This window comes from Streptomyces sp. SBT349 (assembly GCF_001083795.1).
Taxonomy (GTDB): domain Bacteria; phylum Actinomycetota; class Actinomycetes; order Streptomycetales; family Streptomycetaceae; genus Streptomyces.
The window spans coordinates 1-57,671 of the sequence record NZ_LAVK01000001.1 but is presented as its reverse complement, the minus strand read 5'-3'; the positions used below and the strand labels follow the sequence as shown (position 1 = coordinate 57,671).

39 protein-coding genes, 1 tRNA gene, 2 rRNA genes and 1 pseudogene are annotated in these 57,671 nt (G+C 72.7%); 13 read left to right on the top strand and 30 right to left on the bottom strand.

What is annotated here, in order from left to right:
• Positions 1–56: 56 nt before the first annotated feature.
• Positions 57–542 carry a transcriptional regulator NrdR gene (gene nrdR, locus ADY01_RS00215; RefSeq protein ID WP_049563820.1) on the bottom strand — a complete coding sequence of 162 codons (486 nt, stop codon included), beginning with the start codon at positions 540–542 and terminating at the stop codon, positions 57–59.
• 519 nt (positions 543–1,061) lie between these two features.
• On the opposite strand from nrdR, the gene lexA reads away from it, so the two are divergent.
• Positions 1,062–1,757 carry a transcriptional repressor LexA gene (gene lexA, locus ADY01_RS00210; protein WP_420715551.1) on the top strand — a complete coding sequence of 232 codons (696 nt, stop codon included), beginning with the start codon at positions 1,062–1,064 and terminating at the stop codon, positions 1,755–1,757.
• A 20-nt stretch (positions 1,758–1,777) separates the two neighbouring features.
• On the opposite strand, the gene ADY01_RS00205 is transcribed toward lexA, so the two are convergent.
• The 4 genes from ADY01_RS00205 to ADY01_RS00190 all read right to left on the bottom strand — a co-directional run bounded on the left by ADY01_RS00205 (position 1,778) and on the right by ADY01_RS00190 (position 8,307).
• Entirely contained in the window at positions 1,778–3,775 is a 1,998-nt protein-coding gene (locus tag ADY01_RS00205) for an ATP-dependent DNA helicase (RefSeq protein ID WP_049563813.1), read from the bottom strand.
• An 82-nt stretch (positions 3,776–3,857) separates the two neighbouring features.
• Positions 3,858–5,606, bottom strand: coding sequence for an IucA/IucC family protein (locus ADY01_RS00200; protein ID WP_049563810.1), 1,749 nt, complete (start codon positions 5,604–5,606; stop codon positions 3,858–3,860).
• Between the two features lie 42 nt (positions 5,607–5,648).
• Positions 5,649–6,353 carry a GNAT family N-acetyltransferase gene (locus tag ADY01_RS00195; RefSeq protein WP_049563808.1) on the bottom strand — a complete coding sequence of 235 codons (705 nt, stop codon included), beginning with the start codon at positions 6,351–6,353 and terminating at the stop codon, positions 5,649–5,651.
• Complete coding sequence (locus tag ADY01_RS00190) at positions 6,340–8,307, bottom strand: IucA/IucC family protein (protein ID WP_049563806.1); 1,968 nt, start codon at positions 8,305–8,307, stop codon at positions 6,340–6,342. Before ADY01_RS00190 ends, ADY01_RS00195 begins: the two co-directional genes overlap by 14 nt.
• A gap of 358 nt (positions 8,308–8,665) precedes the next feature.
• Here ADY01_RS00190 and ADY01_RS00185 point away from each other — a divergent pair, with 358 nt between their 5' ends.
• Positions 8,666–9,877, top strand: a complete 1,212-nt coding sequence (locus ADY01_RS00185) for a trypsin-like serine peptidase (protein WP_049563805.1) — start codon at positions 8,666–8,668, stop codon at positions 9,875–9,877.
• 134 nt (positions 9,878–10,011) lie between these two features.
• Here the strand turns inward: ADY01_RS00185 and panD are convergent, their stop codons facing one another.
• Positions 10,012–10,434, bottom strand: a complete 423-nt coding sequence (gene panD / locus ADY01_RS00180) for an aspartate 1-decarboxylase (protein ID WP_049563803.1) — start codon at positions 10,432–10,434, stop codon at positions 10,012–10,014.
• A gap of 78 nt (positions 10,435–10,512) precedes the next feature.
• The gene (locus ADY01_RS00175; RefSeq protein WP_063784071.1) at positions 10,513–11,349 is read right to left on the bottom strand and encodes an AfsR/SARP family transcriptional regulator; all 837 of its coding nucleotides are present in this window, start codon (positions 11,347–11,349) and stop codon (positions 10,513–10,515) included.
• Between the two features lie 1,019 nt (positions 11,350–12,368).
• On the opposite strand from ADY01_RS00175, the gene ADY01_RS40120 reads away from it, so the two are divergent.
• Positions 12,369–12,962: a TetR/AcrR family transcriptional regulator gene (locus tag ADY01_RS40120; RefSeq protein ID WP_063784070.1), complete on the top strand. Its 594-nt coding sequence runs from the start codon at positions 12,369–12,371 to the stop codon at positions 12,960–12,962.
• A 69-nt stretch (positions 12,963–13,031) separates the two neighbouring features.
• On the opposite strand, the gene hflX is transcribed toward ADY01_RS40120, so the two are convergent.
• The 5 genes from hflX to miaA form a co-directional block, all read right to left on the bottom strand.
• A complete protein-coding gene (hflX, locus tag ADY01_RS00165) occupies positions 13,032–14,450 on the bottom strand; it encodes a GTPase HflX (protein WP_107081588.1) in 1,419 nt (472 codons plus the stop codon).
• Positions 14,451–14,749: 299 nt separating this feature from the next.
• Complete coding sequence (locus tag ADY01_RS00160) at positions 14,750–16,876, bottom strand: RelA/SpoT family protein (protein WP_049563796.1); 2,127 nt, start codon at positions 16,874–16,876, stop codon at positions 14,750–14,752.
• Between the two features lie 158 nt (positions 16,877–17,034).
• Positions 17,035–17,931 carry a diaminopimelate epimerase gene (gene dapF, locus ADY01_RS00155; protein WP_049563794.1) on the bottom strand — a complete coding sequence of 299 codons (897 nt, stop codon included), beginning with the start codon at positions 17,929–17,931 and terminating at the stop codon, positions 17,035–17,037.
• A gap of 30 nt (positions 17,932–17,961) precedes the next feature.
• Complete coding sequence (locus ADY01_RS00150) at positions 17,962–18,477, bottom strand: membrane protein (RefSeq protein WP_049563792.1); 516 nt, start codon at positions 18,475–18,477, stop codon at positions 17,962–17,964.
• A gap of 109 nt (positions 18,478–18,586) precedes the next feature.
• Positions 18,587–19,534 (bottom strand): tRNA (adenosine(37)-N6)-dimethylallyltransferase MiaA, encoded by a 948-nt coding sequence (gene miaA, locus ADY01_RS00145; RefSeq protein WP_049563789.1) that lies wholly within the window; start codon positions 19,532–19,534, stop codon positions 18,587–18,589.
• Between the two features lie 114 nt (positions 19,535–19,648).
• Between miaA and ADY01_RS00140 the strand changes: the two genes are divergently transcribed.
• Complete coding sequence (locus ADY01_RS00140) at positions 19,649–19,852, top strand: hypothetical protein (protein WP_049563787.1); 204 nt, start codon at positions 19,649–19,651, stop codon at positions 19,850–19,852.
• A gap of 20 nt (positions 19,853–19,872) precedes the next feature.
• Here the strand turns inward: ADY01_RS00140 and ADY01_RS00135 are convergent, their stop codons facing one another.
• Positions 19,873–20,580, bottom strand: coding sequence for a hypothetical protein (locus tag ADY01_RS00135; protein ID WP_049563783.1), 708 nt, complete (start codon positions 20,578–20,580; stop codon positions 19,873–19,875).
• Between the two features lie 63 nt (positions 20,581–20,643).
• On the bottom strand, positions 20,644–22,134 hold the full coding sequence (miaB, locus tag ADY01_RS00130) for a tRNA (N6-isopentenyl adenosine(37)-C2)-methylthiotransferase MiaB (RefSeq protein WP_049563781.1): 1,491 nt from the start codon (positions 22,132–22,134) through the stop codon (positions 20,644–20,646).
• Between the two features lie 79 nt (positions 22,135–22,213).
• Between miaB and ADY01_RS00125 the strand changes: the two genes are divergently transcribed.
• Both ADY01_RS00125 and ADY01_RS00120 read left to right on the top strand, forming a co-directional pair.
• Positions 22,214–23,212 carry a TAXI family TRAP transporter solute-binding subunit gene (locus tag ADY01_RS00125; RefSeq protein ID WP_053170388.1) on the top strand — a complete coding sequence of 333 codons (999 nt, stop codon included), beginning with the start codon at positions 22,214–22,216 and terminating at the stop codon, positions 23,210–23,212.
• A 104-nt stretch (positions 23,213–23,316) separates the two neighbouring features.
• Positions 23,317–26,388, top strand: coding sequence for an alpha-mannosidase (locus ADY01_RS00120; protein WP_049563779.1), 3,072 nt, complete (start codon positions 23,317–23,319; stop codon positions 26,386–26,388).
• On the opposite strand, the gene ADY01_RS00115 is transcribed toward ADY01_RS00120, so the two are convergent.
• Both ADY01_RS00115 and ADY01_RS00110 read right to left on the bottom strand, forming a co-directional pair.
• On the bottom strand, positions 26,351–27,805 hold the full coding sequence (locus ADY01_RS00115; protein ID WP_049563777.1) for a sensor histidine kinase: 1,455 nt from the start codon (positions 27,803–27,805) through the stop codon (positions 26,351–26,353). The two genes, ADY01_RS00120 and ADY01_RS00115, sit on opposite strands and share 38 nt — an antisense overlap.
• 21 nt (positions 27,806–27,826) lie before the next feature.
• On the bottom strand, positions 27,827–28,513 hold the full coding sequence (locus tag ADY01_RS00110) for a response regulator transcription factor (RefSeq protein WP_049563775.1): 687 nt from the start codon (positions 28,511–28,513) through the stop codon (positions 27,827–27,829).
• Between the two features lie 255 nt (positions 28,514–28,768).
• On the opposite strand from ADY01_RS00110, the gene ADY01_RS00105 reads away from it, so the two are divergent.
• The 5 genes from ADY01_RS00105 to ADY01_RS00085 all read left to right on the top strand — a co-directional run bounded on the left by ADY01_RS00105 (position 28,769) and on the right by ADY01_RS00085 (position 33,762).
• Positions 28,769–29,557, top strand: a complete 789-nt coding sequence (locus tag ADY01_RS00105) for an amino acid ABC transporter ATP-binding protein (RefSeq protein WP_049563773.1) — start codon at positions 28,769–28,771, stop codon at positions 29,555–29,557.
• Positions 29,558–29,622: 65 nt separating this feature from the next.
• Entirely contained in the window at positions 29,623–30,432 is an 810-nt protein-coding gene (locus tag ADY01_RS00100) for a glutamate ABC transporter substrate-binding protein (protein ID WP_049563771.1), read from the top strand.
• Between the two features lie 104 nt (positions 30,433–30,536).
• Entirely contained in the window at positions 30,537–31,211 is a 675-nt protein-coding gene (locus ADY01_RS00095) for an amino acid ABC transporter permease (RefSeq protein ID WP_049563768.1), read from the top strand.
• Complete coding sequence (locus ADY01_RS00090; RefSeq protein ID WP_049563766.1) at positions 31,208–32,110, top strand: amino acid ABC transporter permease; 903 nt, start codon at positions 31,208–31,210, stop codon at positions 32,108–32,110. Before ADY01_RS00095 ends, ADY01_RS00090 begins: the two co-directional genes overlap by 4 nt.
• Positions 32,111–32,193: 83 nt before the next feature.
• Entirely contained in the window at positions 32,194–33,762 is a 1,569-nt protein-coding gene (locus ADY01_RS00085) for an FAD-dependent monooxygenase (protein ID WP_063784069.1), read from the top strand.
• Here ADY01_RS00085 and recX read toward each other — a convergent pair.
• From recX to ADY01_RS00070, 3 genes and pseudogenes are all read right to left on the bottom strand, one after another.
• Positions 33,759–34,475, bottom strand: a pseudogene (gene recX, locus ADY01_RS00080) (recombination regulator RecX); the annotation flags it as partial. The gene ADY01_RS00085 and the pseudogene recX sit on opposite strands and share 4 nt — an antisense overlap.
• A complete protein-coding gene (gene recA / locus ADY01_RS00075) occupies positions 34,385–35,548 on the bottom strand; it encodes a recombinase RecA (protein WP_049563762.1) in 1,164 nt (387 codons plus the stop codon). The gene recA and the pseudogene recX, both read right to left, overlap by 91 nt.
• Positions 35,549–35,710: 162 nt before the next feature.
• The gene (locus ADY01_RS00070; RefSeq protein ID WP_049563760.1) at positions 35,711–35,905 is read right to left on the bottom strand and encodes a DUF3046 domain-containing protein; all 195 of its coding nucleotides are present in this window, start codon (positions 35,903–35,905) and stop codon (positions 35,711–35,713) included.
• 102 nt (positions 35,906–36,007) lie between these two features.
• On the opposite strand from ADY01_RS00070, the gene ADY01_RS00065 reads away from it, so the two are divergent.
• Complete coding sequence (locus tag ADY01_RS00065) at positions 36,008–40,675, top strand: ATP-dependent helicase (protein ID WP_049563759.1); 4,668 nt, start codon at positions 36,008–36,010, stop codon at positions 40,673–40,675.
• 33 nt (positions 40,676–40,708) lie between these two features.
• Here the strand turns inward: ADY01_RS00065 and ADY01_RS00060 are convergent, their stop codons facing one another.
• From ADY01_RS00060 to ADY01_RS00025, 8 genes are all read right to left on the bottom strand, one after another.
• Entirely contained in the window at positions 40,709–41,116 is a 408-nt protein-coding gene (locus ADY01_RS00060; protein ID WP_049563757.1) for a helix-turn-helix domain-containing protein, read from the bottom strand.
• A 95-nt stretch (positions 41,117–41,211) separates the two neighbouring features.
• Positions 41,212–41,793 carry a CinA family protein gene (locus ADY01_RS00055; RefSeq protein ID WP_234319962.1) on the bottom strand — a complete coding sequence of 194 codons (582 nt, stop codon included), beginning with the start codon at positions 41,791–41,793 and terminating at the stop codon, positions 41,212–41,214.
• Positions 41,790–42,443, bottom strand: a complete 654-nt coding sequence (gene pgsA, locus ADY01_RS00050) for a CDP-diacylglycerol--glycerol-3-phosphate 3-phosphatidyltransferase (RefSeq protein WP_078899876.1) — start codon at positions 42,441–42,443, stop codon at positions 41,790–41,792. Before pgsA ends, ADY01_RS00055 begins: the two co-directional genes overlap by 4 nt.
• Entirely contained in the window at positions 42,440–43,990 is a 1,551-nt protein-coding gene (gene rimO, locus ADY01_RS00045; RefSeq protein ID WP_049563755.1) for a 30S ribosomal protein S12 methylthiotransferase RimO, read from the bottom strand. Before rimO ends, pgsA begins: the two co-directional genes overlap by 4 nt.
• Positions 43,991–44,043: 53 nt before the next feature.
• Positions 44,044–44,862, bottom strand: a complete 819-nt coding sequence (locus ADY01_RS00040; protein WP_049563753.1) for a helix-turn-helix domain-containing protein — start codon at positions 44,860–44,862, stop codon at positions 44,044–44,046.
• Positions 44,863–44,981: 119 nt separating this feature from the next.
• Entirely contained in the window at positions 44,982–47,711 is a 2,730-nt protein-coding gene (locus ADY01_RS00035; protein ID WP_199826128.1) for a DNA translocase FtsK, read from the bottom strand.
• A gap of 77 nt (positions 47,712–47,788) precedes the next feature.
• Positions 47,789–48,469: a response regulator gene (locus tag ADY01_RS00030; protein WP_049563749.1), complete on the bottom strand. Its 681-nt coding sequence runs from the start codon at positions 48,467–48,469 to the stop codon at positions 47,789–47,791.
• Positions 48,470–48,857: 388 nt separating this feature from the next.
• On the bottom strand, positions 48,858–54,395 hold the full coding sequence (locus ADY01_RS00025; RefSeq protein ID WP_049563746.1) for a HAMP domain-containing protein: 5,538 nt from the start codon (positions 54,393–54,395) through the stop codon (positions 48,858–48,860).
• A 235-nt stretch (positions 54,396–54,630) separates the two neighbouring features.
• Between ADY01_RS00025 and ADY01_RS00020 the strand changes: the two genes are divergently transcribed.
• Positions 54,631–57,234 (top strand): SpoIIE family protein phosphatase, encoded by a 2,604-nt coding sequence (locus ADY01_RS00020; protein ID WP_049563736.1) that lies wholly within the window; start codon positions 54,631–54,633, stop codon positions 57,232–57,234.
• Between the two features lie 91 nt (positions 57,235–57,325).
• On the opposite strand, the gene ADY01_RS00015 is transcribed toward ADY01_RS00020, so the two are convergent.
• From ADY01_RS00015 to ADY01_RS00005, 3 genes are all read right to left on the bottom strand, one after another.
• Positions 57,326–57,398, bottom strand: a tRNA-Thr gene (locus tag ADY01_RS00015).
• 6 nt (positions 57,399–57,404) lie between these two features.
• Positions 57,405–57,521 (bottom strand): 5S ribosomal RNA (gene rrf / locus ADY01_RS00010).
• Positions 57,522–57,570: 49 nt separating this feature from the next.
• Positions 57,571–57,671 (bottom strand): 23S ribosomal RNA (locus tag ADY01_RS00005); the annotation flags it as partial.

Genomic DNA, 57,671 nt, shown 5'->3' with positions numbered 1-57,671 from the left:
TGCGCTCCGGTCAGGTCTGTGTCGGCTCGGGCCCCGTGGGACCTGCCGGGTCCGGCTCAGCCGACGACGGGTGGTCGCGCCTGCTCGGGCGCGTCGGGGAACCCCTCGCGCAGCTCGGCGACGGCGGCCTCGAAGTCCTCGAGCGAGTCGAAGGCGCGGTAGACGGACGCGAAGCGCAGATAGGCCACCAGGTCCAGCTCGCGGAGCGGCCCGAGTATGGCGAGGCCCACGTCGTGGGTGGAGAGCTCGGCGCTGCCGGTGGCGCGCACGGCCTCCTCCACCCGCTGGCCCAGCTGGGCGAGGGCGTCCTCGGTGACGGGACGCCCCTGGCACGCCTTGCGCACCCCGGCGATCACCTTGTCCCGGCTGAACGGCTCGGTGACACCGCTGCGCTTGATCACCATGAGCGAGGCCGTCTCCACCGTGGTGAAGCGGCGGGAGCAGCTCGGGCACTGCCGACGGCGGCGGATCATGGTGCCGTCGTCCGCGGTACGGCTGTCAACGACACGGCTGTCGGGGTGTCGGCAGAAGGGGCAGTGCATCGGCTCGCTCCCTTCCGGCGCTCGTCCCTACATGTCACGCAGCGTGACGACACCCCGCCGACGGCGCGGTGACACCGCTCCGACGAGCCGCGGGTGCGGACCCGTCGTCGCGCTTCCCAGCATAAGCGATTCCGGCCGCCCATGAGGCCCTCGACCACAATTTGTGGGGAGCTGCCAGAGAGCAGACCACTAGATCTGGGGTTTGCCTGTCAACATCATCGGCGCGCGTGTCGCGTGGTGACAACGGAGACCCGGGCGACGGCGAGGAAGGGACGCATGGGAGGCTACCGCACGGGCGGTCACGCTTCGCGGCCGGGGAGGGGCATAAAATCACGCTTCATACACCGGGCCCCTGGATCACGCAGGTGGATCCGGGATATTTCACTCGAACGTGTGTTTGGCGCAACCTTTCGATAGCAACTACCGTTGTCAGACTAGGGAGAACCACCTGAGAAGGGGCCAACATTGACCACCGCAGCAGACGACGCCATCACCGCCGCTGAGCGCCGCCAGGACCGGATGGGTGCGCCAGGAGCCACACCCGGCCGTTCGCTGCCGGGGCGACCTCCGGGGATCCGGGCGGACAGTTCGGGGCTCACGGACCGCCAGCGGCGCGTCATCGAGGTCATCCGCGACTCGGTGCAGCGGCGCGGGTACCCCCCCTCCATGCGGGAGATCGGCCAAGCGGTCGGTCTGTCGAGCACCTCCTCCGTGGCCCACCAGCTGATGGCCCTGGAGCGCAAGGGCTTCCTCAGGCGCGACCCGCACCGGCCCCGCGCCTACGAGGTGCGCGGCGCCGAGACGCCCGCGCCCCAGGCCGCGGACACCGCGGGCAAGCCCGCCGCCTCCTATGTGCCGCTGCTGGGCCGGATCGCCGCCGGTGGCCCCATCCTGGCCGAGGAGTCGGTCGAGGACGTCTTCCCGCTCCCCCGCCAGCTGGTCGGTGACGGCGAGCTCTTCGTGCTGAAGGTCGTCGGCGACTCCATGATCGAGGCCGCGATCTGCGACGGGGACTGGGTGACCGTCCGGCGCCAGCCCGTCGCGGAGAACGGGGACATCGTCGCCGCCATGCTCGACGGCGAGGCGACGGTCAAGCGCTTCAAGCGCGAGGAGGGCCAGGTCTGGCTCCTCCCGCACAACGCGTCCTACCAGCCGATCCCCGGCGACGAGGCCACCATCCTCGGCAAGGTCGTCGCCGTCATGCGGCGCATCTGACGCCTCCGGGAGCCCGCCGGCTACGACGCGGCGGCGGACCGCGCTGCCGCGTCGATCGCTGCGAGTGAGCGACGCACCTGGTTGCGGTCGGTGGTGTACCAGAAGTCGGGCATGGAGGCGCGGAGGAAGCTGCCGTACCGCGCCTTCGCCAGTCGGGGATCCAGCACCGCGACCACGCCGCGGTCCTCCGTCGCCCGCACCAGCCGACCCGCGCCCTGCGCCATCAGCAGGGCCGCATGCGTGGCGGCCACCGCCATGAACCCGTTCCCCCCGGCTTCCTCCACCGCCTTCTGCCGCGCGCTGACCAGCGGATCGTCCGGCCTCGGGAAAGGGACCCGGTCCATCACGACCAGCTGGCAGTTGGGGCCCGGCACATCCACGCCCTGCCACAGCGAGAGCGTGCCGAACAGGCAGGTCCGCGCGTCGCCCGCGAACGTCCTGATCAGCTCGCCCAACGTCTCCTCGCCCTGGAGCAGGATCGGCATGTCCAGCCGACCGCGCAGCGCCTCGGCCGCGGCCTGCGCGCCGCGCATCGAGGAGAACAGCCCCAGCGTGCGCCCGCCCGCGGCCTCCACCAGCTCCGCCAGCTCGTCCAGCATGTCACCGCGGCTGCTCTCCCTGCCGGGTGGCGACAGATGCTGCGCGACATAGAGAATGCCCTGCTTGCGGTAGTCGAACGGCGAGCCCACGTCCAGGCCCTTCCACTCGGGCAGCTCCTCGCCGTGCTCCCCCTCCGGCGCGAGGCCCAGGGAGGCCCCGACCCCGTTGAAGTCACCGCCGAGTTTGAGCGTCGCCGAGGTCAGCACCACCGAGCGGTCCACGAAGAGCTTCTCCCGCAGCAGCCCCGAGACGGAGAGCGGCGCGACCCGCAGCGAGGCGCCGTACCGGTCGTGCCGCTCGCACCAGACCACGTCGAACTCGGAGCCCTGCACGATCCGCTCGGCCACGTCCTGCACCGTCTCCACGGAGGCCAGCGCCTGCTTCCGCACCGCGTCCTCGTCGCCCACGGAGGAATCCCGCGTGTTCCCCAGAGCCGTGAACGTGGCCCGCGCCGCGTCCCGCAGCGCCGCCAGCGCGTACCCCAGGTCCTCGGGGAGCTCCTCGAGACGCCCCGGCAGGGCCAGTTCCATCAGACGCTCGAACGTCTCGGCCGCCGTCTGGAGCTGGTCCGCCGTCTTCTCGTCGATGATCTTCGCGGCCCGCCGGACGGCCCGGTTCACCCCGCCGGGCGTCAGCTCGCCGGTGGCCACTCCGGTGACGCGGGAGACCAGTTCATGGGCCTCGTCCACGATCAGCACCTCGTGCCCGGGGAGCACCGGCGCGCCCTCGATGGCGTCGATGGCCAGCAGCGCGTGGTTGGTGACGATCACCTCGGCCAGCTTGGCCCGCTCCCTGGCGGCCTCCGCGAAGCACTCGGCCCCGTAGGTGCACCGGGTCGCGCCCAGGCACTCGCGCGAGGAGACCGACACCTGCGACCAGGCCCGGTCGGAGACGCCGGGCGTCAGGTCGTCGCGGTCCCCGGTCTCCGTCCCGTCCGACCACTCGCGCAGCCGCAGCAGGTCCTTGCCCAGCCTGCTGGTCGGCCCGCCGGCGGCCTGCGCCGCCTCGAACTGGTCGAAGAGACCCTCCTCGTCGTCCTGCGGGACGCCCTCGTGGAGCCGGTGGAGACACACGTAGTTCGACCGGCCCTTGAGCGTCGCGAACTCGGGGCGGCGGCGCAGCAGCGGATGCAGGGCCTCCACGGTGCGCGGCAGGTCCCGCTCGACCAGCTGCCGTTGCAGGGCGAGCGTGGCCGTGGCGACGATCACCCGGTCCCCCTGGGCGATGGCGGGGACCAGATAGCCGAGCGACTTGCCGGTGCCGGTGCCGGCCTGGATCAGCAGGTGCGTGCCGTCCTCGACGGCCCCCGCGACGGCCTCCGCCATCGCGACCTGGCCGGGCCGCTCGGTGCCTCCCACGGCGGTGACCGCGGCGTGCAGCAGATCGGTGAGGGTGGGGTCCTCGGATGTGGCAGTCATAGGCAGGTCACCTTAGCCGCCCCCTCCGACAACGGGCGACGCCAGCTCGGGCGACGGACGGCGCCCGGCCGGGCGCGCCGGGTCACGACGCGTGCAGCGGGTTGGCGACCGTGCCGTGGACCGCGGCGTGCGGGCGCCGCGCGCGGTCCCGGTACCCGTCGAGGTGCAGCCGGTTGCGGTTGAGGCAGAGCCGCTCGATGCGCGGCGTGAGCAGGTCGAACGTCTCGAAGCGGCTCCGCAGCTCCGGGAAACGCCGCTGGTGGGCGAGGATCTCCGCCCTGACGAGTGACCAGAAGTCGGCCTCGGGCACTCCCAGCTGCTCCTCGCACAGCGGTGCGAGGTAGCGGAAGACGCCCACGAACAGGCCCGAGTGGATGAACTGCGTCAGGAATCCCGGCGGTTCCGTCAGCAGCACGCGCCGCACCTGGGCGGGGATGGAGTCGAGTTCGGGCAGCGGCTCGGCGCTGAGGTTCACGTCGTCGACGAAGTCCTTGACCGCGAGCCGGACGGGAATGTCGCGCTCGTCGAAGACCACCAGCGCGTTCTCCCCGTGCGGCGAGAAGACCGTTCCGTACCGGTAGAGGAAGTGCAGCAACGGCGGCAGCAGCGCGGCGAACAGGCGGCGCAGCCAGGCGTGCGCCGGGAGCTTCGAGCGGCGGACCAGCTCGGCCGTCAGCGAGCGCCCGTCCCGGTCGGTGGACAGCAGCGCGGCCAGGGTGCGCGCGCGTTCCCCCGGGTCGAGGAAGGGGTTGATGGACTCGCGCCAGATGCAGCCGAGCAGTTCGCGGTACTGGTAGGGGACGTCGGGCAGCCGGTCGTAGAGCGGGTGCTCGACGGTGACGGAGGCGACCTCGCCGAGCAGGATGACGCGGGTGTCTTCGGCGAGGAACGGGTCGGCGTCGCGGACGGCGTGCATCCAGCCGGTCACGGCCGGGGCCGCCAGGGTGCGTTCGGTGGGGAGGCCGCGAAAGACCAGGGTGTTGAGGATGGAGAGCGGCAGCTTGACGCTGCGGGCCTCGGGTCTGGAGGCGTTGAGGAAGGTACGGATCGACTGCTGCGGCAGCCGCAGGTCCCCGTCCGAGGGGAGCGGGACGATCAGGCCGGCGGCTATCTGGGGCGCGTAGAGCGGGGCTATGGTCTCGTCCCACTGCCAGGGGTGGACCGGCAGCCACAGGTAGGCGGAGGGGTCCTGGCCGCGGGCGGCGATGGCGCGGGCGTAGATCTCGCGCGTCTCCGCGCTGAGCTCGTCGTCGTAGAGCCGGGCCGGGGTGGCCAGGTCGGCGGTGCCGCGGTAACGGGCGAGCTCGCGGTGGACGGCGAGCCAGGGAAGCGGCTGGGGCGTCCGCGCCTCGGGGGCCCAGCGGGCGGCGTCGGCCGCGGAGAACCCGATGCGCCCCTTGTTGGCGACGAGCCAGGGGTGGCCGGTCTGGTGGCCCTCCAGCTCGGCGTGGTCGAGGTCGGCCAGCCGCTCGACGTCGAGGGCCCCGGCGGCGAGCCCGACGTCCGCGCTGAGGGTGGCGGTGAGTTCGCGGATGAGGTGGCCCGTGGTGTCGCCGGAGAGGGCGAGCAGCGCGTCGTGGGCGCGGGCGATGAATTCCAGTGGGTCGGCGGTCGGGACGATCGACCGCGGGTCTATCCGCCAGTGGCCATAGGCGCCCCGGCGGGCGCGGAAGCGGTAGACCAGGTCCTCGGCGACGGGCAGGTGGTAGGCGCCGGCGGGCGAGCCGTCCGGTCTGGGCGTGATGACGCCCTCATAGGCGAACTCGGCGAGCAGCTTCGCCAGCATGCGGCGGGCGGCACGGTTCCAGTCGGACTCGGGGCTGACGGGCATGAGGACTCCTCGGTGGGACAGGGAGGGTGAACGGGCGGGGGCTCAGCGGGTTCTGATCATGATCGCGGCGCGCTTGTCCGGGAGGTCGACCTCGCCGGTGTTCTCGAAGCCCGCGGCCTCGAACGTCGCGACGGAGGCGGCGTTGCGCACATCGGGCTCGCCGACGAGCCGCCGGCAGGAGGAGCGGTTCCGCAGCACCAGCTCGGTGACGCCCCGGAGCAGCGCCGCGCCCAGGCCCCGCCCCCTGTCCTCGGCGCTGCCGATGAGGAGGTGGACGCCGGTGTCGTGGAGCAGCGACGGGTAGTGGAAGGCGACGGGGTCGAGGTCGGCGCGGTAGAGCTCCCAGTAGCTCATGGGCAGCCCGTCCAGGACGCCGAGGCAGGGCAGGCTCCGCCCGTCGCCGTCGAGCTGCCTCCTGACGTGCTCGGCGGTGCGCCGGGGGGACCCGGCCAGCATCCAGAACAGCGCCACGTCGGCGTCGTTCATCCATGTGGAGATCAGCGCGAGGTCCCGGTCGAGGCAGACCGGCACGAGCTGGAAGATGCCGACGCCGGTGCGGAGGGGGCCCCAGGCCGGCACGTTGTCCAGCAGGCGCGTGGCCAGGGGCCCGCCGTCCATGTCCATGGCGTAGTCCACAGGCGCGCCGGCGAGGTCGGGCGGCAGGTCGAGGTCGGCGGTGTCCGGTCCGTCGTCGCTGCCGGGGCCGTCGGCGACGCCCGCGCCGCGGCCGGTGTCAGGGGCGGTCATGGTGGCTCCCCGGGGTGGAAGGGGCTGGGTGGGCGAACGGGTTGGGGATCGAGACGTAGACCGACTGGCCGTCGACCGGGCCGACCAGCTCGTCCAGGCCGTTCAGGCGGGTCAGCAGGTTGGCCTTGCAGGGCAGCGCGTCCGCCTCCAGCAGCCGCGTGACCAGCGGGGAGAGCGGCCCGCGGCCCGCCGCGCGGGCCTCCTCCGCGAGGAAGCCGCGCGCCACGGCCAGCAGCGCCGTCTCGTCGGCGAGCCGCTGGGCGCCGAACGCGCCGATGAGACCGAGCACGTTGTTGATGCCCAGGTAGTAGGCGAAGCGCTCGTCGGTGACCTCGTCGCCGACGAAGGTGTCGGAGCGGTCCCCCAGTCCCGGCAGCCGCCGCCTGAGCGCGTCGCGGTGGGAGGCCCTGAAGTAGTAGCCCTGATTGTCCCGGAACCGGCCGCCGGTGGGCCAGCCCTCGCGGTCGAGCACGACGAGCGTGTTCTGCTGGTGGGCCTCCAGCGCGATGCCGGCGTGGGCGTCGAGCCACAGCAACGGGCTGACGACCGCGCGCAGATAACGCAGCAGCCACTCGCCGGAGACGGCCGGGATCTCCTGGCCGCTCCTGGCGGCGAGCGCGGACACCACGTCGGCGAGCCGCGAGCGCAGCTCCCGCTCGGGGCGGCCGGGCCAGGGCCGGGGCCCGGTCAGCGCCGCCAGGCACAGCACGTCGTCGTGGGCGCCGAACGGGCTCTGCCGCAGCAGGGTGTCGAGCCCCGGCACGGGGAGCCCCTCGGCGTCGTCGACCGCGAGCCAGGCGGGGTCCCTGACGATGTCGAACCCGCGCCCCGAGGGAAAGGCCGCGCGCCACTCGCGGGCCAGGCCCGCTTCGAGCAGGCGGTGCACCTCGACGCCGCGGTGCAGCTCCTTGCGGAGGTTCTCCCGGCGGGAGTTGGTGATGGGCAGGCCGAGCGAGAGCTTCAGCATGGCGGGCGCGCCCGGCCGGTGGACCGTGCGGACCGAGGAGGTCGGGTGCCAGAGGTCCCCGTGCTCGCCCAGGTCGTGCAGCAGCCCGGCGTCCAGCAGGGCGGCGACCGCGGGCCGGTGCACCACGTCCCCGGCCTGCCAGGGGTGGAGCGGCAGCGCCGCCGTGCCGGGGGGCAGCGCGAGCCCGGGTCCGGCGAGCCTGGCGGTGAGCACCTCGGCGGGCACCGTCGCGCCGTTCTCCGACCAGGCGGAGTCGGTGGCGAGGACGGACCGGTCCACCGCCAGCCAGTGCAGCCGGAACCGGCCGCGCAGCTCGGGCGAGCAGCGGTCGGCCTCGGTGCCCGCGAGGCCCTCGCGGCTCTTGGGCGTGGGGTGCAGCGGGTGGCCGAGGAGGAGGGACTGCTCGGCGTCGAGGAAGAGGTGGCCGTGCGCCGCCGGGCCCGGGTCGGCGCGCCACGCGGCGAGGAAGGCGGCGGTCCTGCCCACGGAGTCGGCCACCCGGCCGACCAGCGCGGTGGCCTCGGCCGTCTCCCCGGCGGGGTCCTGGCCGGTCGCGGCCTCGCGGGCGAGCAACGCGGCGAGCGTGACGGCGTCCACCGGCCGCCCCCCGGCCGGCGCCCCGTCGAGGGCGACGGCGCCGAACCGGTGCAAGCCGGTCGCCGACCAGTACCGCACGGGGACGCACAGCGCGGTGCCTGAGGCGGGCAGCGGCACGCGCAGCACGCCGTCGGCGGGGCGCGTGGCGCCAGTCTCGCGCAGCCAGCAGCGCAGCAGGCCCTCGACCGCGGCGGCGTCGGCGGCCGACCCGGCGTCCCGCTGCTCCAGCGGGTCGGCGGTCTCCAGCGCGGCGCTCGCGGAGGCCGCGGCCGTCGTCCCGTGGGGGTGGGCCCGCCTCGGCGCGGGCGGTTCCATGAGGCGGGCGAGCCGGCGGCGGACCGGCACGCGCTCACGGGAGGGGCTGCGTTCGGGACGGGGGCGTGCGTTCATCCGTGTGTGGCGCGCCGGCTCGGCACGGACCGAACGGCACTGCCTCCTCCTTCAGGACATGTCGGTTCGTGACGTATGTCGACACCGTGGTGACAGGGCCGCAGTGACAACGCCGTGGTGACAACGCCGCGGGACGAGGCCGTGGCGTTCCTCCATCCGTGGTAACGACGGCGCGACCTCCCGATCACGGCCCGCGACAAGATCCTTTGCTCGGGCACCCACTTCGGACGCGGGCGGAACCGGGGACCCGGCTGCCGCCGTCCAGATCAGCACCGGCATAGTGGTGGTCACCTTCCGTGCCGGGGCACCGCACGGCACCACGATGGACAACTCGGCAACACACAGGGGGAATGCACCCATGTCATCGATACGCAGGCGACCGCGTCGCCGCGTCGCCTTGGCAGCCACGGCGATGGCCGCCGCCTTGGCGCTGACGGCGACCGCATGCAATGGCGACGAAGAATCGGGCGAGGGGGCCACGCCGAGCGAGGACGCGAGCGCCGGGGACGACCAGCTCCAGGACCTCATCGACAACCTGCCGTTCGACTTCGACATGGAAGCCTGGCTGGACGGCGGCTGGGAGAACTGGGACCGGGACACCTGGATGCGCGAGATCGGGGAGTACGTCAACCCGATCATCGAGGGGCTGTGGGACCCGGACCGCATGGAGGACGCCGAGGACCCCGACCCGTCCATCGACGAGGACCAGATCGAGGAGGACCCCAACCCTCCGGAGGTCGACAGTCCCGAGGGCGACCGGGGCATCACCGACCCCGAGCCGGCCCCGGTCGAGGCGGAGCCCGTGGCCACGCCCTACACGGAGAACGGCGCGCCGATCGGCAAGGTCTTCTTCGACAGCCCCGAGGGCCCGATGGTCTGCTCCGGCACGGTGGTGAAGGACCCCGCCCGCCCCGGTCAGTCGAACCTGGTGGCCACCGCCGGTCACTGCGTGCACGCGGGCGCGGGTGGCGGCTGGTACCGCAACCTGAGCTTCGTCCCCGCCTACAACAACAACGGCATGACGGCCGAGGAGCTCGCGGCGGCGGCGCCCGAAGAGGTGGCGCCGTACGGGGTGTACTGGGCTGAGTACGTCTCCACCACGCAGTACTGGATCGACAACGGCACCGACTCGGGCGGCAGCGGCGCGCACGGCGACTTCGCGGTCTTCTCGGTCCAGCCCGAGGACGGCAGCGGCGCCTCGCTCGAGGAGACGGTGGGCGCCGCGCTCGACGTCAGCTTCGACGCCCCGGCGGTCTCCGACCTCGGCGCGGTCACGCTGTACGGCTTCCCCGCCGCCCCGCCCTACGACGGCGCCGCCATGTACATGTGCGTCGACTACCCGGGCCGGCTGTCGATGGACGCCACCATGCCGGTCATGTACTGGGCGGGCTGCACGATGACGGGCGGCTCCTCGGGCGGCCCCTGGCTGCGCACCAACGAGGCGGGCGAGCCGGAGCTGATCTCGGTCAACTCCATCGGCCCGCTGGAGAGCACCTGGCTGGCGGGTCCGCGACTCGACGTCGAGGCCCAGGGCGTGTACGACCACGTCAGCTCGACCATGACCGGCTGAGTCCGGACGCGACGGCGGGGCAAACGCCGCCGAAACAGACGCCGGGGCCCGGCGGTCACGAGGGTGACCGCCGGGCCCCGGCGTCGTGCCGTGTCCGGCCGCTGAGTGGTGCTCGGGTGGTGCTCAGGCGGTGCTCAGGCGCGGTGGGCGGCCTGCGGGCTGCGCTCGGCGTCGCCGCCGGGCGGGGGCTCGGAGGGGTCGGCGCCCAGGCCGACCACCCGGTTGGCGCGGTCCACATGCACGACGGTGGGCCGCATGCGGCGCGCCTCGGCGTCGTCGACCTGGGTGTAGCTGATGAGGATGACCAGGTGGCCCGGCTGCACCAGGTGGGCGGCCGCGCCGTTGATCCCGATGACGCCGGAGCCGCGTTCGCCCTCGATGACATAGGTCTCCAGGCGGCTTCCGTTGTCGATGTCGACGATGTGGACCTGCTCGCCCGGCAGCAGGTCGGCGGCTTCCATCAGGGCCGCGTCCACGGTGACCGAGCCGACGTACTGCAGGTCGGCCTGGGTCACCGTGGCGCGGTGGATCTTGGATTTGAACATGGTGCGCAACACGAGCAGCTCTCCCGGTTCCGAGGGTCACGCTCTCTCGACGAGATACGTGCCGACGCGTCCATGCTAATCGAGGGGTGGTCAGGCTCCGACGGCTCCCACCCGGTCCAGGCGGTGCAGGGAGTGGCCGAACGGGGCCGAGCCGGATGCCGCTTGGGCACCCAGCCGCGGGTCGGCCAGCAGGATGGCCCGCTGGAGGTCCCGCAGCGGCTGGCCCGGCTCCAGGCCGAGCTCGTCGTGGAGGACACGGCGTGCGCTCTCGTAGACCCGCAGCGCGTCGGCCTGCCGCTCGGAGCGGTAGAGGGCGAGCATGAGCTGCCGGTAGAAGACCTCGCTCAGGGGGTTCTCGCTGATCAGCGCCTGGAGCCGGCCCACCTGTTCGCGGTGGCGACCCATGGCCAGCTGGGCGTCGATCAGCATCTCCTGGCACTCGGCGCGGGCGTCTTCCAGATACGCGGTGAACGCGCCGATCAGCGGGCCGCCGGAGACCCCGGCGAGGGCGTGGCCGCGCCACAGGGAGAGCGCGGACGTCAGTGCGGTGCAGGCGTCCTCGTGGCGGCCCTCCTGGCGGTGGGCGCGGCCCGCTCGGATGTGCGACTCGAAGGCGTGCACGTCGAGTTCGTCGTCGGGGCCGATCTGGATCGTGTAACCCGGAGGCCGGGTGACGATCGGGCTGTCGGCCGCGCCCGTCGCGGCGGCAAGGATCTTGCGGAGCTGTGACACGTAGACATGCATGGCGGCGGACGCGCGTTTGGGCGGGGAGCCGCCCCAGATCTCCTCCTTGATCCGCCCGCTCGGCACGACCTGGTCGGATCGTACGAGCAGCGCGGCCAGCAGCGTTTCGACCTTGCGGGCACCGATGTACGAGGTGCCCTCCTCACCCGTGAGGCGAAGCGGTCCCAGGATCTCGTATCTCATCAGCCTTCCCCCTTTGTCCGATACATCGGCCATAGCGACTGAACCATTCCCTACGGTAACCAACACCGGTGCGTCACACACGTATGCGAGCGGTCACACGGCGGCCGCGAGGGCGGCCCCGTCGCCGTGCCAGGAGGCGGCGGCGGGTCGACATCCGCGGTTCGGCGTCGGTCAGCGGGGCCATCCCGCGGGACGTCGGGAGGGGCGACGGTGGTATACGGGAGGTGTCGGCGGTGACCGGCGGTGCCAGGTCACCGGGCCTGGCGGCCCCCGCGCCCCCATGCCCGCGCAACGGACGGCGGCGGCCCCGGGCGTTCGCCTTCGTCCCGCGCCTCGGCCCCCGGGCCGCGGCGGGGCCGCGTGTGATCAACGCCACACCTCTGGTCTGCCGTTGCCGCTAGATCGACCCGGAGGGGCCGGGGTCAGGTGGCCGCTGCGGCGGGGGGCGAGGAGGTGCGGCGGCCCGGAGGGACCCGGTGCCGACGGCTGGTGACAGGTGCGGGCTGCCTGGGAGAGGGTCATGATGTCGGCGCTCCGGAGACCTTTTGGGGGCTACGCGGGCAGGGCTCGGTGTGGGGGCCTCTCCCGGCCGGTCGTGGCCGATCATGACCCAGATGCCTAAAGGCGACCTTGAACTGTGCTCGCGGAAGCAGGAATTGAGACATCAGTTCCCGGCTCTCGCGCCCCGGTGACCAACGATGCGGGGGCCGCCGGGCGGCGCACGCGGTCCCGACATCCCTGGCCGGCAGCGCGGCCACCCGCTGGCGGAGCGCGGTGAGAACCCCCCACGACGACGCGTTGCCGACGAGGTGAACGCCGCCCATGAGGGCGAGGAGCGGAAGGAAACCGGCGGCCGCGAGCAGTTGGCCGGAAATGGCTCGGCTCAGGCGGTGCGGGTCCGCAAGCAGAAGTCGGTATTCCGCGACGGAATCCGCCCGTGTCCCGGCGCTGGTTCCCGGCCACGCGCGGCGCGTGGCTGTGGCATCCTCAGGTGCACTCGGGAGGACGGAGGCCGATCCGTGACCGCACCACACCGGTTGCGTGCGGACGCCGCACGCAACCGCGCGAACATCCTGCGCGCCGCGCGCACGTTGTTCGCCGCGCGGGGAGAGGGCGCGGGGATCGACGAGATCGCCCGGGAGGCCGGGGTGGCGGTGGGGACCCTGTACCGGCACTTCCCGACCAAGGCCGATCTCGTCCAGGCGATCGTGGGCGACCTCGTCCACCGCATCTTCACGGCTCTCGACGAGGCGGTCGCCCGGATCGACGCGGGCGGCAGCGCCTTCGCCGAACTGGCGTTACTGGCCGGGCGCATCAGCGAAGCGGCCGGCACGGACCGCACCGTCAGGACCGCGATCGGCCCCCTCGGGATGAGGGCGGACCAGGAGCTGGCCCGGAGGGGCGGGAGCCTCCTGTCGCGCATCGTCGCGGCCGGTCACGCGGAGGGATCGCTGCACCGGGACGTCACGGCGGCCGATCTCATGCTCGCCCTGGGCAATCTCCCGGGCGACGACCTGCCCGAGGCCGCGCGGCGGCGGTGGGTCCAGCTCGTGCTGCGCGGCCTCGCGGCCGACCCGGCGCGCGTGAGCGGTGCCGTGGCCGTACATGCCTGAGGGGCCGCCCCACGGGCGGCCCCTCAGGCAGTGCGCGAGCGAGCACGCTCGCCGCGGGAACCGGGGCGGTCAGCCCCGGACGGCCGGGACGTACGGTTCGAGCAGCGCACCCAGCTCCGGGTGCACCCGAACCGTGAGCAGCGTGCCCTCGGCGGTGTGCTCCTCGGAGAGGACCTCGCCCTCCGCGTGCACGCGGGAGACCAGACCACCCTCGGTGTAGGGCACCAGGACCCCCAGCTCCACGGCGGGGCGCGGCAGTTCGTCGTCGATCCACTCGAGGAGCCGGTCGAGCCCCAGGCCGGTGCGCGCCGAAACGGCGATGGCCCGCTTCTCGGCCCGCAGCAGCCGCTGGAGCGTCAGCTCGTCCGCGGCATCCGCCTTGTTGAGCACCACGATCTCGGGGATGTCCTTCGCCCCCACCTCGCGGATCACCTCACGGACGGCCGCGAGCTGCTCCTCGGGCACCGGGTGCGAGCCGTCCACCACGTGCAGGATCAGGTCGGCCTCGCCGACCTCCTCCATGGTGGAGCGGAACGCCTCCACCAGGTGGTGGGGCAGGTGGCGCACGAAGCCCACGGTGTCGGCCAGGGTGTACCCGCGCCCGCTGGGCGTGGTCGCCCGGCGCACGGTCGGGTCCAGCGTGGCGAACAGCGCGTTCTCCACGAGGACTCCGGCGCCGGTCAGCTGGTTCAGCAGGGAGGACTTGCCCGCGTTGGTGTAGCCGGCGATGGCGACGGACGGCACCTTGTTGCGGTGGCGCTCCTGCCGCTTGAGCTCCCGGCCGTGCTTCATGTCCGCGATCTCCCGGCGCATCTTCGCCATCTTCTCGCGGATCCGCCGCCGGTCGGTCTCGATCTTGGTCTCACCGGGGCCGCGGGTGGCCATCCCCCCGCCACCGCTGCTGGAGCCACCGCCGCCCATCTGGCGCGACAGCGACTGGCCCCAGCCGCGCAGCCGCGGCAGCATGTACTGCATCTGGGCGAGCGACACCTGCGCCTTGCCCTCACGGGACTTGGCGTGCTGGGCGAAGATGTCCAGGATCAGGGCGGTCCTGTCGACCACCTTCACCTTGACGACATCCTCCAGGTGGATCAGCTGACCCGGACTCAACTCACCGTCGCACACGACGGTGTCGGCGCCGGTCTCCAGCACGAGGTCCCTGAGCTCCTGCGCCTTGCCCGAGCCGATGTAGGTGGCCGGGTCCGGCTTGTCGCGGCGCTGGATCACGCCGTCGAGCACCAGGGCGCCCGCGGTCTCGGCCAGGGCGGCGAGCTCCGCGAGGGACAGCTCCGCGTCCCGCGCGGTACCGGAGGTCCAGACGCCGACGAGCACCACGCGCTCCAGACGCAGCTGCCGGTACTCGACCTCGGTGATGTCCTCCAGCTCGGTCGAGAGCCCGATGACACGGCGGAGTGCGGCGCGCTCGTCGCGCTCGAACTGATCGCCGTCCACGTCGTCGAACTCGCTCCGGGCGACGTCCTCATCCATCAGGGCGTCGGCCCGGCGGCCCGCGGTGCGGCGCTGGTGATCCTGAGGAAGGGAAGAGAAGGTCAATGCGTTCCTTAAAGTCGGGGGAAGACGGCGAGGCTCGGACGGCCTCGGCCGGCGCTTGGACGCCGGGGAACTGTCAGCTCTTCAACGCCCGTGCGACTCGGAACATTCCCGGCCGCGCGTCCCATGGTGGCACGGTGCCACCCCCGCGTCACCCCGATTAGCACGCGGCGCGGTGGCGTGCCCACCCGGGTGCGGGGCCGGCGCCGGGCCCCGGGCCGTCCCGGGATCCGGACTCAGGACTGGAGGCGGGCCGCGCGGGTCACGTCGTAGACGCCCGGCACCCGGCGCATCGCGCGCATCAGGCGGGGAAGCCCGGAGGAGTCGGGCAGTCGCAGCGTGTAGGTGTGGCGGACGCGGTGCTCGCGGGGGGGCTCGACCTCGGCGGCGAGCACGGCCGCGCCGTGGGCGGCCAGGGCCTCGGTGAGGTCGGCGAGCAGCTCGGGGCGGCCGAGGGCCTCGGCGTGCAGGGTGACGCGGCAGCCGATGGAGTCCGAGCGCCAGGTCACCGGCAGCGGACGGCGCCCGGCGGCGGTCATCCGCACCGCGGACGGGCAGTCCTCGCGGTGCACGGTGACGGCGCCGCCACGCACGGTGAAGCCGCTCACCCCGTCGGGCGGGACGGGCGTGCAGCAACGCGCCAGGCGCACCGGGGCCTCGGGGGCACCCGCGACGAGGGCGGCCGCGCTGTCGGCCGGGTCCGCCGCCTCCCGGCGGGACGCGGGCGCCGCGGCCCCGGCCGTGGCTCCGAGCGGCGGAACGGGCTCGGGGCCCGGCTCCGCGCCGGTGGCGGCGCCGCTGTCCAGCCAGTGGCCGATCGGGATGCGGGCGGCGGGCGTGGTGGCGTACCCCAGCCACTCGGGCGAGGGGCCCGTGCTGCCGTCGGGCGCGAGCAGGAGGTGCACCGTGTCGCCGTCGTGGAGCACGGTGCGCAGGGTGGCGAGCCGCCCGTTGACGCGGACGCCGATGCAGGCGTGGGCGTCCTGCCCGTGCCGGGCGTAGGCCGCGTCCACGCAGGTCGCGCCGACCGGGAGCTGGAGGGGGCCCGCGTCCGCCGCCTCGCCGAAGACCGTGATCTCGCGGTCCTTCGCCAGCTCGTCGCGGAGCGCGGTCCAGAAGGTGTCGGGGTCGGGGGCCTGCCGCTGCCAGTCGAGCAGCCGGGAGAGCCAGCCGGGGCGGGTCGGGTCGACGCGTTCGCCCTCGTCGGCCTCGCCCTCGCCCGCGCGGTGCGGGTCGCCCAGCGCGACCACGCCCGCCTCCGCGACGCGGTGCATGGCGTGCGTGCGCACCAGCACCTCGGCGATCCGCCCGCCGCCGAAGGCGAAGGCGGTGTGCAGCGACTGGTACAGGTTGAACTTGGGGACGGCGATGAAGTCCTTGAACTCGGAGACCACCGGCGTGAAGCAGGTGTGCAGCTCGCCCAGCGCGGCGTAGCAGTCCGCGTTCTCCGGGACGAGGATCAGGAGCCGGCCGTAGTCGAAGGAGCCGGGCTCGCCGCGTTTCAGCCGAACGCGGTGCACCGACAGCACATGCCGGGGTCTGGTGACGACCTGGGCGGTGACCCCGGCCTCGCGCAGCACCTCGCGGACCGCGACGGCGGCCTCGGCCAGCGGGTCGGGGCGCCGGGCGTGACGGCGGATCAGCTCCCGGGCCAGCGCGTGCTCCTCGGGATGGAGGATGGCGAAGACCAGATCCTCCAGCTCCGTCTTCACGGCCTGCACGCCGAGGCGCTCGGCGAGCGGGATCAGCACGTCGCGGGTGACGCGGGCGATGCGGGCCTGCTTCTCGGGGCGCATCACGCCGAGGGTCCGCATGTTGTGCAGGCGGTCGGCGAGCTTGATGGACATCACCCGCACGTCGCTGCCGGTGGCCACGAGCATCTTGCGGAACGTCTCGGGCTCGGCCGCGGCGCCGTAGTCCACCTTCTCCAGCTTGGTGACGCCGTCCACCAGATGGCCGACCTCGTCGCCGAAGTCGGCGCGGACCTGGTCGAGGGTCACCTCCGTGTCCTCGACCGTGTCGTGGAGGAGGGAGGCGGTGAGCGTCGTGGTCTCGGCGCCGAGCTCGGCGAGGATCAGCGTGACGGCGAGCGGGTGCGTGATGTAGGGCTCGCCGCTCTTCCGCATCTGCCCGCGGTGCGCGAATTCGGCCAGCAGGTAGGCACGGCGCAGGGCGTCGAGATCGGCGCGCGGGTGGTGGCGGCGGTGGGCCTGGGCCACATGCTCGATGGCGTCGGGGAGCCGGTCGCGCACGGTGGAGCGGATGACGGCGGCGCGGCCGAGCTGCCGCAGCCGCAGCACGTCTCTTCGGTGGCCCCGGCGTTCACGGGCGGCGCCGCCCGGTGTGGTCGCCTCTGCACTCATGGGGTGGGCACCTCCCGCGGTCTGTTGACCGGACCGCGGCTGACGTCGATCGATTCGAGGGATTCCCGCAGCGGCGCCGGTGCTTGATGCTACCGAGCCCACCACGGTGCACCCGCCGACGTCCGCCCCTATCGTGGTGGATCACCCATTCGAGTGACTTATGTTCTGTGAAACGTGGCTGAAATATGCGGCGTCACCGGCCAGGATTGATGCAGCCAGGCGGCGTCCAGCGTCCCCTCGGCGACGATCACGGCCGGGCCCTTCATGGTGACCTGGCCCTCCGGGTCCTCGCTGACCACCAGCCGCCCACCCGGGACGTCCACGGTGTAGGTGGCCCGGCGGCCGTCCGCCGCCGGGTCACGACCGTCCCGCCGGGCGGCGGCGACCATCACGGCGCACGCGCCGGTGCCGCAGGAGCGCGTCTCGCCCGAGCCCCGCTCGTGCACCCGGAGCGCGACGTGCCCGGGGCCGCGGTCCACGACGAACTCCACGTTCACCCCGTGCGGATACGCGGCGGCGGGGTGGACGGCGGGCGGGTCGAGCAGCGGGCCCGCGTGGTCGAGGGCGCCGACGAACGCGACCGCGTGCGGGTTCCCCATGTCGACGTGGCGTGCGGGCCAGGTCCGCTCCCCCACCGTGACGGTGACCGACTCCCCCGGGCCCCCGGGCAGCGTGGCCGGTCCCATGGACACCGTGATGTCACCGTCGTCCTCGAACCGCACCCGGCGCACCCCCGCGCGGGTGGCGACGGGGAGGGAGTCGCCCTCGGCCAGCCCGGCGCGCCGGAGGTAGCGCGCGAAGACCCGCACGCCGTTCCCGCACATCTCGGCGATGCTGCCGTCGGCGTTGCGGTAGTCCATGAACCACTCGGCCTCGCCGGCCGCGCGCACGACGCGCAGCAGGCCGTCGGCGCCGAGGCCCGCGCGCCGGTCGCACAGGCGCGCGACGGTGGCGGCCGAGAGGTCGAGCCGGTCGTCAGGATCGGGAATGATCACGAAGTCGTTCTCCGTGCCGTGCCCCTTGAGGAACGGCACGGGCTGCTGTGCGGTGCCCACGGGCCCGAGCGTAACGGATCGTGACGACACTCAGCGCAGCGCGGCCACCCGCATGACGGCGAGCACGGCGAGGACCGAGACGCCGAGTCCGTAGAGCGCCAGCAGCCGCCAGTCGGGGCGCTGCCCCGAGCCGCGCGGGGGCAGGCCGGGCCAGGTGTAGCCGACGCGGCGGGCGGCCATCATGCCCCACCCGGCGGCGCTGCACCCGATGAGGAGGCCCAGCATGGCGACCACGGCGCCCGCCTCGTCGAAGGCGAAGGCGAGCGGGAAGGCGAACATCAGGGAGCCGAGCAGGCTCAGCAGCACGATGGGCGCGAAGAGGGTGAGCCTCAGCCGCCGGGGCGGGCGCAAGTCGGCATAGGACTCGTCCCTGTTGAAGTCGTCGATGATCTCGACGGCCTGATCCTCCGGCAGCGGCTCGCCGTCGGGCAACAGCTCGCCGTCGGGCAGCAGTTCCCCTTCGGGCAGCAGTTCCGCGTCGGGGGGGAGCCGTCGGGGCGGAACGTCCTCCGTCATGCCGTTGCTTTCCCGGGGGCCGGCCTCCATCGCCACGCGCCCTCCAGACTCAACGGCTTCACGGTTGCGACATCGCTCGATGATGGCACGCTCGGGGACCGGTCCCGCCCGCTTGGGGCGTCCCGATGCCATCACGTGATCAGGATGTGACCGTCCGTTCGAGCAGCTCCCACGCACGTTGCTCAAGCTCATCGGCAGCCTCGCGCGCCCCGCTCAGCCAGCGCACGCGCGGGTCGCGCCGGAACCAGCTCTCCTGCCGGCGGGCGAAGCGTCTGGTGGCGCGAACGGTCTGGGCGCGCGCCTCCTCCTCGTCGTACTCCCCGGCCAGCGCCGCGAGCACCTGCTGGTAGCCGATCGCCCTCGACGCGGTGCGCCCCTCGCGCAGTCCGGCGCGTTCGAGGGAGCGGACCTCATCGACCAGGCCCGCGCTCCACATCCGGTCCACGCGGGCGGTGAGCCGCTCGTACAGCTCGGCGCGTTCGACGCCGACGCCGATGTGGAGGGTGCGGTAGACGGATCCGTCGTCGGCGGCGCCCGGCAGCCGTGCGGTGAACGGCTGCCCGGTGATCTCGATGACCTCCAGCGCCCGGACGATGCGCCGCCCGTTGCTCGGCAGGATGGCGCGGGCGGCGGGCGGGTCGGCGACGGCGAGCCTGGCGTGCAGCGCGCCGCTGCCCTCCCGGCCCAGCTCCTCCTCGAGAGCGGCCCTGACCTCCGGGTCGGTGCCGGGGAATTCGAGGGCGTCGACGGCGCCGCGGACATAGAGGCCCGTGCCCCCGACCAGCACCGGGGTGCGGCCCTCGGCGAGCAGCGCGTCGATCCGCTCGCGGGCCAGCCGCTGGAACGCGGCGACGCTCGCGGTCTCGGTGACGTCCCAGACGTCGAGCAGGTGGTGCGGCACGCCCTGCCGCTCGGCGGGGGTCAGCTTGGCGGTGCCGATGTCCATGCCGCGGTAGAGCTGCATGGCGTCGGCGTTGACCACCTCGCCGCCCAGCCGTCTGGCCAGGGCGATGCCGAGGTCCGACTTGCCGGCCGCGGTGGGCCCGACCACGGCGACGACCTGGGGGGCACCGGATGCGCTGCTCACACGGGGCAGTCTCCCAGATCCGGGCCCGCCTCCTCGAACGAGCGACGTGACGCCGCTGGTCGCGGGTCGTTGCTGGTTCCGAACCGTTCAATGTGAGGAAGGTCGGGAGTTGTCATGGGAGTGATTGCCTGGTTCCGTGGCCGCGGCAAGGGTCCGCAGGAGCCGCCGGAGGAGACCCCGGGGGCGGCGCCCGAGGAGGCGCCCGGCGCCGCCGAGGCCGGGGCCGAGGCCGAGGGGGACGCGGTGGGGATCCCCCAGCAGACCGGCTCCGCACAGGCCGCGGACAGCGAGGCGGGCGAGGGCGCGGCCAAGCCCTGACGGGCCCGGCCCACGACCGCCTACGACCAGGAGGCCACGAAGTAGCCCACGCCGTACGGGGCTTCGTCGTACAGCAGCCGCCCCGCGAGCCCGGCCTCCTCGGCCGCCCCGGCCAGCAGCTGCCAGCTGGAGCGGCCGGCCGCGTGCAGTTCCTCGGCCAGCTCGGCGTCCAGCGCGGCCAGCGCGGCGGTGTTCGCCGCGCCGAGCGCCCGCGCCGCCGCGGCGTCGAACGCGGCGGCGCGCTCGTCGAACGCGCCGGGGGCGCGAGGCGCCCGGCACGCGCTGCCGTCGCCCATCACCAGCAGCGCCAGACGCCCGGGGCCCGCCGCGATCTCACGGCCGACGTCGGCACAGCGCTGTGGCTCGAGGGGTTCACCGACCCCGAGCCCTTCGACGGGGGCGGCGCTCCAGCCGGTGCGCTCCAGCAGCCAGGCGCCGACGGTCAGCGACGTCGGCAGCTCCCGTTCTCCCGGATCGCCCTTGCCGAGGGCGACCTCGACCTCGACGCCGAATCCGCGCAGCGACCCCCTGGTGCCCGCGGGGAACGCGCCACGCTCCGGCTGGGCGGCGGGACCCACGACCAGCAGGCGGTCGGGGCGGGCGGCGGTGAGGACGCCGAGGGCGTCGTCGCAGGCGGCGCGTGCGGCGTCGAGCTCGGACGCGGCGCCCCCCGCCACCTCGGGCACCAGCAACGGCGGACAGGGGCAGACGGCTGCGGCGACGAGCATGGCGGCAGCCTAACCCCCGGCCGGGACGGCCGCCGGTCGGCGGCGATCCGTGGGCGGCGGCGGTCAGTGGGCGGCGCAGCCGCCGACCGCGGGCTCGGGGTCGGCGGGCGGGCCGACCGCGGGGAGGCCCAGCATCACGCCGGGCGCCCTCTCGGCGGGCACGGCGGTGCGGCGCTCCCAGGCGTCGCCGGCGCGGGTGCGGCGGACGGCCTCGGTCGGGCCCTCGGCCAGCAGGTGGTGGGGGGCGGCGTAGGTGACGGTGACGGTGGCCATGTCGCCGGGGCGGACCGGCATCTGGGGCCTGGTGAAGTGCACCAGGCGGTTGTCGGGGGCGCGGCCGGACAGGCGCCGCGTGGCGTCGTCCTTGCGACCCTCGCCCTCGGCGACCAGCACCTCGACGGTGCGGCCGACCTGCCTCTTGTTCTCCGACCAGGAGATGTCGTCCTGGAGCGCGACCAGCCGCTCGTAACGGGCCTGGACCGTCTCCTTGGGGATCTGTCCCTCCATGTCGGCCGCCGGGGTGCCGGGCCGCTTGGAGTACTGGAAGGTGAACGCCTGGGCGAACCGGGCCTGGCGCACCACGTGCAGGGTGTCCTCGAAGTCGGCCTCGGTCTCGCCGGGGAAGCCCACGATGATGTCGGTGGTGATGGCGGCCTCGGGGAGGGCGGCGCGGACCTTCTCGATGATGCCGAGGTAGCGCTCCTGCCGGTAGGAGCGGCGCATGGCGCGCAGCACCCGCGACGAGCCGGACTGGAGCGGCATGTGCAGCTGGGGCATCACGTTCGGCGTCTCGGCCATCGCCTCGATGACGTCGTCGGTGAAGTCGCGCGGGTGGGGCGAGGTGAAGCGGACGCGCTCCAGGCCCTCGACGCGGCCGCAGGCGCGCAGGAGGTGGGAGAACGCCCGCCGGTCGCCGATGTCGGAACCGTAGGCGTTCACGTTCTGGCCGAGCAGGGTGATCTCGGAGACCCCCTCGGCGACCAGGGCCTCGATCTCGGCGAGGATGTCGCCGGGGCGGCGGTCCTTTTCCTTCCCACGCAGCGCGGGGACGATACAGAACGTGCAGGTGTTGTTGCAGCCGACGGAGATCGCGACCCAGGCCGCGTAGGCGCTCTCGCGCCGGGTCGGCAGGGTGGAGGGGAACGCCTCCAGGGACTCGGCGATCTCCACCTGGGCCTCTCGCCGCACCCTGGCCCGCTCCAGCAGGACGGGGAGGCTGCCCACGTTGTGTGTGCCGAAGACGACGTCCACCCAGGGGGCGCGGCTGACGATGGTGTCGCGGTCCTTCTGCGCCAGGCAGCCGCCGACGGCGATCTGCATGCCGGGGCGGGCGGCCTTGCGGGGGGCGAGCTGGCCCAGGTTCCCGTAGAGGCGGTTGTCGGCGTTCTCCCGGACGGCGCAGGTGTTGAACACCACGACGTCGGCGCCCTCGGCCTCCGGGGCGGCCGGAACGTAGCCGGCCTGCTCCAGCAGCCCGGCCATCCGCTCGGAGTCGTGGACGTTCATCTGGCAGCCAAACGTCCGGACTTCGTAGGTGCGCGCGACTTCGGGCATGCGAGAACTCAATCCCATTCGGTACGAGAAGCGGATACCGCAGGTCCCCAAGTCTACGTTCCGCTGATAGCTTGCTCGGATGCTCTCCGTGCGTTCCCCACGGCGGCGGTCCGCGCCGCTCGTGCTGGGCGTTCTCGTGGTGCTGGCCCTGGTGGCCGCGCTGCTGTGGCGGCCCCTGGTCGGGAGCGACGACCGGGTCGTCGGTTCGGTGACCCTGAGCACCGGGGTGAACAGCGGAGTCTACGCCAAGTACGGGCAGCTGCTTCAGGGGCAGTTGGCGAACGACGCGCCCGCCCTCGACATGGCGCTCCGGCCGAGCGTCGGATCCCTGGAGAACCTGGCCCGCCTCGCCTCGGGCGAGGCCGACTACGCCATCGCCACCGCCGATTCGATCGCCGTCTACCGGTCCGAGGGCCGCGAGGGCGCCGACCGGCTGCGGGCCTGCGCGCGGCTGTACGACGACTACATCCAGCTGGTGGTGCCCGCCGGTTCGCCGGTGCGCAGGACCGAGGACCTGGCCGGGCTGCGGGTGGGCGTCGGACAGGACAGGTCGGGCGTCCAGCTGGTGACGCGCGAGCTGCTCGCCGCCGCGGGCCTGGACATGGACCGCGACGTGGACGCGGCCCGGGCGGGCATCGACGACATGCCGCGGATGCTGGAGGCGGGCCGCATCGACGCGTTCTTCTGGTCGGGCGGGCTGCCCACCACGGCGGTCGCACGGCTGTCGAGCTACCTGGACATCCGGCTGGTGCCCCTGGGCGACCTGCTGCCCGAGCTCAGCGAGCGGGGCCCGTACACCGAGTACTACCGCGCCGCCGTCATGCCGCCCGACGCCTACCCCGAGATCTCGGACTCCCAGGTGGTGGACACCATCGCGGTGGCGAACCTGCTGGTGACGACCGAGGAAGCCGACCCGGCGATCGCCGAGGAGATCACCCGCTCGGTGATCAACGGCCGCGACCGGATCGGGCGCCAGGTGCACGCGGCCCAGCGGGTGGATCTGCGGACGGCGATCTACACGCAGCCCCTGGAGCTGCACCAGGGCGCCCGCGACTACTACCGGTCGGTCAAGTCGTGATCTGACCGGCCGCTCCCCTTTTCCCTGTCCCCCACTCATCCGTTCCGTTCCGATCCTGCCCGTAATTGCAACGTCACGCATCACGAGACATTCGGAGTAGCACCATGCACGACGACCGCACGCTGGTCGAAGACCGTCTTGCCCGGGTCCTGAAGGAGCGGATCCGGCCCGCCGTCCACCGCGACCCCGTGCCGTTGACCGTCGAGCGCTGGGACGCCCCGGGCGAGCCCGTTCCCGTGGCCGAGGCACTGGGCGCCGCGTACGGGCCGGCCGCGGCGGGGGACCCGTGGGGCCCGGCCTGGGGCACCACATGGCTCCGGCTCACCGGACGGGTCCCGGCCGAGTGGGCCGGGCGGACGGTCGAGGCGGTGATCGACCTCGGCTTCGACCGGATGATGCCCGGCTTCCAGTGCGAGGGCCTGGCATACCGGCGCGACGGCCAGGCCGTGAAGGGGCTGAACCCCTACAACGACTGGGTGCGGATCGCCGAGGCGGCCGAGGGCGGCGAGGAGGTGGAGCTGTTCGTCGAGGCGGCGGCCAATCCCATCCTCAACGAGGCGGAGCCCAGCGAGCTCGGCGACCGGCTCACCGCGGGCGACGAGCCCCTGTACCGCCTGGCGCGCATGGACCTCACGGTCTTCGAGCCCCAGGTGTGGGAGCTGGCGCAGGACCTCGACGTGGTGGGCGGGCTGATGAGCCAGCTGGGCGTCGAGGACGCCCTGCGCTGGACGCTGCTGCGGGCGATCGAGGGGGCGCTCGACGCGCTGGACCTCGAGGACGTGGCGGGCAGCGCCCCGGCCGCGCGGGAGCGGCTGGCCGGGGTGCTCGCCTCCCCCGCCCACGCGACCGCGCACCGGATCAGCGCGGTCGGCCACGCGCACATCGACTCGGCGTGGCTGTGGCCGCTGCGCGAGACCGTGCGGAAGGTGGCCCGCACCTCGGCGAACGTGGTCGCGCTCATGGACGACCACCCGGAGTTCGTCTTCGCCATGTCGCAGGCCCAGCAGCTGGCCTGGCTGAAGGAGCACAGGCCGGAGATCTTCGCGCGGGTGCGGGAGAAGGTCGCGGACGGGACGTTCGTGCCGGTGGGCGGGATGTGGGTGGAGTCCGACACCAACATGGTGGGCGGCGAGGCCATGGCCCGGCAGTTCGTGTACGGCAAGCGGTTCTTCCTGGAGGAGTTCGGGATCGAGACCGATGAGGTGTGGCTGCCGGACTCGTTCGGCTACACCGGCGCGCTGCCGCAGCTGGTGAAGCTGTCGGGGTCGACGTGGTTCCTCACGCAGAAGATCTCGTGGAGCAGGACCAACACGTTCCCGCACCACACCTTCTGGTGGGAGGGCATCGACGGCACCCGCGTATTCACGCACTTCCCGCCGGTGGACACCTACAACTCCGACCTGAGCGGGCGCGAGATGGCGCACGCGGCGCGCAACTACCGTGAGAAGGGGCGCGGGACACGTTCGCTGGCGCCCTTCGGCTGGGGGGACGGCGGCGGCGGTCCCACCCGCGAGATGCTGGCCCGCGCGGCCCGGCTGCGGGACCTGGAGGGCTCGCCGCGGGTGGAGATCGAGCGGCCCTCGGCGTTCTTCGGCAAGGCCCACGAGGAGTACCCGGACGCGCCGGTGTGGGTGGGCGAGCTCTATCTGGAGCTGCACCGCGGCACCTACACATCGCAGGCCAAGACCAAGCAGGGCAACCGGCACAGCGAGTCGCTGCTGCGGGAGGCCGAACTGTGGGCCGCGACCGCGGCGGTCGCCGTGGACGGCTACGCGTACCCCTACGAGGAGCTGGAGCGGATCTGGAAGACGGTGCTGCTCCACCAGTTCCACGACATCCTGCCCGGCTCGTCCATCGCCTGGGTGCACCGCGAGGCCAGGGAGACCTACGCGCGGCTGCGCGAGGAGCTGCTCGCCCTGGTGGACGGGGCGCAGCGGGCGCTGGCCGGAAATGGGAACGGGGACGGGGACGGGAGCGGGGACGGGGAGGGCACCGTGGTGTTCAACGCGGCCCCGCACGAGCGCGGGGGCATCCCGGCGGGGGGCGCGGCGCCCCGACCCGACCTGCCCCAGGCGCCGGTGCACGCCGAGGAGCGCGCGGGCGGCGGGTTCACGCTGGCCAACGGCCTGCTGCGGGTGGAGATCGACGCCCGGGGCCTGGTGGTCTCGGCCGTGGACCTGCCAGCGGGCCGCGAGGCGATCGCCCCCGGAGCCGCGGGCAACCTGCTCCAGCTCCACCCCGACCTGCCGAACCACTGGGACGCCTGGGACGTCGACGCGTTCTACCGCAACAGCGTGTGCGACCTCACGGACGTGGAGGCGCTGTCGCTGGAGGCCGCGGACGGCGGTGCCGCGACGGTGGAGGTGGCGCGTTCCTTCGGCGCCTCGCGGGTGGTGCAGCGGCTCACGCTGCGCGCCGGCACGCGCGTTCTGGAGGTCGACACCGAGATCGACTGGCACGAGCGGGAGAAGATCCTGAAGGCCGCGTTCCCGCTGGACGTGAAGGCCGACGCCTCGGCCGCCGAGACGCAGTTCGGCCACGTGTTCCGGCCGACGCACACCAACACCTCGTGGGAGGCGGCCAAGTTCGAGATCTGCGCGCACCGCTGGATCCAGGTGGGCGAGCCCGGCTGGGGTGCCGCGGTGGTCAACGACTCGACCTACGGGCACGACGTGACCCGCGAGGTGCGCGAGGACGGCGGCCAGACCACGACCGTCCGCCTGTCGCTGCTGCGCGCGCCGCGCTACCCCGACCCGGAGACCGACCAGGGGAGCCACCGGCTGCGGTACGCCCTGGCGCCCGGGGCGACGATCGGCGACGCGGTCCGCGAGGGCCACGGGCTCAACCTGCCGGAGCGCCTGGTGCCGGGCCGGGCCACCGTGGAGCCGCTGGTCACCGTCGTGGACGGCGGGGCGATCGTCGCGGAGGCCGTGAAGATGGCCGACGACCGCACCGGCGACGTGGTGGTGCGCCTGTACGAGTCGGCGGGCGGCCGGGCACGCGGCCGGCTGGTGACGGGCTTCCCGCTCGCCGCCGTGGAGACGACCGACCTGCTGGAGCGCCCGCTCGGTGACGGGCGGGAGCACACGGTCGGCGAGGACGGCGGCGTGGAGCTGGCGCTGCGGCCGTTCGAGATCCTCACGCTCCGGCTGCGCCGGGCGGCAGCTCGCGGCTGACCGCGCCGGGCGCCGCGTCCTCCGGGGCGTGGCGCGGGACGGCGACGATCACCCGCAGGCCGTGCGGCTCGTTCGCGGCATAGGTGATCGTCGCCCCTCCGGCGGCCAGCAGCGCGGCCACGATGGAGAGGCCGAGGCCGGAGCCGGAGACGTTCTGGTGGCGGCCGCTGCGCCAGAAGCGGTCGCCGATCCGGTCCAGCTCGTCCCCCGCCAGCCCGGGGCCGTCGTCGGCGGTCTCGATGGTGACGGACTCGCCGTTCGGCGTGAGGACGACGCGGACCTCGCCGCCGCCCGGGGTGAACTTCAGCGCGTTGTCGACAATGGCGTCCAGCGCGCTGGAGAGCCCCACCGGGTCGGCCCACCCGGTGGCGGCCGAGGCACCCTCGAACCGCAGCGTCACGCCGCGGCGGTCGGCGACCGGGCGCCAGGCGTCGACGCGTTCGCGGGCGAGCGCGGCCACGTCCGTGACGCGCAGGTCGGCGGGGGTGCCCTCGGCGAGCGCGAGGCCGAGCAGGCCGTCCAGGACCCGCGCCAGCCGGACGCCCTCGGCCCGCACCGAGGCGAACTCCTCGTTGTCCTCGGGCAGTTCGAGACCCAGCAGGTCGATCCGCAGCAGCAGCGCGGCCAGCGGGTTGCGCAGCTGGTGGGAGGCGTCGGCGACGAAGGCCCGCTGCTGTTCCAGGACCTCCTCGACGTGGTCGGCCATCTCGTTGAACGAACGCGCCAGGCTGCGCAGCTCGGGCGGCCCGCTCGCGGCGGCGACCCGGGCGGTCAGGCTGCCGGTGGTGATGGCGTGGGTGGCCCTGTCGAGCACCCGCACCGGGCGCAGCACCCAGCGGGTCAGGCCGAACGCGGCGGCGACGGCCAGCAGCATCGCGGCGGCCTCCCCCGCGGCGATGCCGAGCCAGCCGCGCAGGATGCGGGAGCGCAGCGGCCCGGTCGGGGAGTCGATGACCACCACCGCGATCACGTCGCCGTCCCTGATCACCGGGGAGGCGACGACCAGCCGCCGGTCCAGGGCCCAGGGCCACACCTGGGCGGGGCCCTGGCTGCGGCGGCCCGCCAGGGCCTCGGCGAACTCCTCGCCGCCGACCCCGCCGGGCACCTCCCATCCGGCGGGAGCGACCGCGAGCGGCTCCCCGTCGCGCTGGAAGACGCCGGCCTTGATGCCGTAGACGTCGTGGTAGGTCGCCAGTTCGTCGCCCAGGGTGGCCAGGCGCTGGCGTCCGGCCGCGCCGGGGGCGGCGGAGTCTGCGGCGAACTGCGTGAGGGAGGCGAAGCGCGCGGTGTCGTCGATGCGGTCCACGACGACACGCTGCTGCTCGCTGCGGGCCTGGCTGGTGGCCAGCGGGATGCCGAGGGCGAGCAGGACGCCGGTCAGCAGCACGATGAGCAGGGGGAGAAGCCGCGAGCGCATGAGGGTTCCCGTCCGCGCCGGTCAGGCCGGGGGTATGGCCAGGCGGTAGCCGACGCCGCGGACCGTCTCCACCAGTTCGGGCCTGCGCAGCTTGGAGCGCAGGGAGGCCACGTGCACTTCGAGGGTGCGGCCGGTCCCCTCCCAGCTGGTCTGCCAGACGTCGCTGATGATCTGCTCGCGGCGGAAGACCACACCCGGGCGCTGGGCGAGCAGCGCGAGCAGGTCGAACTCCTTGCGGGTCAGCGTGACCGGCTGCCCGTCCACGGTCACCTGGCGGGTGGCGAGCTCGACGGTCACCGGGCCCAGGGCCAGCACGTCCTCCCGCTCCCCCGGCTCGGCGGCCTCCTCGGGACCGGTGCGGCGGCTGACCGCGTGGATGCGGGCCAGCAGTTCCCCGGTGTCGTAGGGCTTGACCACGTAGTCGTCCGCACCCAGATTGAGACCGTGTATGCGGGAGCGCACGTCCGCGCGGGCGGTCACCATGATGATCGGCACCGATGTGAGACGCCGGATCCGGCCACATACCTCGAAGCCGTCGAGATCGGGCAGGCCGAGATCCAGAAGCACCACGCCGAAGGACTTGTCGCGCAGCAGGCCCAGCGCCTCCTCGCCGCCGCGGGCCCGGACGACGTCGAAGCCGTGCTTGCCCAGCACCGCGACCAGGGCAGCGGCGACGTGCTCGTCGTCCTCGACAAGGAGCAGTCTCATCCCGCGGCTTCCTCTCCGGCCTTTCCGGCTTTCCGGCTCACTCCGCATCCATCCCGATGCGGACGTCCCACGTCAAGGGAAACGGGACGAGCTGAACGCTTCCGTTATTCACCGCTCACGACAGGCGACGGACAGTAACTCTCCGCAACTGGGAGGCAACCGGATCGTTATGCTCAATTTCCCCTCAGATCAGGTGACGGTGTGATCCATGCTGGCTAGGGTCCGTGCAACCGACGAGGACGGAGCAAGACCACGATGAGCGATGTGCCGCTGGCCAAGGAGGCCGCCGACGCAGTGCCGCCCCCGGCGGATGATCTCGTCGTCCTGGACAGCGTGAACAAGCACTTCGGCGCGCTCCACGTGCTCCAGGACATCAACCTGACGATCAAGCGCGGCGAGGTCGTCGTCGTGATCGGCCCCTCGGGCTCGGGCAAGTCCACGCTGTGCCGGGCGATCAACCGCCTGGAGACCATCGACGACGGCAGCATCAGCATCGACGGCCGCCCCCTTCCCGAGGAGGGCAAGGAGCTGGCCCGGCTGCGCGCCGATGTGGGCATGGTCTTCCAGTCCTTCAACCTGTTCGCGCACAAGACGGTCCTGGACAACGTCGCGCTGGGCCCCATCAAGGTCCGCGGCCAGGACAAGGCGCTCGCCAGGAAGCGCGCGCACACCCTGCTCGACCGCGTGGGCGTGGGCAACCAGGCCGACAAGTACCCGGCACAGCTCTCCGGCGGGCAGCAGCAGCGGGTGGCGATCGCCCGCGCCCTCGCCATGGAACCGAAGGTGATGCTCTTCGACGAGCCCACCTCGGCACTGGACCCCGAGATGATCAACGAGGTCCTCGAAGTCATGCAGCAACTGGCCCGTGAGGGCATGACCATGGTCGTGGTCACGCATGAGATGGGCTTCGCCCGCTCCGCCGCCAACCGCGTGGTGTTCATGGCCGACGGTCGCATCGTCGAAGAGGCCGACCCCCACCAGTTCTTCGACAACCCGCGGAGCGACCGCGCGAAGGACTTCCTTTCGAAGATCCTCCAGCACTGATGCGCCGCCGCATGTCGCACGCGTTCACCTCCATACCTCAGAGACAACAAGGGGGAACTCCCATCATGAGACTTCGCAAGGCAAGCGCCCTCGCCGCCTCCGCCGTCGCCCTCGCCCTGACCGCCACGGCCTGTGGCGGCGGCGGTGACGACGAAGGCATCGTCATCGGCATCAAGTTCGACCAGCCGGGCCTCGGCCTGCTGACCGAGGACGGCGACTACGAGGGCTTCGACGTGGACGTCGCCCGTTACATCGCCGGCGAACTGGGCTACGAAGAGGACCAGATCGAGTTCGAAGAGGCCCCCAGCCCCGACCGCGAGCAGCTGCTGGAGCGCGGGGACGTCGACATGATCGCCGCCAGCTACTCGATCACCGAGGAGCGCGAGGCGCAGGTCGACTTCGCCGGGCCGTACTTCATCGCCCACCAGGACCTCCTGATCCGCGCGGGCGAGGAGGTGCCCAGCACCGAGGCGATCAACGACCTGACGCTCTGCTCGGTCGCCGGCTCCACCTCCGCCGCGAATGTCCAGGAGGACTTCGCGCCGGACGCCGCCCTCGAGGACTTCAACACCTACTCTGAGTGCCTCACCGGCCTGGAGAACGGCGGCATCGACGCGCTGACCACCGACGACTCCATCCTCGCCGGCTACGCCGCGCAGGAGGAGCACCAGGGCAAGTTCGCCCTCGCGGGCCTGGAGCTGAGCGACGAGTACTACGGCGTCGGCCTGCCCAAGGACTCCGAGGACCTGGAGGACGTCAACGCCGCCATCGAGCAGATGGTGGAGGACGGCACCTGGGCCGAGCTGGTCGAGGAGCACTTCGGCCCGGCCGGCTACGAGGCCGACCCCGCCCCCGAGATCGGGGCGCGTCCCTGACCCTGGCCCGCTCAGGGCCCAGGTGGCGCGCCGCCCCGAGGCGGGGCGGCGCGCCACACCCCTTTCCGCCATCCGCCCTCCGCTAGGCGAGACTGCGAGATTCCGTGTTCGACTTCCTTGACCTCGACAGGTATGACCTGTTCGGAGCGTTCTGGACGACGGTGCAGCTCACCGTCCTCTCCGGGATCGGGTCCCTCATATGGGGAACGGTCCTCGCCGGGATGCGCGTCAGCCCGGTCCCGATCATGCGGGCGTTCGGCACCGCCTACGTGCACATCGTCCGCAACACCCCGCTGACGCTGATCATCGTGGGCTGCTCGCAGCTCCTCGCCTACACGCTGGGCATGACGCTGTGGGCCGACTTCGGCACCGACAGCCTCTCCTTCCGGCTGGCCGTCCTCGGGTTCGTCCTCTACACCTCGACCTTCGTCTGTGAGGCGCTGCGGTCCGGGATCAACACGGTGCCGGTCGGCCAGGCCGAGGCGGCGCGGGCGCTCGGGCTCAACTTCACGCAGGTGCTGACGCTGATCGTGCTCCCCCAGGCGTTCAGGTCGGTGGTCGCGCCGCTGGCGAACGTGCTGATCGCCCTCACCAAGAACACCACGGTGGCGGCGGCCATCGGCGTCGCGGAGGCCGCCCTGCTGATGCGGGACATGATCGAGAAAGAGGCCCAGCTGATACCGATCGCGCTCCTGTTCGCCTTCGGATTCATCGTTCTCACGCTGCCGACGGGGCTCGCCCTCGGCTGGGTGGCCAAGCGCGTGGCGGTGAAGCGATGAGCAACCTCTCCGTTCTCTACGACGCCCCCGGGCCGCGCGCCCGGCGGCGGAATCTCCTCATCGCCGTCGTCTTCCTCGTCGTGCTCGCGCTGGGGGCCTGGTGGGTGCTGGGCGTCCTGGACGAGAAGGGCCAGCTGGCCTGGGAGAAGTGGGAGCCGTTCACCCAGAGCAACGTGTGGACGACCTTCATCCTGCCCGGCATCGAGGGCACTCTCACGGCGGCGGCCCTCTCCATGGTGATCGCGCTCCCGCTGGGCGCGGTGCTGGGCATCGGCCGGCTCTCCGAGCACGCCTGGGTGCGGGTCCCCGCGGGCGCCGTGGTCGAGTTCTTCCGCGCGATCCCCGTGCTGCTGCTGATGCTGTTCGCCAACGAGGCGTACGCCATGTGGACCGACATCGACCGCGACGTGCGGCCGCTGTACGCGGTGGTGACGGGCCTGGTCCTGTACAACGCCTCGGTGCTGGCCGAGGTCGTGCGCGCCGGCGTGCTCTCGCTGCCCCGGGGGCAGACGGACGCGGCCAAGGCGATCGGCATGCGCAAGGGGCAGCTCATGGTCTTCGTGCTGCTGCCCCAGGCGGTCACCGCGATGCTGCCGGCGATCGTCAGCCAGCTGGTCGTCATCGTCAAGGACACCGCGCTCGGCGGCGCGATCCTGAGCTACGACGAGCTGATGGGCAGCGTCGGCCTCATCGACGGCAACTTCGCCAACCTGCTGGCCGCCTTCGCCGTGGTCGGCGTGATCTACGTCCTGCTGAACTTCCTGCTGACCAGCTTCGCGAGCTGGCTGGAGAACCGGATCAGGCGCGGCAAGCGCGGCACGGGCGCCGTGCTCTCCACCACCGTGACCGAGGAGATGAACGCCGGCGGCGAGGTACAGGGGCCCGGCGGCCCCCGGTAAGGGCCGGCCGTCGGGGCCCGGCGCAACCGGCCCGCCGAGGGGCCGACTTGACGCCCGATTCCCGCTGCCGTTGCATACATGCTGTGCTGCCCGTGATCATCGCCGGCGCGGGCCCCGTGGGGCTCGCGCTGGCGCTTGCCCTGGCCGGGCACGGAGTCCCGACCGTCGTGCTCGACGGCGCCCAGGGACCGCCCCCCGTGCGCCTCGCCCGCACCTGCGTGCTGCCGCACGACATCGCCCACTGGGCCGGGATGCCGGGGACCGGCGGGCACGCCCCGGCGTGGACCGCCTGGCGGTCCACGCAGCGGGGCAGGACCGTGCTGCACGAGCGGCTCGACCCGGAAGCGGCCCCGCGCCATGTCCCGCAGCACGCCCTGGAGCGGGCGCTGCGGGACGCGGTGGCGCGGCAGGAGCTGGTCCGGATCGCCAGGGGCCACCGGATCACCGACCTGGAGCAGCGCGAGCACGAGGTGCTCGCGCACTCCGTCGCCCACGCGCCCGAGGGGCGGCCCGACCTGACCCGGCAGTGGCGCGGCAGCCACCTCGTCGGCTGCGACGGGCCCCGCTCCACCGTGCGGAAGCTGCTGCGGATCCCCTTCCCCGGCCGCACCGGGGTCGAACGGTTCGCGGTGGCGGCCGTCGGCGCCGAGCTGCCCTGGCCGGACGAGGCCGGGCTGCACCGCGGGCTTCCGGCCGGCGAGGTCACGGCCCGGCCGCTGGCGGGGGACCGGTGGCGGCTCGACTGGCCGCTGCCCCCGGACAACGGGCTGGTCACCCCCGACGCCCTGCTGGAGCGGGTGCACACCACCCTGGCGGCCTGGCACGGCGGGGACCTGCCGCCCCATGAGCTCCTCGACACCGGCGTGCACGTCTGCCATCAGCGGCTGGCCCGCGGCTGGCGTTCGGGGCGCGCCTTCCTGGCGGGCGACGCGGCCCACCTGCTCGGCGCGCTCGGCACCCAGCAGGTCGCCGAGGGCCTGCGCGACGCCGACAACCTGGCCTGGAAGCTCGCCGTCGCCTGCCACGAGGGCGACGCCGACTCCCTGCTCGACAGCTACCAGGCGGAGCGGCGCATCGCCGTCGGCGCCCGGCTGCGCGCCGTCGACCAGGCACTTCCGCTGGTGCGCGGCCGGGGCGGGCTGACCACGCGGCTCGCGGCCCGGGGCGGCGGCAGGCTGACGCTGCTCGCCGACAGCCACCTGGGCCGGGGCGCCCTGGGCGCCCCGCCGCGGTACGGCTCCTCCCCCATCGCCTGCGCCCCGCGCCGGGCCGCGGTCACCGAGACGGCGACCGGCGCGCCGGTCGCCGACGTGCCGGTGATCACCCTGGAGGGGGACCTGGGGCGGCTGCGGGACCGGCTCGGCGGCCCGCTGCTGCTGGTCCTGACCGCGCCGGGGGCGCGGGTGTGGGACGCCAGGCACTGGCTGACGGCCGGGCTGATGCCCGAGCTGGCCGCGACGGCGAACACCCTGCCGCTGCCCGCGGAGCTGCTGGTGACCGAGGAGTATCCCGGGGCCGGTGCGCACACCCTGCTGGTGGTCCGCCCGGACGGCCACCTCGCCGCCGCCCTCCCGGGCGCCGACCAGCAGTCCCTCCGTGCCTGCGTGGCCGTCCTGCGCGGCAGGACCGAGGAGCCCGAACCGGCGCGCTAGAACGCCCCGTCCCGCTCCCCGTCCGGACCCGGGCCGCCCGTCTCCGTGCCGCCGTCGGCGGCCTGTGCCGCGAGCGCCTCGCGGACCACCCGCAGCGCCAGCTCCTCCGCGTAGCCCTTCCTCGCCAGCATGGCGACCAGCCGCCGCAGCCGCTTCACCGGCTCGACGCCCCGCGTGGAACGCAGCCTGCGCTCCACCAGGGCTCGGGCGGTCTCCTCCTCGCGCTCCGGGTCGAGCTGGGCGACCGCCTCCGCGATCACCGGCGCCGCCACCCCCTTGGTCCGCAGCTCGCGGGCGAGGGAGGTGCGCGCCAGACCCCGCCCGTGGTGCCGGGACTCGACCCACGCCGCCGCGAACGCGGCATCGTCGATGAGCCCGGCCTCCTCGAAGCGGTCGAGGACTTCCGTGATCGCTTCCTCGGGGATCTCCCGCTTGCGCAGGGCGTCCGTCAGCTGCCGCCGGGTGCGCGGGGTCCCGGTGAGCAGGCGCAGGCAGATCGCCCGCGCCCGCTCGACCGGGTCCCGTGGTGCGCGCGGTGGCCCCTCACCGGCCCTCGACGCAAAGGGGCCACCGCTGTCCTGGGGTGCCGGGCGCTCCGGCCATTCGCTGCGCCGGGTCACCGTCAGCTCTTGGCCACCGCGGGCTTGGCGGCCCGGGGTGCCTTGGCCGCCGGGGCGGCTGCCGGCGAGGTCGCTGCCGGCGGGGTGGCCGCCGCCGCGGCTGTCGTCGCGGTGGCCTCGGCGACGACGCCCGCCGCGTCCTTGTCCGGCTCGCCAACGGGCGCCTCGGTCTTCGGGCCGATGCCGAGCTTCTCCTTGATCTTCTTCTCGATCTCGTTGGCGAGGTCGGGGTTGTCCCGCAGGAAGTTCCTCGCGTTCTCCTTGCCCTGGCCGAGTTGGTCGCCCTCGTACGTGTACCAGGCGCCGGACTTCCGGATGAACCCGTTGTCCACGCCCATGTCGATCAGGCCGCCCTCGCGGCTGATCCCGAAGCCGTAGAGGATGTCGAACTCGGCCTGCTTGAAGGGGGGCGCCACCTTGTTCTTGACGACCTTGACCCGCGTCCTGTTGCCCACGGCGTCGGTGCCGTCCTTGAGCGTCTCGATGCGGCGGATGTCCAGCCGCACCGAGGCGTAGAACTTCAGCGCCCGGCCGCCCGTGGTCGTCTCCGGGGAGCCGAACATGACGCCGACCTTCTCACGGAGCTGGTTGATGAAGACCGCCGTGGTCTTCGACTGGTTGAGCGCGCCGGTGATCTTCCGCAGGGCCTGGCTCATCAGCCGGGCCTGGAGGCCGACGTGCGAGTCGCCCATCTCGCCCTCGATCTCGGCCCGCGGGACCAGGGCCGCGACGGAGTCGATGACGATGAGGTCGAGCGCGCCGGAGCGGATGAGCATGTCCGTGATCTCCAGCGCCTGCTCGCCGTTGTCCGGCTGGGACAGGATCAGCTGGTCCACGTCCACCCCGAGCTTCTGGGCGTACTCGGGGTCGAGCGCGTGCTCGGCGTCCACGAACGCGACCGTGCCGCCCGCCTTTTGGGCGTTGGCCACGGCGTGGAGCGTCAGTGTCGTCTTGCCCGAGGCCTCGGGGCCGAAGACCTCCACCACCCGGCCACGCGGCAACCCGCCCACGCCGAGGGCCACATCGAGGGCCGTGGAGCCGGTGGGGATGATCTCGATCGGCTCGTTCGGCCGCTCACCCAGGCGCATCACCGCGCCTTTGCCGAACTGCCGTTCAATCTGGGCGAGAGCGGCTTCAAGTGCCTTCTCGCGGTCCGTACCTGCCATGGGTGCCACCCGGTCCGTCTGATTAGATCGCTTCACATCACGGACGCTAGCGCCCGCCACTGACAATCGCCGATTGCCCTTCCATGAGAATGGCTGTTCGATTTGCGTGTCAAGTGACTCCCGTGATCTGTGGGGATCTCAGAAAAGCGCAGATCAGCCGCGTCACCGCAGGTGAGAGGGCACCTCGAAGGCCGTGCAGACCGCCCGCCAGACGTCCTTGGCGTCCCAGCCCGCGTCCAGTGCCTCACAGACCGTCCGCCCGCCGAGCTCGGACATCACATGGTCCCGGGCGAAGGAGTCCGCGTAGGGCGCACCGAAGTGCTCGTTCATCCGCTCCCAGAAGTCCGTCAACCGCATGTCCCCAGTATCCCGCCGCCCCGCCGCCCCTCGGCCCGCCACCCTTCGGCCCGCCACTCGCCGGCCCGCCCGCCTGTCAGTCGCGGGGTGCACGATGGTGGCATGGACCCACTCTCGGCACTCGACGCCTTCTCCCCGGCGACCCGGGCCTGGTTCTCGCGCGCCTTCCAGGCGCCCACGGCCGCGCAGGTCGGGGCCTGGCAGGCCATCGCCGAGGAGGCGGACGCGCTGGTCGTCGCGCCGACCGGGTCGGGCAAGACCCTCGCCGCCTTCCTCGCCTCGCTCGACCGGCTCGCCTCCGCGCCCCCGCCCGCCGAGGCGCACAAGCGGTGCCGGGTCCTGTATGTCTCGCCGCTGAAGGCCCTGGCCGTCGACGTCGAGCGGAATCTGCGCAGTCCCCTGACCGGCATCCGGCAGGAGTCGGTGCGCATGGGCCTGCCCGAGCCCGAGATCAGGGTCGGCATCCGCACCGGCGACACCCCCGCGGCCGAGCGCCGCTCCCTGGTCAGGCGCCCACCGGACATCCTGATCACCACCCCCGAGTCGCTCTTCCTCATGCTGACCTCCGCGGCCAGGGAGTCCCTGGCCGGGGTGGAGACGGTCATCGTGGACGAAGTGCACGCCGTGGCGGGCACCAAGCGCGGCGCCCACCTGGCCCTGACCCTGGAGCGGCTGGACGCCCTGCTGCCCCGGCCCGCCCGGCGCGTCGGGCTCTCGGCCACGGTGCGCCCGGTGGACGAGGTGGCGCGCTTCCTCTCCCCGCAGCGCAAGGCGAAGATCGTCCAGCCGCCCTCGGCCAAGGAGTTCCGGCTCTCCGTGGTGGTGCCGGTGGAGGACATGGGCGAGCTGGGGGGCTCCCCCGTGCCCGACGCCCCCGGCTCCGGCGAGGTGCCCTCGATCTGGCCCTCGGTGGAGGAGCGCATCGTCGACCTCGTGCAGGCCCACCGCTCCACGATCGTCTTCTCGAACTCCCGCCGGCTCGCCGAGCGCCTGTGCAACCGGATGAACGAGATCGCCCACGAGCGGGCCACCGGCGAGACGCTTCCCGAGGAGCACGCGCCCGCCGCGCTGATGGGCGGCTCCGGCGCGGCCAGGGGCGCGGCCCCCGTGCTGGCCCGCGCCCACCACGGCTCCGTCTCCAAGGAGCAGCGCGCCCTGATCGAGGAGGACCTCAAGGCCGGGCGGCTGCCCGCCGTGGTCGCCACCTCCAGCCTGGAGCTCGGCATCGACATGGGCTCCGTCGACCTCGTCGTCCAGGTCGAGTCGCCCCCCTCGGTGGCCTCCGGACTCCAGCGGGTCGGCCGCGCGGGACACCAGGTCGGGGCCGTCTCGGCCGGTGTGGTCTTCCCCAAGTACCGCGGAGACCTGGTGCAGTCGGCCGTGGTCACCGAGCGGATGCGGGCCGGGGCCATCGAGTCCCTGCGCGTCCCGGCGAACCCGCTGGACGTCCTGGCCCAGCAGCTCGTCGCGATGACCGCCATGGACACCTGGGACGTCGACGAGCTGCTGGCCCTGGTCAGGCGGGCCGCGCCTTTCGCCGCCCTGCCCGAGTCCGCGTACCACGCGGTGCTCGACATGCTGGCGGGGCGCTATCCGTCCGACGCCTTCGCCGAGTTGCGGCCCCGGCTGGTCTGGGACCGCGTCGCGCACACCCTCACCGGCCGCCCCGGCGCCCAGCGGCTCGCCGTCACCTCGGGCGGCACGATCCCCGACCGCGGCCTGTTCGGCGTCTTCCTCGCCGGGGCCGACCCGCAGAAGGGCGGGGGCCGGGTCGGCGAGCTGGACGAGGAGATGGTCTACGAGTCGCGCGTGGGCGACGTCTTCACGCTCGGCACCACGTCCTGGCGGATCGAGGACATCACCCGTGACCGCGTGCTGGTCACGCCCGCCCCCGGCGTCCCCGGGCGCCTGCCCTTCTGGAAGGGGGACCAGCTCGGTCGCCCGCTGGAGCTCGGCCGCGCGCTCGGCGCGTTCCTGCGCGAGATCGGCGGGCTGGACCCCGAGGCCGCCCGCGCCCGTCTGGCCACCGCGGGGCTCGACGCCTGGGCCGTGGACAATGTGCTGGCCTATCTGGACGAGCAGCGCCGGGCCTGCGGCCACGTTCCCGACGACCGCACGATCGTGGTGGAGCGGTTCCGCGACGAACTGGGCGACTGGCGCGTGGTGGTGCACTCGCCGTTCGGCGCCCAGGTGCACGCCCCCTGGGCGCTGGCCCTCGGCGCCCGGCTGACCGAACGCTTCGGGCTGGACGCCCAGGTGCTGCACGCCGACGACGGCATCGTGCTGCGGCTGCCCGACGCCGATCTGCTGGCCGCCGACTCCGGCTTCGACCCCGATGCCCTCGGCCCCGCGTCGGGGCCCGCGGACGCCGCCTTCGACGACGCCTCGGCCCCCGTCGGCGTCGGCGACGTGCTGTTCGACGCCGCCGAGGTCGACCAGCTGGTCACCGACCAGGTGGGCGGCTCCGCGCTGTTCGCCGCCCGCTTCCGCGAATGCGCCGCCAGGGCGCTGCTGTTGCCCCGGCGCGACCCGGGTCGCCGCACCCCGCTGTGGCAGCAGCGCCAGCGCGCCCACCAACTGCTGTCCGTCGCGGCCGAGTTCGGCTCCTTCCCTATCGTGCTCGAGGCCGTCCGCGAGTGCCTTCAGGACGTCTTCGACGTGCCCGGCCTGACCGAGTTGATGGGCGACATCGAGGCGCGGCGGGTCCGCCTGGTCGAGGTCACCACCCGCGAGCCCTCGCCGTTCGCCCGTTCCCTGCTGTTCGGCTATGTCGCGCAGTACCTCTACGAGGGCGACTCCCCTCTCGCCGAACGGCGCGCCGCCGCCCTCTCGTTGGACTCCCGGCTGCTCTCCGAGCTGCTGGGCCGCGCCGAGCTGCGCGAGCTGCTCGACCCCGGCGTGCTCGCCCAGCTGGAGCGCGAGCTCCGGTGGCTGACCGAGGAGCGCCGGGTCAAGGACGCCGAGGGCGTCGCCGACCTGCTGCGCGTCCTCGGCCCGGTCACCGACGAGGAGCTGGCCGAACGCGGCGCCCGTCCCGAGTGGGCCGCCGAGCTGGCCGGCGCCCGACGTGCGCTGCGGATCCGCCTCGCGGGCCGCGACCACTGGGCCGCCATCGAGGACGCCGGGCGACTGCGGGACGCCCTGGGCGCCGCGCTGCCCGTCGGCGTGCCCGAGGCGTTCACCGAGCCGGTCGGCGACCCGCTGGGCGACCTGCTCGCCCGGTACGCGCGCACCCACGGCCCGTTCACCTCGGCCCAGGCCGCAGCCCGCTTGGGCCTCGGCGCGGCCGTGGCCGACGGCGCCCTGCACCGGCTGGCCGCCGAAGGGCGCCTGGTGCAGGGGGAGTTCAGGCCCGGCGGCGTCGGCCACGAGTGGTGCGACCACACGGTCCTGCGCCGGCTGCGGCGGCGCTCGCTCGCCGCGCTGCGCGAGGAGCTGGAGCCGGTGCCGCCCACGGCGCTGGCCGCGTTCCTGCCCCAGTGGCAGCACGTGAGCGGCACGGGCCGCGGCGGTCTGCGCGGCATCGACGGCCTGGTGCGGGCGATCGAGCAGCTCCAGGGCACGCCCGTGCCCGCCTCCGCGCTGGAGCGGCTGGTCCTGCCCTCCCGCGTCTCCGGTTACGCGCCACCGCTGCTCGACGAGCTGACGGCCTCGGGAGAGGTGATCTGGGCCGGGGCCGGCGCCCTGCCCGGCAAGGACGGCTGGGTCGCCCTCTACCCCGCCGACACGGCTCCCCTGCTGCTGCCCCCACCGCACCCGCTGGAGCTCTCGCCGCTGCACCGGGCGGTGCTCGATACGCTGTCCGGCGGGTACGGGCTGTTCTTCCGGCAGATCGCCGAGCAGGTCAGGGCGGCCGGCCAGGACGTCCGGGACGCCGCGCTGACCGACGCCGTGTGGGAGCTGGCCTGGTCGGGCCGGCTGACCAACGACACCCTCGGCCCGCTGCGGGCCCTGCTCGGCTCGGGACGCACCGCCGGGTCCGTCGCCCACCGCGCCCGCCGCACCGCGCCGCGTGGCCGGTACGGCTCCCTGGCCATCGGCGGGGGCCGGGCGCCCGCCCCACGGAACGGGCCGCCCACCGTCGGGGGCCGCTGGTCCCTTCCCCCGGTGCCCGAGGCGGATCCCACGCTCCGCGCGCACGCCCTTGCCCGCACGCTGCTGGACCGGCACGGGGTCGTCACCCGCGGCGCGGTCACCGCCGAGGGCGTCACCGGCGGCTTCTCCGCGGCGTACCGGGTGCTGTCCGCGTTCGAGGACAGCGGCCAGGCCAGGCGCGGCTACGTGGTCGAGGGTCTGGGGGCGGCCCAGTTCGCCGTGGACGGTGCCGTGGACCGGCTGCGGGCGATCAGCACGGCCGCGGAGCGGGGCGCCGCCCCGGGAGGGACGCAGGCGCTGGTGCTGGCGGCGGCCGACCCGGCGAACGCGTTCGGCGCCGCCCTGCCGTGGCCCGAGCCACCGGCGGGGGCGACCCACAAGCCGGGGCGCAAGGCGGGCGCCCTGGTGGTGCTGGTGGAGGGAAGGCTCGCGCTCTATCTGGAGAGGGGCGGGAGGACCCTGCTGGCCTGGCCCGGTGAGGAGGCGGAGACCGCCGAGGACTCGCTGCGGGCCGCCGCGGAGGGACTGGCCAGGGTCGCACGTGACGGCGCCCTGGGCTCGCTCACTGTGGAGCGGGTCAATGGCTCCCCGGTCCTCGCCGATCCGGCCTGGACGGGACTCCTGGAGACCGCCGGCTTCCACGCGACGCCGCGCGGGCTGCGCCTGCGGCCGTGACGCCCGGGGCTCGACCCCGGGGACGCTGAGAGATCAGGCCGCGACGACGTCGACGGCTTCGCTCGATGCCTTGATGGTGACGTGCTCGTCGGGACGGTGAGTGACGGATGTCACCCGCACCGGATTGAGCATGGGACGCTCCCCCAGGCCCCGCCCGGAGGGAACCCCCAGGGACGGCACCGCGTCGCTCGCGGCGGACTGGGCCAGCTCGGCGAGGGCCAGCTCGTCGCTGACCTCCCTCAACAGCTCCGACATCCGCAGTTCCAGTGCGTCGCAGATGGCGGCAAGCAGCTCGGAAGAGGCTTCCTTCTGCCCGCGCTCCACCTCGGAGAGATATCCGAGAGAGACCCGGGCGGAGGATGACACCTCGCGCAGGGTGCGGCCCTGACGTTGGCGCTGCCGACGCAGCACGTCACCCAGCAGGCGACGGAGCAGGATCATCGGTGGCTCCCTCCTCGGACCGTTGGCCTCGCTTGCTTCATGCCCCACCGTACCGCCTCGGACTCCAACGGGGCGGGGAGCGATGTCTTGTTCACTCAGGGCTGCAAACATCCATCCTCTCCGTTCTGTTCCGTATCCTGCCCCGCCGCGGTGCCCTCACCACCCTGCTCCTCCCGGGCGACGATCAGCTCGTTCCGCAGCAGAGTCAGCGCCGCCCGCACGCTGCTGGCCCGGATCGCGGCCCTGTCTCCCCGCAGATTCAGCCGCTGCGCCACCACTCCCCCGGTTCTCGGCCCCGAAACGGCGACGTGCACGGTCCCCACCGGCTTCCCGTCCTGCGGCTCGGGTCCCGCGACGCCCGTGGTGGCCACCCCCCAGTCCGCGTCCAGCAGCTCCTGCACGCCCAGCGCCAGCTGCCTGGCGACCTCCGCGTCAACGGGCCCGCGCTCGGCCAGCACCGCGCCGTCCACGCCCAGCACGTCCCGTTTGGCCTCGGTGGCATACGCCGTGACCGAGCCGAGGAACGCCCGCGAGGCCCCGGGAATCCCGGTCAATGCCGCCGCGAGCAGGCCCCCGGTCAGCGACTCGGCGACCGCCACCGTCTGCCCGCGCCGCGCCAGCAGCCCCAGCACCTGGGCCGCGAGCGGTGGCTCGTCCGGACTCACGTTCCCGCTCACCGGCTGTCCCTTCCGCCGTCCGCCGTCCGATTCCTCGCCAGGCCGGCCCTGCGCAGCACGATCGCCTGCCTGACGTAGTCGAGACCGGTCGCCACGGTGAGCACCACCGCGACGGCCATCACCCACCACCGCAGCGTCGCCAGCGGCCCGGTGAGGGCCAGGATGTACATGCCGACGGCGATGCCCTGGGTGAGGGTCTTCGCCTTGCCGCCCCGGCTGGCGGGGATGACGCCGTGCCTGATCACCCAGAACCGCAGCAGCGTGATGCCGAGCTCTCTGACCAGGATGACCACGGTCACCCACCACGGCAGGTCGGAGAGGGCCGAGAGGCAGATCAGCGCCGCCCCCATGATCGCCTTGTCGGCGATGGGGTCGGCGATCTTGCCGAAGTCGGTCACCAGGTTCCTGCGGCGGGCCAGCTCCCCGTCGAACAGGTCGGTGATCATGGCGACGGTGAACGCGGCCCAGGCGACCGAGCGCCAGGCGGGGTCGTGGCCGTCCTCGGCGAACATGAGCAGCACGAAGCCGGGGACCAGCAGCAGGCGCACCATCGTCAGGATGTTGGCGATGTTCCACAGGCCGGCAGTGCCCGTGCGCCCGGGAGCCGCCCTCGGTCCCACCTCGTCGGCCGGGGCCGGCGTATCCGTCATCTTCCGTCCCCGCCGGGGCCGGGGGCGGGGACGGGCACGGCGATGAGGTCCACGCCCCGGGCGGCGACGATCTCCGTCTCGGCGAACTCCCCGACACCCGGCCGCGGACGGTCTCCTCCCGCGCCGGACGGCGGCGCGATGACCAGGATGTGCCCGTCCGTCTCGGGGGCCTGGTGCTCGCCGCGGCCGACCGCGATCACCTCGGCGCCCTCGAAGCCCTCCGCGGACTCCGCCGCCTCGCCGTCCCCGTCGCCCAGCGACTCGATCAGGACGCGCGAGCGCTCGCCGACGCGCTCCTCGGCGCGTTGCCCGATGAGCTCGTCGGCGAGTCTGGAGACGCGGTCCAGCCGCTCGGCGATCTCGTCCGGGTCGAGCTTGTCCTGGAGCGAGGCGGCCTCGGTGCCGTCCTCGTCCGAGTACCCGAAGACGCCGATGGCGTCGAGCCGGGCCTCGGTGAGGAAGGTTTCGAGCTCGGCGAGATCGTCCTCCGTCTCACCGGGGAAGCCGACGATGAAGTTGGACCTGACGCCGGCCTCCGGGGCCTTGGCGCGGATGGTGCCGAGCAGGTCGAGGAAGCGCCGGGTGTCGCCGAACCGCCGCATGGCGCGCAGGACTCGGGGCGCGGAGTGCTGGAAGGACAGGTCGAAGTACGGCGCGACCTTCTCGGTGCAGGTGAGCACGTCGATCAGGCCCGGCCGCATCTCGGCCGGCTGGAGGTAGCTGACGCGGATCCGCTCCAGCCCTTCCACGGCGGCCAGTTCGGGCAGGAGGGTCTCCAGCAGCCGGATGTCGCCGAGGTCCTTGCCGTAGGACGTGTTGTTCTCCGAGACCAGCATGATCTCCTTCACGCCCTCCCCGGCCAGCCAGCGGGCCTCGCCGAGCACGTCGGAGGGGCGTCGGGAGACGAACGAGCCGCGGAAGGAGGGGATGGCGCAGAAGGTGCAGCGCCGGTCGCAGCCCGAGGCCAGCTTCACCGAGGCGACCGGGCCCGTGCCGAGCCTGCGCCGCAGCGGGGCACGCGGCCCCGAGGCGGGGGCGACGCCGGCGGGCAGGTCGGCGATGGCGCCGTGCCCCGGCAGCGCGACGCCCGCGTCCTGCCGGTCCGCGGGGGAGATGGGCAGCAGCTTGCGCCGGTCACGCGGTATGTGCGGGGCGTGCGTGCCGCCGGACAGGATCGTCTGGAGGCGCGAGGAGATGTCGGCGTAGTCGTCGAAGCCGAGCACCGCGTCGGCCTCGGGCAGGGCGTCGGCGAGCTCCTTGCCGTATCGCTCGGCCATGCATCCCACGGCCACGACGGCCCGCGTGCGCCCGCTCGCGCCGTCGGCCGCCGCCGACTTGAGCTCGCCGGCCTCCAGCAGCGCGTCGACCGAGTCCTTCTTCGCCGCGTCCACGAATCCGCACGTGTTGACCACGGCGACCTCGGCGTCGGCGGCGTCCTCCACCAGGTCCCAGCCGTCCGCGGCGAGCCGCCCCGCCAGCTCTTCTGAATCCACCTCATTACGGGCGCAACCAAGGGTGACCAGGGCAACGGTGCGGCGTTCGGACATGGCCTCACCCTACTTCGTCCCAGGGCCGCCGCCTGCCCCGGGACGGACCGTGATCAGCCCTCGCTGGGGTCGCCGGGGGTGTAACTGAGGCGCTCCACCTGTCCCATTTCGAAGGCGGTCTCGATCTCGCTTCCGTTGACGTGGAGCGAGACGGCTCCCGCGTTCCCGATGATGAGGTCGATCTGTTCGTCGTCCGTGAACGTCTCGGAGGCGCCCTCCTCCAGAACCCCCTGGAAGATCAGGCCGCCGTTGCCGTCCTTGGCGGAGATCCAGCTGGAGCCGCCCTCCGCGGTCGCCCTGACCGTGACCTTGTCCGCCGCCGCCGCGGCCACCGCGCTCTCGGACGGCTCGGGGGTGTTGGTCTCCTCCGGCTCGGTGGTGTTCTCGGGAGGCTCGCTCTCCGTCTCGCCGGTCGGGCTCGGCGACTCGGAGCCCTCGGCGACCGCGCCGGGGTCCTCGCCCTCGCCACCACTGAAAAAGGTGAAGCCGACGAAGCCGATCACCACGACGATCGCGGCCACCATGGCGGCCGTCCAGTTCGGCCGGCGGGGCTCGGGACGGATCCGCTCCGCCTCGAACAGAGGTCCGGACGAGAGCAGGGGCGGGGCCGTGGCCTGTTGCTCGTTGAACAGTTCGATGAGCTCGGCGGCGTCCGCCCCCACCGCTCGGGCGAGCGTACGGATGTGGCCACGGGCGTAGACATCACCGCCGCAGCCGGAGAAGTCGTCCTGTTCGATGGACTGCACGATCGGAATGCGCACACGAGTGGACGAACTGACCTCGTCCACGGTCAGCTTTGCGTCGACGCGCGCCTGCTGGAGGATTCGACCGACGGAAGGCCGGTCCTTGGCTGAAGAGTTGCCGTTGGACACGGGGGCGCCTTTCGAGCGTGAGCCACGTGCTGTGTTTATAAGTCTAGGGGGGCTCCGAAAGGAACGAGCAACCGGGCCGACGGCTTTATACGCCATCGGGATGGTCGACCCCTGGGACTCTAGAGGTGAGTCTCCCCCCGGATCAGCGCGAGCACGCCATCGAGTTCGTCCGGCTTGACCAGCACGTCCCTGGCCTTGGATCCCTCGCTCGGCCCCACCACGCCGCGCGACTCCATCAGGTCCATCAGCCGCCCCGCCTTGGCGAAGCCCACCCGCAGCTTGCGCTGGAGCATGGACGTCGAACCGAACTGCGTCGAGACCACGAGCTCGGCAGCCTGGCACAGCAGGTCGAGGTCGTCCCCGATCTCCTCGTCGACCTCCTTCTTCCTGCCCGAGGAGACGGTCACGTCCTCGCGGAACACGGGCGCCATCTGGTCCTTGCAGTGCCTGACGATCCCGGCGACCTCGTCCTCGGTGACGAAGGCGCCCTGCATCCGCACGGGCTTGTTGGCCCCCATGGGCAGGAACAGGCCATCGCCCTTGCCGATCAGCTTCTCGGCGCCCTGCTGGTCGAGGATGACGCGGCTGTCCGCGAGCGACGAGGTGGCGAAGGCGAGGCGGGAGGGGACGTTCGCCTTGATCAGCCCGGTGACCACGTCCACGCTCGGCCGCTGGGTGGCCAGGACCAGATGGATGCCGGCGGCGCGCGCCAGCTGGGTGATCCGGACGATGGAGTCCTCCACGTCGCGCGGCGCGACCATCATGAGGTCGGCCAGCTCGTCGACGATCACCAGCAGGTACGGGTAGGGCGCCAGGTTCCGCTCGCTGCCGGCCGGAGCGGTGGCCTTGCCCGAGCGCACGGCGGCGTTGAAGTCGTCGATGTGCCGGTACCCGTACGCCGCGAGGTCGTCGTAGCGCAGGTCCATCTCGCGCACCACCCACTGGAGGGCCTCGGCGGCCCGCTTGGGATTGGTGATGATCGGGGTGATGAGGTGCGGGATGCCCTCGTAGGCGGTCAACTCGACGCGCTTGGGGTCGATCAGCACCAGCCGCACGTCCTCGGGCGTCGACCGCATCATCACCGAGGTGATCAGGCAGTTGACGCAGGAGGACTTGCCGGAGCCGGTGGCGCCCGCCACCAGCATGTGCGGCATGCGCGCCAGGTTGGCCGTGACATAGCCGCCCTCGACGTCCTTGCCGAGGCCCACGACCAGCGGGTGGTCCTCGCCCACCGCGTCCGCCAGCCGCAGCACGTCGCCGAGGTTGACCATCTCGCGGTCGCTGTTGGGGATCTCGATGCCGACCGCCGACTTCCCGGGGATCGGGCTGATGATCCTGACGTCCGGGCTGGCCACCGCGTAGGCGATGTTCTTGGTCAGCGCGGTGATCTTCTCGACCTTGACCGCCGGGCCCAGCTCGACCTCGTACCGCGTGACGGTCGGGCCGCGGGTGAAACCGGTGACCCGGGCGTCCACCCTGAACTCGGTGAACACCGTGGTCAACGACTCGACCACCGCGTCGTTGGCGGCGCTGCGGGCCCGGCCGGGACCACCCCGGACCAGCAGGTCGAGCGAGGGCAGGGAGTAGGTGATGTCCCCGGAGAGCTGCAACTGCTCGGCGCGCGGCGGGAGGGGGGCGAGGGGCTCGGGGGCGTTCTTCGTCAGGTCGGGAACGCTGCCGCCGCCCGGCCCGGCCTCCTCCGGTACGGCCGCCCGCTCGGGCTCCCCGTCCAGCTCCCCGTCGGCGGCCTTGCCCGCGCCGGCGGTCACCCGGCTGGTGAGGTCCGCGACCAGCGGCGATGGCTGCACGCCGTGCAGCACGGCCCCGTCCAGGGCGGCCGCGGCCGCCGCCGCCACGTCGATCGGGTCGGCGCGGCGCGTGCGACCGCGCCGTCCCGGAGCACCTCGGCCCTCCCCGCCGTCCTCGCCGCTGTCCTCGCCGCCGGCACGGCCGCCGCGCCGTGCCCTGCGGCGGCGCTCCAGGGCGGCGCGCTCCGCGAGGTCGGGGGACGGCGCCTGGTGCGGCCAGTCGGTGTCGTCGTGCTCCCGGTAGCGCTCCACCAGGATCTCGGTCTCGGTGCCGGGCCCACTCCCGTCCAGCAGGCCCAGCCTGGTCGCCCCCTGGCGCAGCCGCCGGGGGATGGTGTTGACGGGGGTGGCCGTGACGACCAGCAGCCCGAAGACGGTCAGCAGCGTCAGCAGCGCCACCGCCAGCGGCTCGCCGACGGCGAGGATCAGGGGCCGGGAGGCGGCCCAGCCCAGGTGCCCTCCGGTGTCCCGCAGCGCCTGCGCGCCCTCGCTGCGCCCCGGGGCGCCCGTGGCGATATGGACCAGGCCCAGCACGCCCACCAGCAGGGCGCTCAGCCCGATGACGATGCGGCCGTTGGCCTCCTGCTTCTCCGGGTGCCGGATCAGCCGCACGGCGATGAACCCGAGGACGAGGGGGGCGATCAGGTCCAGACGGCCGAGGGCGCCGGTGATCAGGATGGTGACCAGCTCGCCGACGGGCCCCTGGAGGTTCGACCAGGTGCCGGCGGCGGCGATCAGGGCGAGGCCGAGGAGCAGCAGCGCGAGGCCGTCCTTGCGGTGGGCCGGGTCGAGCCCCTTGGCACCCCGCCCTATGCCGCGGAACATCGCGCCCACCGGGTGCGCGATGCCCATCCAGAGCGCGCGGACGACGCGGAACGCCAGATTCTTCGCCGGGGCGGCCTTCTTCGCCGGGGCCGCCGGCTTCTTGGCCGCGGCTTTCTTCGCGGGCGCCCTTTTCGCTGGCGCCTTCTTGGCTCCCCCACCGCCGCCGCGCCCGGCTCGCGCGCCCTGGGAACCCTTGCCGGACGTACCTGAGGCCATGGAGGCGAGATTACCGGGCACGCGCGCCGGGGGCACGGACCGCATCCCGTCTTCCGCGCGCGGCCCGGCCGATCCGCCTATCCCGGCTGCGACTCCACGGACGTCCGCTCGGTCGCACCCGGCTGGAGCGCGTCAAGTGCCCGGCGCAGACCGGACAGTTTCCGCTCCAGGTGGGCCGCGGTCGACACGGCGGCGCCGCCGCCCGACTCCGACAGCTCCTTGGTGAGCACCTCGGCCTGCTCCTCGACCGCGGCCAGCCGTGCGGACAGCTCGGGCAGCAGCCCTCCGGCGGCCCTGTCGCTGTCGGCTCCCGGCTGCGCGCCGCCCTCCAGCTCGCGCCGCAACAGCAGAGCCTGCTCGCGCAGTTGCATGTTTTTCATGTGCAACTCGACGAAGACCGACACCTTGGCCCGCAGCACCCACGGGTCGAACGGCTTGGAGATGTAGTCGACCGCGCCCGCCGCATAGCCCCGGAACGTGTGGTGCGGGCCGTGATTGATCGCGGTCAGGAAGATGATGGGGATGTCGCGCGTCCGCTCGCGCCGTTTGATGTGAGCCGCCGTCTCGAAGCCGTCCATACCCGGCATCTGGACGTCGAGCAGGATGACCGCGAAATCTTCTGTGAGCAGCGCTTTGAGCGCTTCCTCCCCTGACGATGCCCGGACCAGCGTCTGATCCAGCGCCGAGAGAATCGCCTCAAGCGCCAGCAGATTCTCGGGTCGGTCATCGACCAGGAGGATCTTGGCCTTCTGCACCATGGCCCGTCCTCCTTGCCCCTGCGGCGCGGCGTGGCGCCGCCGTTGTGGACGGCACCCTCACGCCGTCCGGTCCTGTGCCGGACATGTTGACATCCTCTCCGGCACCATTGCCAGCGAGCCTGGTACGCCCCACGCCTGCGCGCAACGGCATTCGATGGGCCCTCTCGCCCTGTCGCGAGAGACCGGAGATCCTCCGGCCTTGCCCCCGCCACACCAGAAAACGTCCTGCCCGATCACCCAGCGATCAACAGCGCGAGGCGTCCGGTGATCAACGCATCGCGCTGCGTCACGATACCACGCACCCCGACTCCGGCGAACTCCGCTGCACACATTGCCAGAACGAGGCCACGACCTCGTAAGTTCCCCTCCGACGGGCCCAACGGGAAGGTCACACGCCCCCGTTCTCCATCCACTGCCCCATCACGGACAGCAGGTGATCGGTGTCCACCGGCTTGGTGACGTAGTCCGACGCGCCCGACTCGATGCTCTTCTCCCGGTCGCCCTTCATCGCCTTCGCCGTCAGCGCGATGATCGGCAGCCCGGCGAACTGCGGCATCCGCCGGATCGCGGCGGTCGTGGAGTACCCGTCCATCTCCGGCATCATGATGTCCATCAGCACCAGCGCCACGTCCTCGTTGGACTCCAGCACCTCGATGCCCTCGCGCCCGTTCTCCGCGTACAGCACCCGGAGCCCGTGCTGCTCGAGCACGCTGGTCAGCGCGAACACGTTGCGCACATCGTCGTCCACGATCAGCACCTTCCGGCCCCGGAAGTCCCGGAACGCCCTCCGGCGCTCCGCCTGGGACGCCTCCGACTCCGCCGCCGGCTCGGGCTCGCGCTCCTTCTCCCTGGCGTGGCCGTTCTCCATGAAGCGCTCCCGGTGCCGCTTGGTCAGCGACTCCGCCGCCCGCTCCGCCGCGATCGACGCCTCGCGGCTCTTGCGCGCCTGGCGCCCCTCGGCCGGTGCCTGCCCCGGCTCCGCGCCGCCCTCCGCCGCCGTCTCGACCACCGCGGGAGCGGGCGCCGCCTCGATGGCCGCCGGCCGCTGCCTGGCACCGGCCTCGACGCTCAGCGTCCCGCTGGCCAACTGCCCGTAGCCGGGCGGCGGCAGCTCCGTGGGCTGGAGCGGCAGGTAGAGCGTGAACGTGGACCCGCGGCCCGGCTCGCTGGCGGCGTGGATCTCCCCGCCCAGCAGCCGCGCGATCTCCCGGCTGATCGACAGGCCGAGCCCCGTGCCGCCGTACTTCCGGCTCGTCGTGCCGTCCGCCTGCTTGAACGCCTCGAAGATCACCCGCATCTTGCCCGCCGCGATGCCGATCCCGGTGTCCGAGACGGCGAACGCCACCAGCGGCGCGTCGGCGGACAGCACCGACCCGCTCTCCAGCATCTGCTCCCTGATCTCGACGGGCACCTCGCCCGCGGCCGGCCTGATCACCAGCTCCACCGAACCCGTGTCGGTGAACTTCACCGCGTTGGACAGCAGGTTCCGCAGGACCTGGAGGAGCCGCTGCTCGTCCGTGTGCAGGGTGGCGGGCAGCTCGGGCGAGACCCGAACCGAGAACTCCAGGTTCTTCTCGGCCGTGAGCGGCCGGAACGACGCCTCGATGTAGTCCACCAGCTGCACCAGCGCGATCCGCGCCGGGCTGACGTCCATCTTCCCGGCCTCGACCTTCGACAGGTCGAGGATGTCGTTGATCAGCTGGAGCAGGTCGGAGCCCGCGCCGTGGATCGTCTCGGCGAACTCCACCTGCTTCGGCGAGAGGTTGCCCTCCGCGTTGTCCGCGAGCAGCTTGGCGAGGATCAGCAGCGAGTTCAGCGGGGTCCGCAGCTCGTGCGACATGTTCGCCAGGAACTCCGACTTGTACCGCATGGAGACGGCGAGCTGCTCGGCCCGCTCCTGGAGCCCGCGCCTGGCCTCCTCGATCTCCGAGTTCTTCACCTCGATGTTGCGGTTGGTCTCGGCGAGCAGATCCGCCTTGTCCTTCAGCTCGGCGTTGGAGTCCTCCAGCGCCTTCCGCTGCCGCTCCAGCTCCGCCGTCTGGTCCTGGAGCTGGGTGGCCAGCTCCTGCGACTGCTTCAGCAGCATCTCCGTCCTGGTGTTCACGCTGATCGTGTTGACGCTGGTGGCGATCATCTCGGCCATCTGTGCCAGGAAGTCGCGCTCGATCTGCGTGAACGGCTTGAACGACGCCAGCTCCAGCACGCCGAGCACCCGGTCCTCGAAGAGCACCGGCAGGATGATCACCGTGACCGGCGGCGCCTCGCCGAGGCCCGACGAGATCCGCAGATACCCCTCGGGCGTCGGCCCGAACTGGAGGATGCGCCGCTCGCCGGCCGCCGTCCCGATCAGGCCCTCACCCGGCCGGAACGACAGCGCCTGCGTGTCCGGCGCGTACCCGTAGGCGGCGATCATGCGCAGCTCGTACGCGTCGCCCTCGCCGGCCCCGGCCACCAGGTTCTCGTCGCCGTCCACCGGCACCGACAGGTAGAACCCGCCGTGCTGCGCGGCCACCGCGGGGCACAGCTCGCTCATGATCAGCGTCGCAACGTCCTTCAGGTCGCGACGGCCCTGCATCAGCGCCGAGATCCGCGCCAGGTTCCCCTTGAGCCAGTCCTGCTCCTTGTTGACCTGGGTGGCGTCCCTGAGGTTCCTGATCATCGCGTTGACGCTCTCCTGGACCACCAGGATCTCGCCCGCCGCGTCGGTGCTGATGCTCACGTTGTGGTCGCCACGGGTCACGAACGTGGCCACCCGGGCGATGCCGCGGACCTGACCGGTCAGGTTGCCCGCCATCTCGTTCACCGAGTCGGTCAGGTCCTTCCACGTCCCCGCGACGCCCGGCACCCGCGCCTGCCCGCCCAGCTGGCCCTCGGTACCCACCTCGCGGGCCACCTTGGTCACCTGCTCGGCGAAGAGGGAGAGCTGGTCGACCATCGTGTTCAGGGTCTCCGTCAGCAGCTGGATCTCGCCGCGCGCCTCGATGTCGATCTTCTTCGTCAGGTCACCGCCCGCGATCGCCGTGGTGACCGTGGTGATGTTGCGGACCTGGAGGGTGAGGTTGGACGCCATCGAGTTGACCGACTCGGTCAGGTCCCGCCAGGTGCCCGAGACACCGGGGACGTTGGCCTGGCCGCCCAGCCGCCCATCCGTTCCCACCTCGCGCGCCACCCGCGTGACCTCGGCCGCGAACGACGACAGCGTGGTGACCATCCGGTTGACCGTGTCGGCGAGTTCGGCGACCTCGCCGCTGGCCTTCGCCGTGACCTTGCGGGACAGGTCGCCGTTGGCCACCGCCGTCGCCACCTCGGAAATGTTCCGCACCTGGGTGGTGAGGCTGCGGGCCATGAGGTTGACGTTGTCCGTCAGGTTCTTCCAGGTGCCGGAGACGCCGCGCACCTCCACCTGGCCGCCCAGGCGGCCCTCGGTGCCGACCTCCCTGGCCACGCGGGTCACCTCGTCGGCGAACGAGGACAGCTGGTCCACCATGGTGTTCACCGTGGTGACCAGCTCCAGGATCTCGCCCTTGGCGCCGACGGTGATCTTCTTGGTGAGGTCGCCCGAGGCCACCGCGGTGGTGACCTCCGAGATGTTCCGCACCTGCGAGGTCAGGTTGTTCGCCATCCCGTTGACGGACTGGGTGAGGTCCTTCCAGGTCCCCGCGACGCCCTCGACCTCGGCCTGGCCCCCGAGCCGCCCCTCCGTACCGACCTCGCGCGCCACCCGGGTCACCTGGTCCGCGAACGACAGCAGCTGGTCGACCATCGAGTTGAGCGTGTCCTTCAGCTCCAGGAACTCGCCGCGCGCCTCGACCGTGATCTTCTGCGAGAGGTCACCGCGCGCCACGGCCGTGGCGACCTGGGCGATGTTCCGCACCTGATCGGTCAGGTTCGACGCCATGTCGTTGACCGAGTCGGTCAGGTCGCGCCACACACCGGCGACGTCGGCCACCTGCGCCTGGCCGCCGAGCCGCCCCTCCGTGCCCACCTCGCGGGCCACGCGGGTCACCTGCTTCGCGAACGACGACAGCTGGTCCACCATCGTGTTCACGGTGTTCTTGAGCTCCAGGATCTCGCCCCTGGCGTTCACGTCGATCTTCTGCGACAGATCACCGCGCGCCACGGCGGTTGTCACCTGGGCGATGTTCCTCACCTGATCGGTGAGGTTGAACGCCATCTGGTTGACGGAATCGGTCAGCGCCTTCCAGGTGCCGCTGACGCCGTCCACGGACGCCTGGCCGCCGAGCCGCCCCTCGATACCCACCTCGGTCGCGACCCGGGTGACCTGGTCGGCGAAGGAGGAGAGCTGGTCGACCATCCTGTTGACGGTGTTCTTGAGTTCGAGCATCTCCCCGGAGACATTCGCGGTCACCTTCTGCGAGAGATCCCCGTTGGCCACCGCGGTCGTCACCTGCGCGATGTCACGCACCTGATCGGACAGATTGCGGAAAACCGTGTTCACCGAGTCGGTCAGATCCTTCCAGGCACCCGCCAGGCCCTTCACCGACGCCTGGCCGCCGAGCGCTCCCTCGTCCCCGATCTCCCGCGCGACGCGCGTGACCTCCGACTGGAAGGACGACAGCTGGTCGACGGTCCTGTTGACCGTGTTCTTCAACTCCAGCATCTCGCCGGACACATCCACGGTGACCTTCTTGGACAGGTCGCCGTTGGCCACGGCCCGCGTGACCTCGGAGATGTCCCGCACCTGGTCCGACAGGTTCCTGAAGGCGGTGTTGACCGAGTCGGTCAGCGCCTTCCACACCCCGGCCACGCCCTGCACCCGCGCCTGCCCGCCCAGGGTGCCGTCGGTGCCGATCTCGACGGCCGTCCTGGTCACCTCGTCGGCGAACGAGGACAGCCGCTCCGTCATGGCGTTGAGCGTGTCCGCCAGTCCCGCGACCTCGCCGCGCGCCGTGACCGTGATCTTCTGCGACAGGTCGCCGTTGGCCACGGCTCGCGTGACCTCGGAGATCTCGCGCACCTGCCGGGTCAGGTTGCCCGCCATCAGGTTGACGGAGTCGGTGAGGTCCTTCCAAGCGCCGCTGACGCCCTGCACGCGCGCCTGGCCGCCCAGCACGCCGTCGGTGCCCACCTCGCGGGCGACCCTGGTCACCTCGGACTGGAACGAGGAGAGCTGGCGCACCATGGTGTTCACGGTGTTCTTCAGCTCCAGCATCTCGCCCGCGACATGCACGGTGACCTGCCGCGACAGATCGCCGTCCGCCACCGCCTTGGTGACCGTCGAGATGTCGCGGACCTGCGCGGTCAGCCGGGCGGCCATCGTGTTGACCGAGTCGGTCAGGTCCTTCCAGGAGCCCGAGACCCCCGGCACCTTGGCCTGGCCGCCGAGCTTGCCCTCGGTGCCGACCTCGCTCGCCACCCGCGTGACCTCGACGGTGAACTCCGAGAGCTGGTCCACCATCCTGTTGACCGTGCGGCCCACCCGCAGGAACTCCCCGCGCAGCGGGCGGCTCGCGCCGTTCTCCGCCTGGGCCCGCAGATCCATCCGCTGCCCCAGGTCGCCGTCCGCGACCGCGGTCAGCACCCGGCCCACGTCCGCGACCGGGCGCACCAGGTCGTCCACCAGCTCGTTCGCGTCGTCAACGGCCTTGGCCCAGGCGCCCTGCGACAGCCCCGTCTCGACCCGCTCGGTGAGCTTGCCCTCACGTCCGACGACGCGGCGCACGCGCGCCAGCTCGCCGGTGAGGTGCAGATTGCGGTCCGCGACCTCGTTGTAGAGCGCCGCGATCTCCGCCATGGGACCGTCGCCGACCACGGTCAGGCGCTTCCTGAGGTTGCCGTCCCGCATCGCCTCCAGCGCGGAGAGCAGCCGGTTCAGGGCGACGGCGTCGACTTCGACGGTACCGCCGCTCCGCGACCTCTTCGTTCGCGCGGCCGTGCCGGCACGCGCAGCTGCTCCGTCAGACACCACTGTGTCCCTCCCGCAGGGTCGACCGTTCCGCCCGGACTTTCACATGGGGCCCTTCCAGTGTTTCACTCCCAACAGACCGGGCGATAACAGTTCGGCAGCATCGCATACCACTGATTCTCCGGGGAGGGGGAAATCATCGGATGCGCCGTCCGCCGCGGCGGGCGACGTCAGTAATCTGGCTACTGGCTGCCGATGAGGCGCCGGACTGACGACAGACCTTTGGGGGAGTGACGTGATCACCGCGCGAGCTGCGGCCACCTTCGAGCCGGTCGGACGCTCGGTCGCGACCGCGCGGGGCTTCGTGCGGGACACCCTCCAGGGCTGGGGCCTCACCGACCTGATCGAGGACGCCGTCGTTCTCACCAGCGAACTGGTGACCAACGCGGTGGTGCACGCCGGCACGTCCGCGGAGGTCCGCTGCCTGCGCGACGCGGAGGGGGTCCGCGTCGAGGTCGCCGACCGCCACCCGGAGCGCGAGCTGCCGCTCGCCGAGATCTCCCGCGGCCGGCTGGACCTCAGCAGCGAGGGCGGACGCGGCCTGCTGCTCTGCGCGGCCCTCGCCACCCGCTGGGGCGTCGACTACACCACCACCGACAAGCGCGTCTGGTTCCGCCTTGAGCAGCAGGTGCTCCCCATCGGCACCCGATCCGCGGGGCCCGTGCTGCCGGACGAGGCGCTGCCGGTCAGCGACACCCGCGCCCGGGTGGCCGTGGTCCAGGTCGACCGCGCCGACAGCATCACGGTGTGGAACGAGGACGCCCGGGAGCTGTTCGGATACGCGGCGGAGCAGGTCGTCGGCAAGCCCCTGTCCGATCTCGCGGCCTGGCCGCAGACCCCGGGCACCGGCACCGGCATCGCCGAGGCCCTGGCCCTCTCCCGCTGGGAGGGCAGCTACGGCCTGCGCGACTCCGACGGCAGAACGATCCCGGTCTACGCCTGCCACCTGCGCGTCCGCGACGCCCACGGGGAGCCGTCGACGGTCTGCCTCATCGTGCGCGACCAGGAGCGGGCCATCCTCCAGAGCCCCTCGCGCCTGCCGGGCCACGGAGGCGGCGCCGACGGCCTGGACCGGACCGGCGACCCGCTGGACGCGCTGATCGGCTCCCCTCCCCCGGACGACCTGGACGGGCTGCTCCAGCGCACCGTGGAACGCGCCCGCGACATGCTCGACGGCGACGCCGCGTTCCTGCTGCTCGCCACGGACGACGAGACCGAGCTCGAGGTGCGGGCCACCACCGGACTGCCCTCGGCGCGCCAGCGCTTCGCCCGCGTCCCGGTCGAGACCGGCAGCGGGCGCTACGGCTCCGCCCGCATGCCCTCGGTGCACGAGGACCTGGCCATCGCGCCCGGCGCCGTTCCGCTGCTCTCGGGCACCGGCATGCACGCGGTGGTGACCGTGCCGCTGAAGGTCGAGGGCCGGCTGACGGGCTCGCTCGGCGTCGCCTCCGAGACCCCGGGCCGCTACAGCAACGAGGAGGCGCTGCGCCTCCAGTTCGCCGCCGACCGGATCGCCCTCGCCGTCGAATCCGCCCGTCTCACGGAGCTGGAGCGGCTGCGCCGTGGCTCCCTGGCGTTCCTCGTCGAGGCGTCGGAACTGCTCGCGGGCACCCTCGACCGGAACCAGACGCTCGCGCTGATGGCGCAGATGACCGTCCCGACGCTGGCCACCTGGTGCGCCGTCTACACGATCCACGAGTTCGGCTCCGAGCCGGTTCTCTCGTACGTCCTGCACGAGGACGAGGACCGCATCGACGGCATCAAGGCACTCCTCGAACGCGTGGCCCCGCCGGATCCGGACATCACCCTGGGCGTCCGCCTCTGGACCGCGCCGGCGGACGCCGCGCACAACACGGCCCTGCGCAGCTCGCTGCGGAGCCTGGCCCTGGGCGAGCACTCGTCGCGGGTGCCGGGCACCAGCCTGACGACCGCCTCGGCGGTCGGTGGCGAAACGGTCGTTCTGCCGCTCATCGCGCGCAACCGCGTCATCGGCCTGCTGGCGCTCGGCAAGCCCTCGGAGGAGCGGTTCCGCCAGGACATCCTGGAGCTGGCCGAGGACCTGTCCCGCCGGGCCGCGCTCGCCCTGGACAACGCGCGCCTCTACAGCGAGCGCACCGCCATCAGCCAGTCGTTGCAGCGCAGCCTGCTGCCGCCTGAACTGCCGGAGATCGACGGCGTGGACGTCGAGGTCATCTACCGGGCCGCGGGCGAGGGCAACGAGGTCGGCGGGGACTTCTACGACGTCTTCCCGATCCGCGAGGGCGCGTACGGGTTCGCCATCGGCGACGTCTGCGGAACGGGCCCGCTGGCCGCGGCCGTCACCGGACTCGCGCGGCACGCCCTCCGGTTGCTGGCCCGCGAGGGCCTGGGCGGCCCGGCGGTCCTGGAGCGGCTGAACGCGGCGATCCTGGAGGAGGGCCCGCGCTCCCGCTTCCTCACGCTGCTGTACGGCGAGTTGTGGCCGCAGCCGGAGGGCGGCGCGCTGCTGAAGATGGTGTGCGCGGGACATCCGCTGCCGCTGCGTCTCACCCAGGACGGAACGGTGGCGCCGGCCGCGAGTCCTCAGCCGCTCCTCGGGGTGATGGACGATCTGGAGCTGTACGAGCAGAGCACCATGCTCGACCCGGGGGACGTCCTGCTGTGCGTCACCGACGGCGTGACGGAACGCCGCGAGGGCACGCGCATGTTGGGGGACGACGGCCTGGCCGATGTGCTGAGCTCGTGCACGGGCCTGAACGCGGGCGCCGTCGCCGCGCGGGTGCTGCGGGCCGTGGAGCGCTTCGCGGCTGACGCCCCGTCGGACGACATGGCCATTCTGACGCTGCGTATCCCCGAATAACTCCGGCCGGCGCCGGCCGCGGGTCGGCGCGTGCGTGCGGACGCGGACAGCGAAAAAGGCCCCCGCCGAAAAGCGAGAGCCTTGATTTCCGAGCCCCAAAACGGAATCGAACCGTTGACCTTCTCCTTACCATGGAGACGCTCTGCCGACTGAGCTATTGGGGCAGTATTGTCCGGCGGTGTCCTACTCTCCCACACGGTCCCCCATGCAGTACCATCGGCGCAGGGAGGCTTAGCTTCCGGGTTCGGAATGTAACCGGGCGTTTCCCTCCCGCCATGACCACCGGAACAAATCCGGTGTTCATCGATCGAGAATTCACAGTGGACGCGAGCATCTGCGGACAAGCCCTCGGCCTATTAGTACCGGTCAACTCCACCTGTCACCAGGCTTCCATCTCCGGCCTATCAACCCTGTCGTCTACAGGGAGCCTTACCCCA

Coding starts and splice junctions, on each gene's coding strand:
- nrdR (WP_049563820.1), bottom strand. CDS start 542: ATGCACTGCCCCTTCTGCCGACACCCCGACAGCCGTGTCGTTGACAGC.
- lexA (WP_420715551.1), top strand. CDS start 1,062: ATGGGTGCGCCAGGAGCCACACCCGGCCGTTCGCTGCCGGGGCGACCT.
- ADY01_RS00205 (WP_049563813.1), bottom strand. CDS start 3,775: ATGACTGCCACATCCGAGGACCCCACCCTCACCGATCTGCTGCACGCC.
- ADY01_RS00200 (WP_049563810.1), bottom strand. CDS start 5,606: ATGCCCGTCAGCCCCGAGTCCGACTGGAACCGTGCCGCCCGCCGCATG.
- ADY01_RS00195 (WP_049563808.1), bottom strand. CDS start 6,353: ATGACCGCCCCTGACACCGGCCGCGGCGCGGGCGTCGCCGACGGCCCC.
- ADY01_RS00190 (WP_049563806.1), bottom strand. CDS start 8,307: ATGAACGCACGCCCCCGTCCCGAACGCAGCCCCTCCCGTGAGCGCGTG.
- ADY01_RS00185 (WP_049563805.1), top strand. CDS start 8,666: ATGTCATCGATACGCAGGCGACCGCGTCGCCGCGTCGCCTTGGCAGCC.
- ADY01_RS00175 (WP_063784071.1), bottom strand. CDS start 11,349: ATGAGATACGAGATCCTGGGACCGCTTCGCCTCACGGGTGAGGAGGGC.
- hflX (WP_107081588.1), bottom strand. CDS start 14,450: ATGGATGAGGACGTCGCCCGGAGCGAGTTCGACGACGTGGACGGCGAT.
- ADY01_RS00160 (WP_049563796.1), bottom strand. CDS start 16,876: ATGAGTGCAGAGGCGACCACACCGGGCGGCGCCGCCCGTGAACGCCGG.
- ADY01_RS00150 (WP_049563792.1), bottom strand. CDS start 18,477: ATGGAGGCCGGCCCCCGGGAAAGCAACGGCATGACGGAGGACGTTCCG.
- ADY01_RS00140 (WP_049563787.1), top strand. CDS start 19,649: ATGGGAGTGATTGCCTGGTTCCGTGGCCGCGGCAAGGGTCCGCAGGAG.
- ADY01_RS00135 (WP_049563783.1), bottom strand. CDS start 20,580: ATGCTCGTCGCCGCAGCCGTCTGCCCCTGTCCGCCGTTGCTGGTGCCC.
- miaB (WP_049563781.1), bottom strand. CDS start 22,134: ATGCCCGAAGTCGCGCGCACCTACGAAGTCCGGACGTTTGGCTGCCAG.
- ADY01_RS00125 (WP_053170388.1), top strand. CDS start 22,214: ATGCTCTCCGTGCGTTCCCCACGGCGGCGGTCCGCGCCGCTCGTGCTG.
- ADY01_RS00120 (WP_049563779.1), top strand. CDS start 23,317: ATGCACGACGACCGCACGCTGGTCGAAGACCGTCTTGCCCGGGTCCTG.
- ADY01_RS00115 (WP_049563777.1), bottom strand. CDS start 27,805: ATGCGCTCGCGGCTTCTCCCCCTGCTCATCGTGCTGCTGACCGGCGTC.
- ADY01_RS00110 (WP_049563775.1), bottom strand. CDS start 28,513: ATGAGACTGCTCCTTGTCGAGGACGACGAGCACGTCGCCGCTGCCCTG.
- ADY01_RS00105 (WP_049563773.1), top strand. CDS start 28,769: ATGAGCGATGTGCCGCTGGCCAAGGAGGCCGCCGACGCAGTGCCGCCC.
- ADY01_RS00100 (WP_049563771.1), top strand. CDS start 29,623: ATGAGACTTCGCAAGGCAAGCGCCCTCGCCGCCTCCGCCGTCGCCCTC.
- ADY01_RS00090 (WP_049563766.1), top strand. CDS start 31,208: ATGAGCAACCTCTCCGTTCTCTACGACGCCCCCGGGCCGCGCGCCCGG.
- recA (WP_049563762.1), bottom strand. CDS start 35,548: ATGGCAGGTACGGACCGCGAGAAGGCACTTGAAGCCGCTCTCGCCCAG.
- ADY01_RS00070 (WP_049563760.1), bottom strand. CDS start 35,905: ATGCGGTTGACGGACTTCTGGGAGCGGATGAACGAGCACTTCGGTGCG.
- ADY01_RS00065 (WP_049563759.1), top strand. CDS start 36,008: ATGGACCCACTCTCGGCACTCGACGCCTTCTCCCCGGCGACCCGGGCC.
- ADY01_RS00060 (WP_049563757.1), bottom strand. CDS start 41,116: ATGATCCTGCTCCGTCGCCTGCTGGGTGACGTGCTGCGTCGGCAGCGC.
- pgsA (WP_078899876.1), bottom strand. CDS start 42,443: ATGACGGATACGCCGGCCCCGGCCGACGAGGTGGGACCGAGGGCGGCT.
- rimO (WP_049563755.1), bottom strand. CDS start 43,990: ATGTCCGAACGCCGCACCGTTGCCCTGGTCACCCTTGGTTGCGCCCGT.
- ADY01_RS00035 (WP_199826128.1), bottom strand. CDS start 47,711: ATGGCCTCAGGTACGTCCGGCAAGGGTTCCCAGGGCGCGCGAGCCGGG.
- ADY01_RS00030 (WP_049563749.1), bottom strand. CDS start 48,469: ATGGTGCAGAAGGCCAAGATCCTCCTGGTCGATGACCGACCCGAGAAT.